The sequence below is a fragment of the Aeribacillus sp. JST-2 genome (assembly GCF_056032925.1).
Window position 1 is genome coordinate 63381 of sequence record NZ_JBVVUU010000001.1, and the last position, 57671, is coordinate 121051.

Consider the following 57671-nt stretch of genomic DNA (forward strand, 5'->3'; position numbering starts at 1 on the left):
TATCGTGTCTTTTATCGGCTTTGCACCAGCGGATGACCCGCAAATTGTCGTATATGTCGCTGTAGATAATCCGAAAGGAACAGTGCAATTCGGCGGCCTTGTCGCGGCACCGATTGTCGGATCCATTATGAAAGACAGCTTACGTGAGCTCGGAGTAAAACAAAGAAAAAATCAAATGGAAAAAACGGCCTACAATTGGTCAGACCCGAAATATGTTGAAGTTCCCAACATGGTAGGCCTTAAGAAAAAAGAACTGCTAGAGCAAATGACAAATCTTCAATTGGATGCAAGCGGCAGCGGGAATACCGTTGTTGAACAATCTCCAAAAGCTGGAGTAAAAGTGAAAGAAGGCTCCACCATCCGCATCTTTTTCGGAGAATAAAAGTAAATCATCTGCCAAAAAGGGCTTTCATGAAAGTGCTTGCTTTCAAAAAGCCCTTGTAGCAGTTTTTAAGCTAAGCTACAATAAGAAAGAATGTGTATTTAGGATGAAAGGATTTATCGCGATGAAACTCGATAGCTTATTAACCGCTTTGCCTCAATATAAAAAATATGGGGAAGGCAATCCTGAAATTTTTTCAATCGAAATGGATTCACGAACAGTTAAACAAGGAAGCTTATTTATTTGCATAAAAGGGTTTACGGTCGACGGACATGATTACGCAGCGGATGCCGCCAAAAAAGGCGCTTCCGCCATCATATCCGAAAAGAAGCTGGAAGGTTTGAAAAACGTTCCGGTCGTTTTGGTGCCGGATACGAAGCGGGCAATGGCCATGTTAGCAGATTTTTTTTATGGCCAACCGACCCATAACATCCACCTGATCGGTGTGACCGGAACTAATGGAAAAACGACAACTACCCATATTATCGAACACATTTTCCGGACGGCGGGTTATCAAACCGGGTTGATCGGCACGATGTATACAAAAATTGGAGATCAACAATATGAAGTAAAAAATACAACGCCCGACAGCTTGACGCTGCAAAAAACGTTTCGGCAAATGGTTGATGAACATGTCACTCATGCCGCAATGGAAGTATCATCCCATGCTTTGCACATGGGGCGCGTCTACGGCTGCGATTTCGATGTAGCGGTGTTTACGAACTTGTCGCAAGACCATTTAGATTACCACAAAACAATGGAGGAATATCGTACAGCGAAAGGGCTTTTGTTTGCACAGCTTGGGAACCGCTACGACCACAAACATCCCAAATTCGCCGTTTTAAACGGGGATGATCCTGCTTCCGAATATTATAAGCATATGACATCAGCTCCCATTGTGACATATGGCATTGAAAAGCCGTGCGACATCATGGCGGCAAATATCGAAATGAAACCGGGCGGAACGTTTTTTGAAATGGTGACTCCAGAGGGAACATTTCCGATTCGAATGAAATTACTGGGCACATTCAGCGTCTACAATGTTTTGGCAGCTGTGTCGGCATGCCTTGTTTCAGGCGTTGACCTGAATATCATCATAGAAGCGGTTCAAACAATGGAAGGTGTTCGCGGCCGTTTTGAACTTGTTGATTGCAGCCAAGATTTTTCTGTGATCGTTGATTATGCCCATACACCTGACAGTTTGGAAAACGTGCTTAAGACCGTAAAAGAATTTTGCGAAGGGAAAGTGTTTGTTGTCATTGGCTGCGGGGGCGACCGCGACCGGACAAAACGGCCGCTGATGGCGCAAATTGCCGTAAAATGGGCGGATGAAGCGATTTTCACATCAGATAATCCTAGAAGTGAAGATCCACAGCAAATTTTAAAAGAAATGGAAACAGGAGTTATCGGCAAGCATTTTCATTCTATTTTAGATCGAAAGGAAGCCATTCTGTTTGCCATTCAGAACGCAAAAAAAGGAGATGTCGTTTTGGTGGCAGGAAAAGGCCATGAAACATATCAACAAATCGGCAATGAAAAATTTGACTTCGATGATCGGGAAGTGGCTGTACGCGCCATTCAATCAGTTGTCATGCAAAAGGGAAAAGAAATCTAGCAAGAAAGAGGATCATGATGAAATTGGAATGGTTCAACATCAACGGACATATGGTAATACAGGCAAAAGATTTCCTTGCGTTTTGGTTGGAGGGAGGAAGTAATCATGCTTGAGCAAGTAATATTATTTACGATTTTAATGGCTTTTTTAATTAGTGTATTACTTTCTCCTGTATTTATTCCTTTTTTAAGAAAACTGAAATTTGGCCAAAGCATTCGAGAAGAAGGGCCGAAATCTCATCAAAAAAAATCCGGAACCCCGACAATGGGGGGAATTATGATCATTCTGTCAATTGTCATCACCGCCCTTGTAATGGTGTCCAAGTTTTCCCGGCCCGGCTTGGAAATGTATTTGCTATTGTTTGTAACAATCGGGTATGGCCTGCTTGGCTTTTTGGACGATTTCATAAAGGTTGTGATGAAAAGAAATTTAGGGTTGACCTCCAAGCAAAAACTTGCAGGCCAAATATTAATTGCCGTCATCTTTTTTATCATTTTGCACCAATACGGTTTTTCGACGTTGATCCGCTTGCCGGGGACTGAACTTTCCGTCGACCTCGGTTTGCTTTATGGATTGCTTGTTGTTTTTATGCTCGTTGGCGGTTCCAATGCTGTGAATTTAACCGACGGGCTTGACGGGCTTCTTTCAGGATGTGCGGCAATTGCGTTTGGAGCTTTTGCCGTATTGGCTTGGAACAACGGCCAATTCGATATCGCCATTTTCAGTGTTTCCGTCGTAGGGGCAGTTTTAGGATTTTTAGTGTTTAATGCTCATCCAGCTAAAGTTTTTATGGGGGACACCGGTTCTTTGGCTCTAGGCGGTGCTGTTGTCGCAGTAGCGATATTAACAAAATTGGAAATTTTGCTGATTGTCATTGGCGGTGTGTTTGTCATCGAAACTCTGTCAGTGATTATACAAGTCATTTCGTTTAAAATGACAGGCAAGCGCGTGTTTAAAATGAGCCCTCTTCACCATCATTATGAATTAAATGGATGGTCGGAGTGGAAAGTGGTTGTCACTTTTTGGGCAATGGGCTTGCTTTTTGCAATACTAGGAATAGTGATCGAGGTGTGGCTATAATTGAAAAAAATTCATGATTACCAAAATAAAAAAGTTCTTGTACTAGGTTTGGCAAAGAGCGGCTTAAGAGCCGCTAAATTATTGCATAAACTCGGTGCACATGTTACCGTCAATGATGTAAAAAAATACGAAGCATCCGACGAAGTCAGAGACTTGGAAAAGCTAGGAATTGAACTCATATTAGGAGAGCACCCTGAACAGCTGCTCGAGCAAAAAGAGATCGAGATCATTGTAAAAAATCCTGGAATTCCTTATTCCAATCCGATTGTGCAAAAAGCACTTGCCATGAACATTCCCATTATCACGGAAATAGAGCTGGCGTATCAAATTTGCGAAGCGGAAATTATTGCAATAACCGGTTCCAACGGGAAAACAACGACAACAACGCTCATATACGAAATGCTTAAAGCGGATGGAAAGAAACCGCTGTTGGCAGGAAATATCGGCAATGTCGCATGTGAAGTGGTTCAAGAGGCAACGAAAGATCATCTTATCGTAATGGAAGTATCATCGTTTCAACTTCTGGGAACGATTCATTTCCGGCCGGCAGTCGCGGTACTGTTGAACATTTTTAATGCGCATTTGGACTATCACGGAACGAGAGAAGAATATATGAAAGCTAAAGAAAAAATATTTGCCAACCAAGACGAGAACTCGGTTGCTGTCATAAATGCGGATGATCAAGACGTTTTAAGACTCTCGAAGCAATCAAAAGGGAAAAAAGTTTATTTTTCAACGAAAAAACAAGATATGAAAGGCGCCTATTTAAAGGAGGATGCCGTATATTATAATGACGAAAAAATCATCGATGTAAAGGATATTGCACTTGTCGGCAAGCATAATGTGGAAAATATTTTAGCAAGCATTTGCGCAGTGAAAGCAAAACAAGTTGGAAATGATGCCATTCGGAAAGTTTTAACCACTTTTACCGGGGTAAAACACCGCCTTCAATTTGTCATGGAAATAAAGGGGAGAAAATTTTACAATGATTCCAAAGCCACCAATATTTTGGCGACAACAAAAGCCTTGGAAGCTTTTTCATCCCCTGTGATTCTCCTTGCCGGTGGCCTTGATCGCGGCAATGAATTTGATGAATTAGAGCCTTTTTTAAAAAGGGTAAAAGCGGTCATCACCTTTGGCCAAACGGCGGAAAAAATTGAACGTGCGGCTAGAAATGCCGGAATAGAAAAAATTGAACGTGTCGATAATGTGGAACAAGCGGCTTTTGCGGCGTTTCGCTTATCGGAAAAAGGGGATGTAATTCTGCTCTCTCCCGCATGTGCAAGCTGGGATCAATACAAAACTTTTGAAGAGAGAGGGGACATTTTCATAAACGCCGTGCATAAGCTGAAATAAGGGCTCGTACTTTTGAAAGCCCAAAAAAAAGATCGGGGTGTTCGGCGTGACGGCAAAAAGCAAATCTCCTGACTTCGTCCTTATCATCGTCACCTTTTTACTGTTGACGATTGGATTGATCATGGTGTACAGCGCTAGCGCCATTTGGGCGGCGTACAAATTTGACGATGCGTTTTTCTTCGCAAAAAGGCAAATGTTGTTTGCCGCTTTGGGAATCATCGCCATGTTCTTTTTCATGAATTTTGATTACTGGACGTGGCGGTCATGGGCAAAGTTTCTCTTGATTGTTTGTTTCATCCTGCTCATCGCTGTATTGATTCCCGGAATTGGGATGGTCCGCAACGGTTCCAGAAGCTGGATAGGGGTCGGTGCATTTTCCATCCAGCCGTCGGAGTTTATGAAATTCGCCATGATCGCTTTTCTTGCAAAATTTCTGTCTGAAAATCAAAAAAACATAACAACAATCCGAAAAGGTCTTTTCCCATCATTAGGGTTAGTATTTCTTGCCTTCGCCATCATTATGCTGCAGCCGGATTTGGGAACTGCGACCGTGATGGTGGGGGCATGCACCGTCATGATTTTTGTTGCTGGGGCTAAAATCCGCCATTTTATCGGATTAGGGCTGATTGGCGTGTTTGGCTTTGCGGTTTTAGTGTTATCGGCGCCATACCGAATCAAAAGAATTACCTCTTTTTTAGATCCGTGGGAAGATCCGCTCGGAAGCGGATTTCAAATTATTCAATCGCTTTACGCCATAGGCCCTGGCGGATTGTTCGGATTAGGATTGGGTCAGAGCAGACAAAAATTTTTTTATTTGCCTGAACCGCAAACGGACTTTATTTTTGCCATTGTGGCGGAAGAGCTCGGTTTTATCGGCGGTTCCCTTGTGCTATTGCTGTTTGCTCTTCTGTTGTGGCGCGGCATTATCATTGCGTTGGGAGCGCCGGATTTATATGGAAGCTTGCTGGCGGTAGGAATTATTGCGATGGTAGCGATCCAAGTCATTATCAACATTGGGGTTGTGACAGGATTGATGCCTGTGACAGGCATTACTCTGCCGTTTTTGAGTTATGGCGGCTCATCCTTAACATTAATGCTGATGGCGATTGGCGTTTTGTTAAATATTAGTCAACATGCAAAAATATAAAAGACATTTTGCCTTGCCGTTGGAAATGAGTACACAATGCATTATTTTGATTATCAGGAGGCCAGGATGATGAAAATAGTTGTCAGCGGGGGAGGAACTGGAGGTCATATTTATCCTGCCCTTGCTTTTATAAAGGAAGTGCAAAAACAAGAAAAAAATGTCGAGTTTTTATACATAGGGACGGAAAAAGGACTTGAAAAAGAAATTGTCAACCGTGAACAAATTCCTTTTCGAGCGATTGACATCAGCGGATTTAAACGAAAGTTTACTTTGGAAAATTTGAAAACCATTCATCGCTTTATCAAAAGTGTTTCGGTCTGCAAAAAGTGGCTGCAACACTTTCAAGCAGATGTCGTCATCGGAACCGGAGGATATGTTTGCGGCCCCGTTGTTTATGCGGCTAGCAAACTTGGCATACCGACGATCATTCATGAACAAAACAGCCTGCCGGGTGTCACCAACAAATTTCTGGCGCGATATGCGGATAAGGTAGCGATTTCCTTTGAAGAATCAAAAAAGTATTTTCCGGAAGGCAAAGTAGTACTCACTGGTAATCCGCGGGCACAGGAAGTAATAGGAGTTGATGGCGAAAGAGGCAGAGCTGCGCTGAATCTAAAAAAGGATTTAAAAACTGTTCTCATTTTTGGCGGCAGCCGCGGCGCGCGTCCAATCAACGAATCGGTCCTCAGCATCCTAAGTGAATTTGCCAACAAACCGTATCAAGTCGTGTATGTGACAGGTGAAGTTCACTATGGCCAAATCATCGATCAATTAAAACAAAAACAGCCTCCCGAAAATGTCATCATCAAACCGTTTATTCATAATATGCCAGAAGTTTTAGCAGCTGTCGATTTAATTGTTTCAAGAGCTGGGGCAACGACATTGGCGGAAATTACCGCACTCGGACTGCCGAGCATTTTAATTCCAAGCCCTTATGTGACGGCCAACCACCAAGAAATCAATGCCCGCTCTTTGAGCGATAAAAAGGCGGCTGTCTTGTTATTAGAAAAAGATTTGACAGGACAAAAGCTGCTGACATCAATAGACGGTATTTTGCTTCATTCCGACAAACTGGAAAAAATGAAAAACGCCTCAAGGGCATTAGGAATCCGTGATGCGGCAACAAGGCTTTATGAGGTGATGAAAGAACTGGTCATTACCAAGAAAAAGAATTAAGAATGGAGAGATCTGAAAGTGAGACAGCTTGTAGAAGCTTTGGAAAAAGCCGATATAGGGAAAGTGATTGAAGGAGAACCGTTAAAAAAACATACGACAATGAAAGTTGGCGGACCGGCTGATATTTTTGTCGAGCCAAAAAGCATGGAAGCTGTAAAGAAAACGATGGAGATCGTCCGGCAATACGGCGTCCATTGGCGAGTCATTGGCAGAGGTTCAAATCTATTAGTATTAGACGAAGGAATTGACGGTGTTGTCATCAAATTAGGCAAAGGGATCAGCCACCTTAAAATAAACGGTGAGGAAGTGACGGCAGGCGGCGGATATTCCCTAGTGGCCTTGTCAACGCTCATCAGCAGAAAAGGGTTGTCCGGTTTGGAGTTTGCAAGCGGAATTCCCGGTTCTGTCGGGGGCGCCGTCTATATGAATGCCGGTGCACACGGATCCGATATTTCGCAAATATTGAAAAAGGCGCACATTCTTTTTGCGGACGGAACGATGGAATGGCTGGACAATGAAGAAATGGAATTTTCCTACCGGCACTCTGTGCTCCAAGACAAGCGTCCGGGTATTTGCCTTGAAGCAGTTTTTAAGTTGAAAGCCGGCAATCGGGAAGAGATTGTTGGGAAAATGCAGCATAACAAAGAATATCGAAAAGAAACGCAGCCATGGGATTCCCCTTGTGCTGGCAGCATTTTTCGAAATCCTCTTCCACATTATGCGGGGGAATTGATTGAAAAAGCCGGCTTAAAAGGCCGTCAAATGGGAGGAGCCAAAATATCGGAGATGCATGGCAATTTTATTGTAAACGCAGATGATGCCAAAGCCTCAGATGTTCTGGCTTTAATTGATCTTGCCAAAAAGACCGTTTTGGAAAAATACCAAATTGAATTGAAGACAGAAGTTGAAATCATAGGAAGGAATAAATAGGAAAAAATTCTTATCCCTTTCCTGCTTTCATACGTGTTATAATAGTTTCAAAAAGATTGTAAAAGAAACGGCATTTAATGCCGTTTTTCACCTTTCCAACCTTTTCGGACAAGCTCGGGATCAAACAAACCTAGGTCTAACGATCTAGGACGGGGTGACTCAAAGATTGAAAAATAAAAATATCGTTTCACTTGAAGACCGGATACCAAAATTAAAGGAGCAGAGAAAACGCAAGGCAAACAGGCGGTTCATTACGTTTATGACCGTCTTCTGTCTTCTCATATTCATCATTATTTATTTGGAAACGCCGTTGAGCGATGTAAAACGAGTTGAAGTGGAAGGCAATTTGAATGTTGCCGACGAAACGGTCGTCAAGTTGACCGGAATTGATCAGCGCACAAATTTTTGGAGCGTCGACAAGAAACAGACGGAAAAAGCCGTCGAGTCCCATGAACAAATTAAAAAGGCTGAGATAAAAAAAATCTTTCCAAACACCATTTTGGTTCAAATTACAGAATGGAAACGAGTTGCATACGTTTCCAGCGGATCTTCTTTTTATCCAATTTTAGAAAACGGACATATGCTGAAGGAGACAAAAAGTGTAAAAGCGCCCGATGCACCAATCTTAATCGGTTTTAAAGAAGATGAATACACCCAGCTGATGGCTAAGCAGCTGATGTCACTCCCTCGCTCTATTTCCTATTCCATTTCTGAAATTCATTACACACCGGTTAAAATGGATCCGTACCAAATTACTTTGTACATGAACAACGGTTATGAAGTAAGGGCTTCACTGAAAACATTTGCGGATAAAATGAAGTCATATCCCCTCATTGTCAAGGAACTCGATCCCAAAGAGAAAGGTGTAATTCATCTGGAAGTCGGCACCTATTTTGAAAGCTATGAAAAGTGAAGAAGGAGAAAGATCCGATGAAAAAAGCAAAGGGTAGCTATGTGATGTTTTTTTTTATCATGCTTGTCGTCGGGTTTTTACTATCCTATTCCTTTCAGATAACCCGCGAAAAACCAAAATTAACCCGATCCCCTGAGCAATGGGAAAAAGAATACCAAATAAGACAGCTGCTCATCGAGCAGGAAAAGATGAATAAAGAACTTCAGGAGGAACTATACCGTAAACAGAAAAAAGTCACAGAAATTGAGGAAAATTTAAAGAAGGAAAAAGAAATATACTACCGTTTAGTGGAAGATGTTGAAAAAATGAGAATGTTTGTTGGAGAAGTGGGTGTGAAAGGAGAAGGGGTGGAAGTAACGCTCGAAGATGCTTCCTATATACCTGAGGGGGAAAATGTCAACAACTATATCGTTCATGAATATCATCTTTTTAAAGTTGTCAATGAATTGCTTATTTCGGGAGCTGCTGCCGTTGCCATAAACGGGCAAAGAATTTTCCATGATTCGTATATTCAATGCAACGGTCCCGTAGTGACGGTCGATGGCAACCAATTTCCCGCGCCGTTTGTCATTACCGCTATTGGTGATGCCGAAGTGCTTTATCAGGCATTAAACATAGCAGGAGGAGTGCTTGATCAGCTGTCATATGAAAATATTGTCGTTGCCATTGAAAAGAAAAAAGAAATAAAATTAGGCCCGCGCCTGACGAATGAATCGTCGCCAAAAACCGCTATTAATTAAGAAAGGTGATGAACGATTGGACAAAACAAATTGGAAAATGGCGTTGACATTTTCCATCATCACGACCATTTTTGGTTTTATGGCAGCTGTTCAATACCGCTCGATTAAAGAACCTGAAGTGCGCGATACCCGCGACATGTGGGAGCTTCGCGAAGATTTAAAAAAAGAACAAAAATTGCAGGTGGAGTTGCTTAAAGAGATTCGCAAATATGACCAAGTTCTTAAAAATATGGAGAAAGAAGATAGCCCTGAAAATGCGTTAAAAGAAACATTGGCAAAACTAAAACAGGAAGCAGGGCTAGCAGAAGCTGTCGGTGAAGGAGTAGTCTTGACGATCGAACCCCTTTTTGACGAACAGCTCGGTGGAGAAGTTCGCCCGATTTCACCGGATCTCTTGAAGCATTTAATCAATGAATTAAATTTTTTTGATGCGGAAGAAATTTCAATAGGCGGCTTTCGGATCATCAATACTACGGTGATTCGAGATATCAACGGCATCACCAAAATTGATGGAAACAGCATCGTTGGTTATCCGCTTGAAATTAAAGTAATTTCCGAAGACGCGGAGAAACTTTATAACAAAATTCAAGGATCTGCTTTGAAAGATGATTTTGCGATCGATAACTTAAAGTTGACGATTTCAAGACCGCTAAATGATCTCAAAATTCCGCCCTATAACGAAACGATTCGCATGAAAAACGTGGCGCCCCTTAAAGCTGAAAAGGAAGGGAATTCATAATGTGGCTTCCGATTATTGGCATTCTTTTAGGGATTATGCTAGGAATATACAGCAATATTCACATACCGGAAGAATATTCAAATTATTTATCCATTGCGATACTGGCAGCGCTTGATACGCTCCTCGGGGGAGTGCGGGCTCATTTGCAAGGCGTTTATGATGAGCTCGTATTTGTGTCAGGATTCTTTTTTAATATTGTTTTGGCCGCATGTTTAGCTTTTCTCGGAGTTCATCTTGGTGTAGACTTGTATTTAGTAGCGATGTTTGCTTTTGGTGTTCGCCTATTCCAAAACATTGCCGTTATTCGCAGACTATTAATTGAAAAATGGCGGCAGAAAAAATTAGAAAGCAAAAAAATTCAAGAAATAAAAAGGGAATAAAGCAGGTGCGTTGAATTTAACCATATAATGAAATGATACAAAGATGTAACGTTCGATTCATTGTATTGTTGTTTAAGACATAATAGAATAGTAGTGTTGAAATAAGGAGGTGCCAGAAGTATGAACAACAATGAAATATTTGTAAGTCTTGACATCGGTACATCCAATGTAAAAGTGATCATTGGCGAAATCATGGATGAATCTTTAAATATCATTGGCGTTGGCAATGTAAACTCAAAAGGCTTGAAAAAAGGATCAATCGTTGATATAGATGAAACGGTTCATTCGATCAAAAAAGCTGTCGAACAGGCGGAAAGGATGGTCGGCATTCCGCTGAAAAGAGTTGTTGTCGGCGTGAATGCTTCCCATATACATCTTCAAGATTGCCATGGTGTTGTTGCAGTATCAAGCGAGAACCGGGAAATAAAAAATGATGATGTCAGACGTGTCATCGAAGCAGCTCAAGTTTTGTCGATTCCTCCTGAAAGGGAAATTATCGATTGCATCCCGAAACAGTTTATCGTCGACGGCCTGGATGGCATTCACGATCCCCGCGGAATGCTCGGAGTAAGGCTTGAAATGGAAGGTCTCCTCATAACAGGATCGAAAACAATGTTACATAACTTGCTGCGTTGTGTAGAACGCGCTGGTTTGGAAATAACGGATATTGCGCTACAGCCCCTTGCCTGCGGGTCTGCAGCATTATCGAAAGACGAAAAAAATTTAGGCGTAGCCCTGATTGATATTGGCGGCGGATCCACTACCATCGCCGTTTTTGAAAATGGTGAATTAAAAACAACGTCAGTTCTCCCTGTGGGCGGTGAACATATTACGAACGATTTGTCCATCGGCCTTAGAACTTCAACGGAAGAGGCAGAAAAGATCAAAATGAAGCATGGACATGCTTTTTATGAACATGCGTCTGTGGAGGAAGTGTTTGACGTCCCGCTGATCGGCAGTGATAAAACGCAAGAGTTCAGCCAATTGGACATTGCGGAAATCATTGAAGCCAGAACTGAGGAAATTTTTCAGCTTGTGAGAAAAGAAGTGACGAAGCTTGGTTTCAGGGAATTGCCGGGAGGGTTTGTGTTAACGGGCGGAACCGCCAATATTCCGGGTTTGCTCGAACTTGCCCAAACCGTTCTCGCACATAACGTACGAATTGCCAGCCCTGATTATATCGGCGTCAGAAATCCTCAATACATGACAGGTGTCGGGCTGATCCAATTTGCTTATAAAAATGCGAAAATACAAGGAAGAAGGATTGGATCGCATGTGGAATTAGATAGGGTTCAACAGACGGTTCCTGATGATTCTTACACCTCTCATAAAAAACAGGCTTCAAAACCAAAAAGCGAAGAAAAAATGAGCAGAGTGAAAAAATTTTTTGGGTACTTTTTCGAATAAATATTTCGTCAATAGAGCATTGATGGATTAGGAGGATTTGCATGTTGGAGTTTGAAACGAACATAGACGGGTTTGCGACGATAAAAGTGATAGGAGTGGGTGGCGGCGGGAACAATGCTGTCAACCGGATGATTGAACATGGTGTACAAGGTGTTGAATTTATTGCAGTCAATACCGATGCGCAAGCATTGAATCTTTCCAAAGCGGAAATAAAACTGCAAATAGGCGCCAAGCTGACGAGAGGTTTGGGGGCAGGGGCAAATCCGGAAGTAGGAAAAAAAGCGGCTGAAGAAAGCAAAGAGCAAATTGAAGAAGCGCTCAAAGGAGCGGACATGGTGTTTGTAACTGCCGGAATGGGGGGCGGCACTGGAACTGGAGCTGCACCTGTTATCGCACAAATTGCCAAAGACTTGGGAGCTTTAACCGTCGGTGTTGTGACGAGGCCGTTTACATTTGAAGGCCGCAAGCGGGCGATGCAGGCTGCCGGCGGAATCGCTTCGATGAAAGAATCGGTCGATACATTGATTGTCATTCCGAATGACAGATTGCTTGAGATTGTCGACAAAAATACGCCAATGTTAGAAGCGTTCCGCGAAGCGGATAATGTTCTTCGCCAAGGGGTGCAAGGAATTTCTGATTTAATTGCCGTTCCCGGATTGATTAATTTGGATTTTGCGGATGTCAAAACCATCATGTCGAATAAAGGTTCTGCTTTGATGGGCATTGGTGTAGCCACTGGAGAAAACCGTGCTGCTGAAGCTGCGAAAAAAGCCATTTCCAGTCCTCTTCTTGAAACGTCGATTGATGGTGCACAAGGAGTGCTGATGAACATTACGGGCGGGACAAATTTAAGTTTGTATGAAGTGCAGGAGGCAGCTGACATTGTTGCTTCTGCTTCAGACCAGGATGTCAATATGATTTTTGGTTCTGTCATCAATGAAAACTTAAAGGATGAAATTGTTGTCACTGTCATTGCCACAGGCTTTCGTGAAGTCGAGTCAAATTCGGCCAAACAAGACAATCGCTTTTTTTCTCAAAATTTAAAATCAAACATGCTGCCAAAACGAGATCCGAAACGAGAAGAACCTCAGCAAGATTTGGCTAACCGCACCTTTCAGCAGGCTGAAGATACATTGGATATTCCAACTTTCCTAAGAAACCGCAAACGGCGCTGATGATGAAGAAAGCATCGGACTGTCTAAAAAGTCCATTTTAGTGTCACATGTTTCCAAGTAAAAGACCCAAGAATGTTGATATAACAGCATTCCTGGGTCTTGCTTTTTTCATAAATTCGTCTGAAAACCCCTTTTCGGACAGCCCCATGCTTTTTTTGTTGAATCGACGAAATCATCATGAATCCGGCAAAAAATATTTTTTGCTTTCGGCATTATATGACACAATTTGGAATTTAAAACATTTATACTAGCTTGTAGCAGGAAAAGAAACGATGCATAAAAGAATATGGAGAGGGAGAGATGGTTGGCCGTTTATTTGGATGCTGTTTGGCTGCTCAATTTTTGTTTTGATGCCATGCTCCTATTGTTAACAGGGATGATTTTAAAAAAAAAGATAAAACCTTGGAGGCTGATCATATCAGCACTGATTGGCTCTTCCATTGTTATTTTGCTTTTTACACCGTTAGCTCCTTTTGCAAACCGTCCGGAATCCAAGCTGATTCTTTCTTGCGCGATGGTGGTTCTCGCATTTGGTTTCCATCGGTTCCGTACTTTTTTTAGTACTTTATGCACGTTTTATTTTGTCTCATTTGCAATCGGTGGCGGAATGCTCGGCGCCTATTATTTTTTTCAAAGCAACGTCATCTTTCAAGATCAAGTGATTTTAACGAATAGCACAGGTTTTGGCGACCCTGTCGGATGGATGTTTGTGATCATTGGCTTTCCCATTGTTTGGTATTTTTCCCGTATACGATTCGAACAGCTCGAAGCAAAAAAAATTTTCTATGACCAAATTGTTGAAGTCGCCATTATCATTGAAAATCAAAAGGCTGCCCTAAAAGGATTGATCGACAGCGGAAATCAACTTCATGATCCAATCACAAACAAGCCCGTCATGATTGTGGAAACAGAAAAAATAAAAGATCTGCTTCCGGAAAACATTTTTCGGATCATTTCCCGCCAAAACCCGCTTGATGCGTTATCTCAAACAGTTGAGACAGATTGGGTCGAGCGGCTCAGAATTATTCCTTATCGAGCAGTAGGGAGGGATCATCAATTTTTGCTGGCTATAAAAGCCGATCAACTCATCATTCAATTAAAAGAAGAGAAGCTAATGGTTTTTCATCCTTTGATCGGCCTTGAGCCTATGGCATTGTCGAGTGAAGGTGATTACCAGTGCATCATTCATCCAAAAATGATTCAGAAAGGAAACAAACAGCATGCATCCTAATACATGAATACATACAGAAAGGAGAGCAAAATGGGAAAATTTCGCTTTTATTTAACTTATTTATGGTACAAGTTTTTATGGAAAGTCGGGCTGAAAAGTGATGAAATCTATTATATCGGCGGAAGTGAAGCATTGCCTCCGCCTCTCTCAAAAGAAGAGGAAGAAGTGCTTTTAAAAAAACTTCCGAAAGGAGATCAGGCGGCCCGTTCTATTTTAATTGAACGCAATTTGCGCCTTGTCGTCTATATCGCCCGCAAATTTGAAAACACCGGGATCAATATCGAAGATCTAATCAGCATCGGCACAATCGGTTTAATAAAGGCTGTCAACACTTTCAACCCTGAGAAAAAAATCAAACTTGCTACATATGCATCGAGATGTATTGAAAACGAAATACTTATGTACCTAAGACGAAACAATAAAACACGCTCCGAAGTTTCCTTCGACGAACCTCTTAATATAGATTGGGATGGGAATGAACTGCTGCTTTCCGATGTGCTTGGAACAGATGTCGATATTATTACAAAGGATTTGGAGGCGAACATTGACCGCAAGCTGCTGATGCGGGCGCTTGCACAGTTAAACGATCGGGAAAAACAAATTATGGAGCTTAGATTCGGCCTGCACGGAGGGGAAGAGAAAACGCAAAAAGATGTCGCCGATATGCTCGGCATCTCCCAATCCTATATTTCGAGACTTGAAAAAAGAATTATTAAACGATTGCGGAAAGAATTTAATAAAATGCTGTAAATAAATAGACATCATAAAGTTGTTTCGCCAAGCAATTTGGAAAAAAGCGATTGAAAAGCTTGTGCATATTTTTCCTTCTCGGGGAGATACTGATCATAGTACAGCAAGAACTCCTGAGGGGGAAACAAAATGGCGAAAAGCAAAGTTGAAATTTGCGGTGTAGACACTTCAAAGCTTCCGGTTTTAAAAAACGAGGAAATGAGAGTGTTGTTTAAACAAATGCAAAACGGCGATTTATCAGCCAGGGAAAAACTTGTCAACGGCAATTTGCGCCTTGTGCTCAGTGTTATCCAACGATTCAACAACAGAGGAGAATATGTGGATGATTTATTTCAAGTAGGCTGCATCGGTTTAATGAAATCGATTGATAATTTTGATTTAAGTCAAAATGTCAAATTTTCTACATATGCGGTGCCGATGATCATTGGCGAAATTCGTCGGTATTTAAGGGACAACAATCCGATCAGAGTGTCAAGATCGTTAAGGGATATAGCCTATAAGGCGTTGCAAGTCCGCGAAAAATTAATGAGTGAAACATCCCGTGAACCGAGTGCAGAGGAGATAGCCAAAGTGCTGGAAGTTGAGCAGGAAGAGATCGTTTTCGCCCTCGATGCCATACAGGATCCGGTTTCGCTGTTTGAACCCATTTACAATGATGGCGGTGATCCGATTTATGTCATGGATCAGTTGAGTGATGAACGAAACCGTGATTCAAAATGGATTGAAGAAATCGCATTAAAAGAAGGAATTCGGCGTTTAAATGACAGGGAAAAGCTGATCTTGAAAAAACGATTTTTTCAAGGGAAAACGCAAATGGAGGTGGCGGAAGAAATCGGCATTTCCCAAGCACAAGTATCAAGGCTTGAAAAAGCGGCCATAAAGCAGATGACGAAAAATATTCAATAGTTTTACAAGGACCATGTTCTGGCGAGCATGGTCCTTTATCATGATTTCTGTTGAAAGAACATATAAATCAATATAGGAAGAACGGAGAGGAGAAGGGAAAGGTGATTCATATTTCCGAACTGCAGGCAAAAGATGTTGTAAATGTTTATGACGGCAAAAAATTAGGCAACATCGACGATCTCGATATCAATGTAACGACAGGCAAAATCCAAGCGATTATGATAGGCCAGCAAGGAAAAATGCTAGGAATATTTGGACGGGGGGAGGAAATCGTCATTCCTTGGAGGAATATTGTAAAAATTGGCGAAGATGTTATTTTAGTAAGAATATCAAAAGATGACAAAGAAATTGCCAATTAAAGCGAAAATTCGTTAAAGACGGAGTATAGATGTGGTAAAATAAAAAGGGAGATTGTCGAAAAGGATTGATTATATGGAACGAGAGCCTTTTCAAATTGTTGATTCTTCGGTGTTGTCCATCCCAGATTGGAAAGAACATCATCCGCAGCTAATCATCGGCTTCACGACGAGAAATGGAGGTGTCTCCCAAGATTCCTTTCAATCATTAAATTTAGGACTCCATGTTCCGGATGACAGCAAAGCGGTTATAAAGAACCGCAAAATAGTGGGAGACAAGATCAAAGCCAATCTTTCCAACTGGGTGTGCGCCGATCAAGTTCATGATAAAAAGATTGTCAAAGTTACGCAGCACCATAAAGGTGCCGGTGTTTTTTCTTATGATGAATGCATTTCCGGCACCGACGGTCTCTATACATTTGAAAAAAATGTCCTGCTGGCTCTTTTTTTTGCCGATTGCGTACCGATTTTCTTTTTTTCTCCTAAAAACTCCCTTATTGGCATATGCCATGCTGGCTGGAGAGGAACAGCGAAAAATATTGCAGGTGAATTCGTGGATCATTGGGCAAAAGAGGAAGGAATTGCCGTCGAAGAGATCCATGCGGCAATCGGCCCTTCCATCCGCGATTGTTGTTATGTTGTCAATGATGATGTGTTGGAAGGCTTAAATGCCGTTTATCCGTTAAATAAATCCGGCCGGCTAGTAAGACAAGTGAAAACAGGGCAATACGCAGTCAATCTTGCAGAGTTGAACCGGGAGCTGTTGATTTTAAAAGGGGTGCCGGATGAACAGATTGTAGTATCATCCTATTGTACAAGCTGTCATGAGAATCTCTTTTTTTCTCACAGAAGGGATAAAGGAAAAACGGGAAGAATGATGGGATTCATTGGCATGAAGGAGGGAATGTAGGCATTGACTGTTAAAGAAAATTTAGCAATGATTCAAGAAAGAATCGAACGAGCATGCCAAAAAGCAAACCGGAATATCCAGGACATCCAAATCATCGCGGTTACAAAGTATGTTTCGGTAGACCGTGCGAAGGAGGCAATCGATGCAGGCATTCTCCATTTAGGAGAAAATAGGGATGACGGTTTTCTTCATAAATACAACGAGATTGGATCTCACATTACTTGGCACTTCATTGGTACACTGCAATCAAAAAAGGTTAAAAATATTATTGACAAGGTGGATTACATACATTCTCTTGACAGATTGTCATTAGCCAAGGAAATTGAAAAAAGAGCCAAAAATAAAATAAAATGTTTTGTGCAAGTCAACACTTCAGGCGAAACGACAAAACATGGGGTCAAACCGGAAGAATGCCTTTCTTTCATTCATCAATTAAAAGATTTTTCACATATTGAAATAGTTGGTTTAATGACGATGGCGCCTTTTACAGACAATGAAGGAGTCATCCGCGGCTGTTTTCGTTTATTAAGAACGTTGAGGGACCAAATTCATTCGCAAAACCTTCCATATGCACCATGTACGGAGCTTTCCATGGGAATGTCCAATGATTATGAAATTGCCGTTGAGGAGGGAGCAACGTTTTTGCGAATAGGCTCCTCCTTAGTCGGATCAGAAAATGTAAATGGGGGTGAACGGAATGAGCATTAAAAACAAATTTAAAAGCTTTTTTGCCCTTGATGATGAAGAATATGAATATGAAGAAGTAGAAGACGTTGAGAATGAAAGGGTAAATGAAGCGCCTTTGTTCAGGCGGAGTGAGCATAATGATAGAGAGGCTGGCTATGGCAAAAAAAATATCGTCAGTTTGCAAAGCGTTCAAAAATCGACTAAAGTAGTATTGTGTGAACCAAGAGCCTATTCAGAAGCGCAAGAAATTGCCGATCATTTAAAAAGCCGACGGGCTTGCATCGTCAATTTACAGCGCATCGGCCATGATCAGGCCAAAAGAATTGTCGATTTTTTAAGCGGAACCGTTTACGCTATTGGCGGCGATATACAACGTGTTGGAGTAGATATCTTTTTATGCGCGCCCGACAATGTAGATATTTCCGGATCGATTTCCGATTTCTTGTCAGAAGATGATCATAAAAGGTGGTAGATATGGTAAATGGGGACGTTATATAACATTTTGAGTGTTTTGTTGGAAATCTATTCCTATGCGATTATCATTTATATTTTGATGTCATGGTTTCCTAACGCAAGAGAGACAGCAGTGGGGCAGTTTTTGGCAAATATTTGCGAGCCGTATTTAGAACCGTTCAGAAGATTTATTCCCCCGCTTGGAATGATTGATTTTTCTCCTATAGTTGCGTTGATTGCGCTAAGATTTGCCGATTACGGGCTGTATGCCGTTTTTTCGATGATATCTTGATAAAACCGCGCTGATTGGCGAAGGGAAATATTCCAATCGGCGCTTTTTATATAAGAAGTTGGAGTTGTATCGTAAGTGAACAGCATATATCAGCATTTTCGCGAAAATGAAAGGCCGTTTATTGACCAGCTGCTTGATTGGAAGAACATTGTAATGGAGCAATATCGGCCGAAATTGATTGATTTTCTGGATCCGAGAGAGCAAAACATTGTGAAAACGGTGATTGGGGAGCATAGCGATGTCCGCGTCCAATTTTTCGGAGGCTATGACCATGCGGAGCGAAAACGGGCGATCCTTTATCCGGATTATTTTCAGCCGACAGCAGATGATTTTGAACTCACCGCTTTTGAAATAGTCTATCCGAAAAAATTTGTGAACATTTCTCATCGGGAAGTGCTCGGATCTCTGATGGGATTAGGGGTGAAAAGAGGAAAATTTGGCGATATTCTCATCGAAGGCGGCATAGTGCAGTTCATCGCAGTGAAGGAAATGGAACGTTTTCTGTCCTTGAATTTCAGCAAAGTTGGCAGAACATCCGTCCAATTAAAGCCGATTTCATTCCATCAATTGATAGACGAAAAAAAGGAAATGGACGAGTTCATTATTACTGTTTCTTCTCTCCGTCTTGATGCCGTGATTGCCAATATCCACCGCTTGTCAAGACAAAAAGTAAAAGCGCTAATTGAAAATGGGCTAATCAAAGTAAATTGGAAAGTGACGGAAGACGCTCATTTTGAAGTGAAAGAAGGCGATGTATTTTCCGTTCGCGGTTATGGAAGAAGCAAAATTATCTCGATTGATGGGAAAACAAAAAAAGAAAAATGGCGTCTTGCTGTTGGCATTCAAAAATAATTTAAGGAAAATGGAGGAAAGTTGTCCGTTTTGTCGAAATATGTTTTATAATTGAAATAACGCTGACCGAAGAACATACTTATGGAGGTGGAATTTAGTGCCATTAACGCCATTGGATATTCATAACAAGGAGTTTACAAAAGGTTTTCGCGGATATGATGAAGATGAAGTCAATGAGTTTCTCGACCAAGTCATTAAAGATTATGAAATGATTATCCGTGAAAAAAAAGAACTTGAATTAAAGGTGAAAGAATTAACGGAAAAACTCAACCATTTTAACAATATAGAAGAGACATTAAATAAGTCCATTTTAGTCGCTCAGGAAGCGGCGGAAGATGTCAAAAGAAATGCCCAAAAAGAGGCAAAGCTGATCATTAAAGAAGCGGAAAAAAATGCAGACAGAATCATCAATGAAGCATTGGCAAAATCGCATAAAATTGCGATGGAAATCGAAGAAATGAAGAAGCAATCGAAAGTGTTCAGAACCCGCTTTCAAATGCTCATTGAAGCGCAGCTTGATTTGTTAAAAAACGATGATTGGGATCACTTGATGGAATATAATGTTGAACCGATTCTCGGCGAAGAAGAAACAGAGGAATCAAAAGTATAACTTGACTTTTTTCAGCTGTTTTTCTTATAATACGAAAATAAAATGAAATATAAAAAACAATGAGAGGGACAGTAGTTCTTCCATTCCCTTTCAGCAGCGAGCCGGGGACGGTGGAAGCCCGGTAAAGGCGGAAGAACGAAGATCACCCTTGAGTTCCGGGCTGAATTCAGTAAGCTTTGGCGGATGAAAAACCGTTAGCAATGTGAAGTGGACGGCAATGCCTTTTTGTCGTCTATAAGGGTGGTACCGCGAGATGTTCCTCCTCGTCCCTTAGGGATGAGGAGGTTTTTTATTTAGATAAATCTAAGATTTTTTGATGTGGAGGTATGGCAATGGATTATAAAGAAACATTATTAATGCCGAAAACAAGCTTTCCAATGAGAGGAAATCTGCCGAAAAGAGAGCCGGAAATCCAACAAAAATGGAATGAACTGTCCATTTATCAAAAAGTGCAGGAACGAACGAAAGGGCGTCCTTTATTTGTTTTGCATGACGGCCCTCCGTTTGCCAATGGGGATATCCATATGGGTCATGCTTTAAACAAAATTTTAAAGGACATTATCATCCGCTATAAATCAATGAGCGGATTTTGTGCACCATATGTTCCAGGATGGGATACGCACGGTCTCCCGATTGAAACCGCCCTAACGAAAAATAAAAAGGTAAATCGGAAGGAAATGTCTGTAGCTGAATTTCGCAAGCTATGCGAAGAATACGCATGGGGACAGATCAATCGCCAAAGAGAACAGTTCAAGCGGCTCGGAGTGCGCGGCGATTGGGACAATCCGTACGTAACGTTGAAACCGGAATATGAGGCTGAGCAAATTCGTGTTTTCGGTAAAATGGCGAAAAAAGGCTACATCTATAAAGGGCTGAAGCCTGTTTATTGGTCGCCTTCAAGCGAATCGGCATTAGCGGAGGCGGAAATCGAATATTATGAGAAACGTTCACCTTCTATTTATGTAGCATTCGAAGTGAAAGACGGTAAAGGTGTGCTAACGGAAGGAGAAAAAATTGTTATTTGGACGACCACTCCATGGACAATTCCAGCCAATTTAGGGATTGCCGTCCATCCTGAATTGGAATATTGCGTAGTCAAAGTTTCTGGCAGCCGTTTTGTTCTGGCAGCCGCCTTGCTTGAACAAGTTTCGAAAGAATTAAACTGGACGGAGTATGAAGTCGTAAAAACGTTCAAAGGATCAGCGCTCGAATATGTCGTTGCCAAACACCCGTTTTACGAACGTGATTCACTAGTGATGCTTGGCGAGCATGTGACGACAGATGCTGGGACTGGCTGCGTCCATACTGCGCCTGGCCATGGGGAGGATGACTTTATCATTGGCCAAAAATACGGTTTGGACGTATTATGTCCCGTTGATGAAAAAGGCTGTATGACAGAGGAAGCTCCTGGATTTGAAGGACTGTTTTATGAAGATGCGAATAAAAAAATTACCGAAAAATTAGAAGAAGTTGGCGCGCTCTTGAAGCTTTCGTTCATTACTCATTCATATCCGCATGATTGGAGAACGAAAAAACCGACCATTTTCCGGGCAACTTCGCAATGGTTTGCGTCCATTAAAGATTTTCGTCAAGAACTGCTTGATGCAATCAAAGAAACGAAATGGATCCCGCACTGGGGAGAAATGCGCATTCATAACATGATTCGAGATCGAAGCGACTGGTGCATTTCTCGTCAGAGGGTTTGGGGCGTGCCGATTCCTGTATTTTATGGTGAAAACGGGGAACCGATCATAACAGATGAAACAATTGAGCACGTGGCCAATCTTTTCCGCCAATATGGTTCAAATGTATGGTTTGAACGCGAGGCAAAAGATCTTCTGCCGGAAGGATTTACGCATCCATCAAGTCCAAACGGAATTTTTACGAAAGAGACGGATATTATGGATGTTTGGTTTGATTCCGGGTCATCGCATCAAGCGGTGCTCACCGTAAGGGAAGAATTGGAACGTCCAGCAGACCTGTACTTAGAAGGATCTGACCAATATCGCGGTTGGTTTAACTCTTCTTTGTCCACTGCAGTGGCAGTAACAGGAAAAGCACCTTATAAAGCGGTATTAAGCCACGGTTTTGCGCTTGACGGCGAAGGGCGGAAAATGAGCAAATCATTAGGAAACGTCGTTGCGCCGACAAAAGTGACGGAGCAGCTCGGAGCCGATATTCTCCGGTTATGGGTGGCATCTGTTGATTATCAATCCGATGTCCGTGTATCTGATGCGATTTTAAAACAAGTGGCAGAAGTTTACCGAAAAATTCGCAACACATACCGCTTCCTGCTGGGGAACTTGTTTGATTTTGATCCGAGCAAAGACAAAGTGCCATCGGAAAATTTACGGGAAGTCGACCGCTATATTCTCATTAAATTAAACAAGTTGATCGAGAAAGTGAAAAAAGCTTATGATGAATACGATTTTGCGGTTGTTTATCATGAGGTTCACAATTTCTGCACCATTGATCTCAGCTCATTTTATCTTGATTTTGCGAAAGATATTTTATACATTGAAGCAGCTGACAGCCATGACCGCCGCTCAATCCAAACTGTAATGCACGAAGCGCTACTCGCTCTTGTGAAGCTGATGGCGCCCATTTTGCCGCATACGGCTGACGAAGTTTGGAGCCACATTGAATCCGTTTCGGAAGAAAGCGTTCAGCTTGTCGATATGCCTGAAACGATTGACATTGAAGGAAGCAAAGAAATTGAAGCAAAATGGGACAAATTCATGCGCCTGCGCGATGATGTATTAAAGGCGCTTGAAAACGCGAGAAATGAAAAAGTGATCGGAAAATCTTTAACCGCTCAACTCATCCTTTATCCGAAGAAGGAAGTAAAAGAGCTGCTTGATGCGATTGAAGAGGATGTTAAACAGCTCTTTATCGTATCCCAGCTTGAATATGCTGGTGATTATGCAGAAGCGCCAATAGAAGCGCAAGCTTTCGACAACATCAAAATAATTGTAAAGCAAGCGGAAGGCGTCACATGCGAGCGCTGCTGGGTCGTAGCAAAAGATGTTGGATCCGATGAAGATCATCCTACGCTCTGCAAAAGATGTGCAACAATTGTTCGAGAACATTATACTGTTTAAAAGCCGTCGATTTGACGGCTTTTCTGTTTTGCAAGTGGAAAATGTTTAAAGTGTTATTGAATGATCGTGAGGTTAAAATATAGGTACGAAAACAGACGAGGGGGTTTTGATTATGAATCCGCTCGATCCCATTAAGGAAGAATTAACGTTAATGAAAGATGAACTAAATGCGCGGCTTTCCAATTGCCATATGGATGATCCGGCTTTTATCCGCAATGTCCAAAACGAACTGATCGATGTCGAGCGCGCATTAGTAAAAATGGAATATGGGCTTTATGGTATATGTGAAGAAACACGAAAAAAAATTCCAATTGAACAATTAACACATGTTCCGACCGCCAGAACGATTCATGATTTTCTCAATATGAAGACATATTTAAAAAAATCAATAGGTTTTCATGGAAAAGTGAAGTGAAGAGCTTCACTTTTTTGCTGGCCGCGCTTCTTTACTGTTTGTCAAAAAATGTGCTAAAATTTGAAAGAAACTTGCCTTTGAGTGGAGGAAAGCATTGTGCACAATTATATAATTGCTTTATTCGTCATCCTTCTCGATCAATGGACAAAATGGCTGATCGTGAAAAATATGGAAATTGGTGAAAGCATTGAAATCATTAACGGTTTTTTATACATAACGTCCCATCGCAATAAAGGGGCGGCTTGGGGAATATTGCAAAACCAAATGGTGTTCTTTTATATTATTACCGTGATAGTGGTCATTGCCATTATTTATTATATGCAAAAATATGCGAAACAACACGCAATGCTGGGGGCTGCCCTCAGCTTGATGCTCGGCGGCGCGATCGGAAATTTTATTGACCGCCTTTTCCGCAAAGAGGTTGTGGACTTTATCCATACATATATTTTTCAATATAATTTTCCGATTTTTAATATTGCCGATTCGGCTTTGACAATTGGGGTATTTTTGCTTTTTTTATATTTTCTGTTTTTCGAAGAAAAGAAACAAAAGGAGTAGAAAATGGAACAGTTTACTTTTGTTGTTACGGAAAAAGAGGAAAATGAACGGATTGATAAATGTTTGGCCAATGAAAATGAAAATTGGTCTAGGACATCTGTTCAAAATTGGATCAAGGATGGGGTTGTTCTCGTCAACCAAAAAAAAGTCAAAGCGAATTACAAATGCCAAAAAGGCGATGTCATCACCGTTTTGGTTCCGGAACCAGAAGTGCTGGATGTCAAGCCTGAACCGATGGAACTTGATATATACTATGAGGATGAAGATGTGATCGTTGTCAATAAACCGCGAGGAATGGTCGTTCATCCAGCACCAGGCCACACCACTGGCACACTTGTGAACGGCCTTTTATTTCATTGCAAGGATTTGTCAGGGATTAACGGTGTTCTCCGCCCGGGAATTGTTCACCGGATTGATAAAGACACCTCAGGTTTATTGATGGTGGCAAAAAATGACTTAGCACATGAATCGTTGGCAAAGCAGCTTGCGGAAAAAACAGTTGAAAGAAGATATAAGGCGGTCGTCCATGGGGTTATTCCCCATGATCAAGGCACGATCAATGCTCCCATCGGCAGGGATCCAAAGGATCGGCAAAAAATGACGGTAACAAAGACAAACAGCAAAGAAGCCGTCACCCATTTCTATGTGTTGGAACGCTTTTCGGATTTTACGTATATTGAGTGCAAGCTGGAAACCGGGAGGACGCATCAAATCCGCGTGCATATGAAATATATCGGCTATCCGCTTGCAGGCGATCCAAAGTACGGGCCGAAAAAAACGCTTCCGATTGATGGACAGGTTCTTCATGCAGGCGTGCTCGGATTTGAGCATCCCCGGAAAAAAGAGTTTTTGATGTTTGAAGCACCGCTCCCGGAAGAATTTGAAAAGATCTTGCAAATGTTAAGAAATGATCGTTGACATTTTTGCTTTGCTCTGTCATAATACGTTTAGAAAATGCAACATCCTTTAACTGCAGTCCCGAGAGGCTGAGAAGGAATGGTGTGACAGTAGGTTGGTTATGCACAAAAACCTCTCATCCTCAGGATGAGAGGTTTTTTTACGAATTAGAGGTGATGAGCATGCCGGAAAAAGCGGTTGTTTTAGATGACCAGGCGATCAGAAGGGCGCTTACAAGAATAGCCCACGAGATTATCGAACACAATAAAGGTATAGACAATTGTGTTTTGGTCGGCATTAAAACAAGGGGAATTTATCTTGCCAAGCGCCTTGCCAAGAGAATAGAAGAAATTGAAGGAAAGGAAATACCGGTCGGCGATCTTGATATTACCTTTTATCGGGATGATTTGACACAAAAAACTGAAAACGGCGAACCGCTCGTAAAAGGTTCAAATATCCCGATTGATATTAACAATCGAAAAGTTATTTTAGTGGATGATGTTCTTTACACGGGAAGAACTGTACGGGCAGCGATGGATGCGATTGTCGATTATGGCAGGCCGGCGCAAATCCAGCTTGCCGTTCTTGTTGACCGCGGCCACCGTGAACTGCCGATCCGAGCGGATTATGTCGGCAAAAACATTCCGACTTCCAGTTCGGAAAGAATTGTCGTGCAGCTTTTGGAAGTCGATGAAAAAGAAAAAGTATCCATTTATGAAAATGAATAGGTAGCCCTTTTAATAGCAGTCCAGAGAGGCTGCAAAGGGGTCGCAAAAGTGTATGCGGATTTTGTATACATTTTCGCAAAAAAACCTCTTTGCGCCTCATTGGGCCAAAGAGGTTTTTTTGTGGGTTATCTTAATGGGAGGAATAAAAGATGAAAAAAGATATTGTATTAGATGTTCATGATAAACCGGATTTTTTCACATGGATCGCTCTCAGCTTCCAGCATTTGTTTGCCATGTTTGGAGCAACGATTCTCGTACCGTTTTTAGTCAAAATTGATCCTTCTGTTGCTTTGATTTCCAGCGGCCTTGGCACACTCGCATTTATTTTCATCACAAAAGGAAAAGTGCCAGCATATGTTGGCTCCTCCTTTGCCTTCATCACACCATTAATTGCGGCTAAAGCTGCCGGCGGTGTAGGATCAGCGATGATCGGCAGCTTTTTGGCAGGGTTCGTTTACGGGGTTGTCGCGCTTATGATCAAAAAGACAGGTTATCAATGGATTATGAAATTACTTCCAACTGTTGTCGTCGGACCGGTAATCATGGTAATCGGACTTGGCCTTTCATCAACCGCTGTGAGTATGGCCATGAATGATTCTAACGGCCAGTACAGCATGCTCCACTTTTCAGCCGGTCTTGTGACACTTCTGATCACCATCACAGCAACGGCATTTTTTAAAGGATTTTTTAACTTAATCCCGGTATTAATCGGAATTATCGGCGGCTATATATACTCGCTTATAATCGGCATCGTCGACTTTCAAAAAGTGGTGGAAGCCAAATGGTTTCAGCTCCCGGACTTTATCATCCCGTTTGTTGACTATACACCAAATATTACAACTGACATCATTCTTCTGATGGTTCCGGTTGCGGTCGTGACATTATCCGAGCATATCGGTCACCAAATGCTGCTAAGCCAGGTAATTGGAAAAGATTTAATCAAAGATCCCGGACTTGCCCGCTCCATTTTCGGCGACGGAGCAGCAACGATGATCGCATCGCTTATCGGTGGACCGCCAAACACAACATACGGCGAAAATATCGGCGTTTTGGCCATCACAAGGATTTACAGTGTTTATGTCATTGCCGGTGCAGCCCTATTTGCGATCCTGTTTGGCTTCATTGGAAAAATATCCGCCTTGATCAGTTCGATACCATCTCCGGTAATGGGCGGCGTTTCCATTTTGCTCTTCGGGATTATCGCTTCTTCAGGATTAAGAATGATGATTGAGCATAAAGTCGATCTAAATGAAAAAAGAAACTTAATTATCACATCCGTCATCCTCGTAATAGGAATTGGCGAAGCGATGATTAAGTTTGGCGAAAGCTTCGAATTGCACGGAATGGCATTGGCTGCCATCATTGGAGTGATTTTAAACTTCGTGCTTCCAGGCAGAAAAGAAGAAGAAAGCTTATTTGAAAAAAATGAAGAAGAAACTGTAGCATAGCCATCACCTTTTAAAAAAGTCCAGAGAGGCTTTCAAGGGTGTGTAGACAAATCGAGCTTCGTCATTAGCTTGCACCCTGTCATGCCTTGGCAGGGTGTTTTTTTCTGAAATTGAAACGCCAATCGCTTTTACATAAAGGAAAGGGGAAGAAAGCGATGAAACATTTAGTGACAATGAACTCGCTGTCAAATGATGAGATTTTGGCCATCTTGGATGAAGCGGAACGGTTTAAAAAGGGGGAGCAATGGAAAGCCGGGGAGCAAACATTTATCGCCAACTTATTTTTTGAGCCGAGCACAAGAACGAGGTTTAGTTTTGAAACAGCCGAAAAAAAACTTGGACTTGACATTTTACATGTGGATGGAGCATCTTCAAGCATTCAAAAAGGAGAGTCATTGTACGATACGGTGAAAGCTTTAGAATCAATCGGTGTGCAGGCGGTCGTTATTCGCCATCCGCAGGATCGGTATTTTGATGAACTCATCGGCCGTGTCAATGTATCCATTATAAATGCCGGCGATGGCTGCGGGCACCATCCGACGCAATGTTTGCTTGATTTGATGACGATTCGGGAAGAGTTTGGACATTTTAACGGATTGACGGTTTCCATCATCGGCGACATTCGCCACAGCCGCGTGGCTAGATCCGATGCAGAAGTGCTGACAAGGCTCGGAGCAACCGTATTGTTCTCTGGACCAGAAAAATTTCGGGATGACCGTAATCCTTATGGAACTTACGTATCAATTAATGAAGCAATCAAAGTGTCAGACGTTGTGATGCTTTTAAGAATCCAGCATGAACGCCACAGTGAAAAATGGTCGGCATCCCAATATTTGGAGCAGTACGGTTTGACGAAAGAACGAGAAAGAATGATGAAGGATCATGCCATTATCATGCACCCAGCTCCTGTCAACAGAGGAATTGAAATCGACGGCGATTTAGTGGAGTGCAGCCGATCGCGAATTTTTAAACAGATGGAAAACGGCGTATTTGTCCGCATGGCAGTCGTAAAACAGGCGCTTGAAAGGAAAGCACAAAAGGGGGAGACGAAACATGTCCATTCTATTTAAAAATGCGTTATTGCTCAATGAACAAGGTGGGTTGGCAAAACGGGATGTTCTCGTTGAAGACAGATTCGTGAAACAAATCTCGGAAAACATTGTTGCGGAAACAGCTGATGTGATAGATTGCAGGGAAAAGCTTCTTTCCCATGGATTCATTGATCTTCACGTCCATCTGCGCGAACCGGGCGGTGAAGCAAAAGAGACAATCGCCACCGGAACGCTTGCTGCGGCAAAAGGAGGCTTTACAACCGTTGCTTCCATGCCGAATACGAAGCCTCCTCTTGATACGAGAGAAAAAATGATCGATATGCAAAAACGAGTGAAAGAAACAGCAAAAGTCCGCGTTCTGCCCTATGCAGCGATCACACTTGAGCAAAAAGGAAATGAATTAACGGATTTTGACGCATTAAAAGCGGAAGGAGCTTTTGCCTTTACGGATGACGGTGTCGGCGTCCAATCGGCCGGAATGATGTTTCAAGCAATGAAAAAAGCAGCGGAGAAAGGATATACAATTGTCGCTCATTGTGAAGACAATACCCTAATCAACGGCGGATCTTTCCATGATGGAGTGTTTGCGAAAAATCAAGGAATATCCGGTATTCCATCTGTATGTGAATCCGTCCAAATCGCAAGAGACGTTCTGCTGGCAGAAGCGAGCGGCTGCCATTACCACGTGTGCCATATTAGCACAAAAGAATCCGTCAGAACCGTCAGAGACGCCAAAAAAGCCGGCATTCATGTGACATGCGAAGTGACGCCGCATCATCTCCTTTTATGTGATGAAGATATTCCGGGGCTTGATCCGAACTTTAAAATGAATCCGCCGCTTAGAGGCAGGGAAGACAAGAAAGCATTGATCGAAGGACTGTTGGATGGAACGATTGATTTTATTGCCACGGATCATGCGCCGCATACGATGGCTGAAAAATCTTTAGGGTTTGATAAGGCGCCGTTTGGAATCGTTGGCTTGGAAACCGCCTTTCCTCTTTTGTACACCCATTTTGTTGAACGAAACATTTTTACATTGAAGCAGCTTGTTGATTGGCTGACGGTAAAGCCTGCTAGAGCTTTTAACTTGAACATGGGGGAACTAAAAGAAGGCGTTGCTGCAGATTTAACGCTCATCGATTTGCATGAAGAACAAAGAATAGACGCTGGGACGTTTGCCTCAAAAGGGAAAAATACGCCTTTTAACGGTTGGAACGCCAAAGGCTGGCCTGTTTTAACAATGGTGGACGGCAAGATCGTATGGAAAAGGGGAGAGTGATGAATATGAAACGGCAATTGGTGCTTGAAAATGGAGAGGTTTTTATCGGCGATCGCTTTGGAAGCGATCGGGACATCGTTGGGGAAGTCGTTTTCACGACAGGAATGACCGGTTATCAAGAAACACTTTCAGATCCTTCATATTGCGGACAAATCGTAACGTTTACTTATCCATTGATCGGCAATTACGGAATCAACCGCGACGATTTTGAGACGATCCGCCCTTTCATAAATGGAATGATTGTGAAGGAAGCTTGTGAAAAGCCTTCCAACTGGAGAAGTTTATCTTCAATCAATGACTTTCTCATAGAAAACAATATTCCAGGAATCAGTGGAATCGATACAAGAAGGCTAACAAGAATTATCCGCAACCACGGAACGCTAAAAGGTGCAATCTGTTCAGCCGAGGCGGATCCACTACAAGTGGCTGAGAAACTAAAAGAAACGGAGCTTCCACACAATCAAGTGGAAATTGTGTCGACGAAAAGACCTTATCAAAGTCCCGGAAGAGGAAAAAGAGTGGTCGTTGTCGATTTTGGCATGAAGCATGGAATCTTAAGAGAATTAAACAGGCGCCATTGCGACTCGATCATCGTCCCATATGATACAACTGCGGAGGAAATATTGCGGTTGAAACCTGACGGCGTTTTGCTTACAAACGGACCGGGGGATCCGCAAAACGTTCCAGAGGCAATTGAAATGCTGCGCCATTTGATCGGAAAAACCCCTATCTTTGGTATTTGTTTAGGACATCAGCTGCTCGCTTTAGCGTGTGGTGCAAAAACGGAAAAATTAAAATTCGGCCATCGCGGTTCGAACCATCCAGTGAAAGATTTAAAAACGGGCAAAGTGTACATGACTTCACAAAACCACGGCTTTGCGGTAAGCATCGAATCCTTAGGGAATACAGAACTGGAAGTCACACATGTGGCACTGAATGACGGGACGGTTGAAGGATTAAGACATCGTGTGCATCCTGCTTTCACCGTTCAATACCATCCGGAAGCATCGCCGGGGCCTGAGGATGCCAATCCTTTGTTCGATCAATTTATGGAGCTAATGGAAAAGACAGCCCAAAGGGGGAATCTCAATGCCTAAGAGGAAAGATATCCACAAAATTTTAGTGATCGGCTCAGGTCCGATCATCATCGGGCAAGCGGCGGAATTCGATTATTCGGGAACACAAGCCTGCTTGGCGTTAAAAGAGGAAGGATATGAAGTGGTTCTTGTCAACTCCAATCCTGCCACCATCATGACGGATACGGAAATTGCCGACAAAGTGTATATGGAGCCGCTCACACCAAGTTTTGTCGCCAAAATCATCCGCAAGGAAAGGCCTGATGCCATTTTGCCGACGCTCGGCGGACAAACAGGTTTAAACTTGGCTGTTGAGCTTCATAATATGGGTGTTTTGCAAGAGTGCGGTGTTGAAATGTTAGGAACGAAGCTTTCAGCCATTCAAAAAGCTGAAGACCGTGAATTGTTCCGCGAGCTTATGAAGGAGCTGAATGAACCGGTGCCGGAAAGCACCATCATTCATGAGCTTGAAGAAGCGTTTCGCTTTGTGGAACAAGTCGGGTATCCTGTCATCGTCCGCCCTGCCTTTACACTTGGAGGGACCGGCGGCGGCATTTGCACGAATGAAGAAGAACTGATGGAAATTGTTGCAAACGGCTTAAAGCTCAGCCCTGTTCATCAATGCCTGCTTGAAAAAAGCATTGCCGGCTACAAAGAAATCGAATATGAAGTAATGAGGGACTCAAAAGACAACAAGATCGTTGTCTGCAACATGGAAAATATAGATCCTGTCGGCATTCATACAGGCGACTCGATTGTTGTCGCTCCAAGCCAAACGCTTTCCGACAGAGAATACCAGCTGCTTAGAAACGTTTCGTTAAAAATTATCGGCGCACTTGGCATTGAAGGCGGCTGCAACGTTCAACTTGCCCTTGATCCTGATAGTTTTCAATATTACGTCATCGAAGTGAACCCGCGGGTGAGCCGCTCATCCGCACTTGCATCAAAAGCGACGGGGTACCCGATTGCCAAGCTCGCTGCCAAAATTGCGGTTGGTTTGACGCTGGATGAGATCATTAATCCGGTAACAGGGAAAACATATGCCTGCTTTGAACCAGCCCTTGATTATGTTGTCACGAAAATACCGCGATGGCCGTTTGACAAATTTGAATCAGCCAACCGTGTTTTGGGAACGCAAATGAAAGCAACCGGTGAAGTCATGGCGATCGGCCGCACGTTTGAAGAATCGTTGTTAAAAGCTGTTCGTTCGCTCGAGGCAAACGTCTACCATTTGACATTGAAAGAACAAGACGTTTCAGATGAAATGATCGAAAAGAGAATCCGCAAAGCAGGAGATGAGCGGATCTTTTACATCGCGGAAGCGCTGAGAAGAGGCATTTCCGTTGAACAAATTCACCAATGGAGCAAAATCGACCGCTTTTTCTTAAATAAAATAAACAACATTATCGAATATGAGCAAGAACTGAAAAAATTTCCGTTTGATGAAAAAGTGTTGAAAAAAGCAAAACAGCTCGGCTTTTCGGACCATTTTATCGCTTCTTTATGGAACACAGAAGAATTGGCAGTTTACGAGTTTCGGAAAAAACAAGGAATTGTTCCTGTTTACAAAATGGTTGATACGTGTGCAAGCGAATTTGAATCCGAGACACCTTACTTTTACGGCACGTATGAAGAAGAAAATGAATCGATTGCGACTGATCGAGAAAGTGTTGTTGTTTTAGGTTCAGGGCCGATTCGAATCGGGCAAGGAATTGAGTTCGACTATGCAACAGTCCACTCTGTTTGGGCGATCCGTGAAGCAGGATATGAAGCAATCATTATCAACAACAATCCTGAAACGGTATCGACTGATTTCAGCATTTCCGACAAACTGTATTTTGAACCGTTGACGATCGAAGATGTCATGCACATTATCGATTTGGAACAGCCAGTTGGCGTTGTCGTCCAATTCGGCGGGCAAACGGCGATCAATTTGGCAGGAGAGCTGGCAAGAAGAGGCGTTAAAATTTTAGGAACGAGCTTGGAAAATTTAGATCGGGCCGAAGACCGCGATAAGTTTGAACAAGTTCTTGAATTCTTGCAAATACCCCAGCCTGTCGGGAAAACGGCTCTATCCGTGGCGGAAGCGGTGGAAATTGCAGAGGAAATCGGCTATCCGGTGCTTGTCCGCCCTTCTTATGTGCTCGGCGGCCGGGCGATGGAAATTGTCTACCATAAGGAAGAATTGCTGCATTATATGGAACATGCAGTAAAAATCAATCCGGAACATCCTGTTTTAATAGATCAATATTTAACAGGAATAGAAGTGGAAGTTGATGCGATTTCAGACGGTGAACATGTGATCATTCCGGGCATTATGGAGCATATTGAGAGAGCTGGAGTGCACTCAGGGGACTCCATCGCGGTGTACCCGCCGCAAACGCTATCTGATGATTTGAAAGCAGAAATTGTGGACTATACCATCCGTTTGGCAAAAGGGCTAAAGATTGTCGGACTGTTAAACATTCAATTTGTGATTGCGGATGGGCGGGTATACGTATTGGAAGTGAATCCAAGATCAAGCCGGACGGTTCCGTTTTTAAGCAAAATTACGGGAATTCCGATGGCCAAGCTGGCGACAAAAGCGATACTCGGTACAAGCTTGCCGGAACTCGGGCATAAAACAGGACTTGCTAAAGAACCGAACGGTGTATTTGTGAAAGTGCCGGTATTTTCTTTTGCCAAATTGCGGCGAGTAGATATTACACTTGGACCGGAAATGAAATCGACCGGGGAAGTCATCGGAAAGGACGCCACCTTTGAAAAGGCTCTTTATAAAGGGTTTGTGGCAGCGGGCACGAATATTGACGAGCACGGATCAGTGCTGCTTACGATTGCTGATAAGGACAAAAATGAGGCTTTAGAAATTGCGGGCAGATTTCGCAATATCGGCTATCAGCTCTTGGCGACAGAAGGAACTGCGAAATTTTTAGAAAAGAACGGCATCAAAGCAAAAGTTGTCAGTAAAATCGGATCACGCGGCGATAACATTTTGGATGTGATTCGCAATGGAAAAGCGCAATTTGTCATCAACACGCTGACGAAGGGCAAGCAGCCTGAACGCGACGGTTTCCGAATTAGAAGGGAATCGGTTGAAAACGGTGTGCCGTGCCTGACTTCTCTAGACACAGCAAGAGCAATTTTGCGCGTGCTGGAGTCGATGGCTTTTGCAGTCGAAAATCTCCCTGAACAAAACAAGTAAAGAAGGTGGTTCGATGATCCAAGATTGGATGGAAATCATCAGCAATAAACGAATAGCCCGCAATATTTTTAAAATGGAATTAAAAGGAGAACTTGTTCAAAACATTGCACGCCCGGGACAATTTGTTCACATGAAAGTGGACGAGAGTTTTGATCTGTTGTTAAGAAGACCGATCAGCATTGCCGCATACAATGCCGAAAAAAGCACAATGACATTGATTTACCGGGCAGAAGGCGCCGGAACGAAAAGATTATCCAAAAAAAAAGCAAATGAGTTTCTTGATGTTTTCGGGCCGCTTGGAAACGGATTCCCTGTCGAAGAAGCGAAAGCGGGGGAAAAAGCGCTGATTGTCGGCGGCGGCATCGGCGTCCCCCCTCTTTATGAATTGTCGAAACAGCTTGTGCAAAAAGGAATCGAGGTTGTTCATGTATTAGGATTCCAAACAAATGACGCGGTGTTTTATGAACAAGAGTTCAAGGAGTTGGGCAAAACGTTTGTGGCAACTATCGATGGCACATTCGGCATAAAAGGAACCGTCATGGATATCATCAACGAACAAGACTTTCCATTTGACACGCTCTATACATGCGGACCAACTCCAATGTTAAGGGCAATAGAAGAAGCGTTTCCTCATAAAAAAGTGTTTTTATCCTTGGAAGAAAGAATGGGCTGCGGGATCGGTGCATGCTTTGCCTGCGTCTGCCATACGAAAGCCGATCCCAATGGATCTGGCTATAAAAAAATCTGCACCGACGGGCCTGTTTTTCGTGCAGGGGAGGTGGCGTATGAATGTTAACGGTTAAGCTTCCTGGACTTGAATTAAAAAACCCGATTATGCCGGCATCAGGATGCTTCGGATTTGGCCGCGAATTTGCGAAGCTTTACGATTTATCAAAGCTTGGCGCGATCATGATAAAAGCAACAACGCTAAAACCGCGCTTCGGAAATCCAACACCAAGGGTAGCGGAAACGCCGTCGGGAATGCTAAATGCAATCGGATTGCAAAATCCCGGATTAAAAAAAGTGGTGGAAGAAGAACTTCCTTGGCTTTCTCAATTTGATGTTCCCGTCATTGCCAATATTGCCGGCTCCACTGTCGAAGAATATGTGGAAGTGGCTAAAGAAATCAGCAAATCGCCGAATGTCAATGCGCTTGAACTGAACATCTCCTGTCCGAACGTCAAAGAAGGGGGCATAACGTTCGGAACGGTTCCTGAAGTAGCCGGACATTTAACGGAAGCTGTGAAAAACGTTTCTTCTGTTCCTGTTTATGTCAAACTTTCGCCAAATGTAACAGACATTGTCGCCATGGCAAAAGCGGTGGAAAAAGCGGGGGCAGACGGAATTACAATGATCAACACGCTCCTCGGCATGCGGATCGATGTGAAAACAGGCCGGTCGATTATTGCCAATTGCACAGGGGGGCTTTCTGGTCCAGCTGTCAAACCGATTGCCATTCGCATGATCTATCAAGTTTCCCAACATGTTGATATCCCGATCATTGGCATGGGAGGCATCATCAGTGTGGAGGACTGCATCGAATTTTTCCTTGCAGGTGCAAGCGCGGTGGCCATTGGAACGGCCAACTTTGTCAATCCCTACGTTTGCGTTGAACTGATTGAAGAATTGCCGAAAAAATTGCAAGAATTAGGATATCGTCACGTAACAGAATGTATTGGAAGGAGTTGGAAGAATGAAACAACGCCCTCTCATTCTCGCCCTTGATTTTGCAAACAAAGCGAAAGCTTTACAATTTTTGCAGCATTTTCATGAGCCTTTATTCGTCAAAGTCGGGATGGAGTTGTTTTTTCAAGAAGGGCCTTCGATCATCGAAGTTTTAAAACAAGATGGGCATCACATTTTTCTTGATTTAAAACTGCATGATATTCCAAACACTGTAAAACAAACGATGAAAGGGCTTGCCAAGCTGGGGGCAGATCTGATCACGATTCATGCCGGCGGCGGAAGGAAAATGATGGAGGCTGCAATGGAAGGGATTGAAGCGGGGATGAACAGTGGAAATAACAACCGCCCGATGGTTGTTGCCGTCACGCAGTTGACAAGCACATCCCCCGAAATGCTCGCAAATGAACTGTTGATTGAAAAACCATTGCATAAAACCGTTTTGCATTATGCGGAAAATGCCAAAAAAAGTGGTGTTGATGGAGTTGTATGCTCCGTTCATGAAGTTCAGGAAATAAAAAAAGTGTGCGGAGAAAGTTTTTTTACGGTTACACCCGGTATCCGGCTTGAAAAAGATCATGCCGATGATCAAGTGCGGGTTTCCACGCCGAAATTTGCCAGAGAACAAGGTTCAGATGCGATTGTAGTCGGCCGAACGATTACGAAAGCGAAAGATCCTTATCAAGCCTATCAAGAGGTCAAGAAGGAATGGGAGGATATGAAAAATGAAAAGAGAGATTGCAAAACATTTGCTTGAAATTGGTGCAGTTTTTCTTCGGCCAAATGAGCCGTTCACATGGGCAAGCGGCATTCGTTCACCGATTTATTGTGATAACCGCCTTACCCTTTCTTATCCAAAGATTAGGAAAGCAATTTACCAAGGGTTGGCCAAACTGGTCAAAGAGCAATTTCCTGAAGCTGAATTGATTGCCGGGACCGCTACGGCAGGAATTCCTCATGCTGCTTTAGTTGCAGAGGAAATGGAGCTTGCCATGTGCTACGTTCGGAGCAAACCGAAGGATCATGGGCAAGGCAATCAAATTGAAGGGAAGGTGGAAAAAGGACAAAAGGTCGTTGTCATTGAAGATTTAATATCCACCGGAGCCAGCTCTTTAAAAGCAGCGGAAGCGTTGAAAAAGGCGGGAGCGATCGTGCTTGGCGTTGCAGCCATTTTTACGTATAACCTGCCAAAAGGGAAGGAAAACTTTCGCGAAGCGAACATGCCGTTCTACACGTTAAGCGACTACAACACGTTAATTGAAGTCGCATTGGAAATGGGAAAAATCACAGAAGCTGATCTTGAACGGTTAAATTTATGGCGTGAAAATCCTGAAAGCAGCACTTGGTTCAAAAATTAGAGAAAATATTCCTCCTTTTAAGGAAGCACATTCTCTTTTTTTAAAATAGTTAATTCCTATCAAAAAACTCGGGTTGACTTTTAATAAAATTATGATAAAATGTGAAATCATAGCACGTTCTTCAAAAAGGATGTTTGATCAAAAAACGTCTGTTATACATATGGAATCCCATAAAAATTCCGTTGAAAACCGCTGACTAGCGCCGCTAGAAGCGGTTTCCGACCTTTCATTGAACGGGCTTGAGTGCTTTAAAAGGGGGAAAGGATATGCTTACGTACGAAACTTGGGCTGAACCAGAATTGGAATTTGATGAACAATCGGAAACAAAAGGCGCCCTTGAAGTATTGGAATGGGCCTATTCCACCTATAAAGATGAAATTGTTTATTCATGCAGCTTTGGCATTGAAGGCATTGTGCTGATTGATTTAATTTCCAAGGTGAATCCGACTGCCCATATTGTTTTTCTTGATACAGGATTGCATTTCAAAGAAACTTATGAATGTATTGAAAAAGTGAAAGAGCGTTATCCCGCTTTAAACATTGAAATGAAAAAACCTAAATTGACATTGGAGGAACAGAAACAGCAATATGGCGATAAGCTATGGGAAACTAACCCCAATCTTTGCTGTCATCTGCGCAAAGTAGTTCCGTTAAAGGAAGCTTTGGACAATGTCAAAGCTTGGATTTCAGGATTAAGAAGGGAACAATCGCCTACCCGAAAACATATAAATTATATAAATAAGGATGAAAAATTTAACAAAATTAAAATTTGTCCACTCATTCATTGGACTTGGAAAGAAGTTTGGCGTTACGCATATAAGCACGATCTCCCTTACATTGTCTTGCATGATCAAGGGTATCCATCAATCGGCTGCCAGCCTTGCACTCAACCGGCTATTAATCTTGAAGATCTCCGCTCAGGAAGATGGGTCGGGCATAATAAACTTGAGTGCGGACTACATGAAAATACGAGCGTGACAAAATAATGGTGGAGCTGGCGATTTTTTTCAGTTGTTTATTTGCTTTAAATATTGGAGGAAGCGGTGCTGCGGCTGCCATGGGGGTCTCATACGGCTCAGGCGCTGTCAAAAAAATTTCGACCGCTCTCATCATATGTGCTGTTGGGATTTTTCTAGGAGCTTGGATTGGCGGAGGCGAAGTAGTAAAGACTATCGGTTCCGGCATCATTAACAGCGATTTGCTTTCGGTTGAAATTGTCGTTATCATTTTAGCTTCGGCGACGCTTTCATTGTTCATTGCCAATATCGCCGGCATTCCTTTATCAACGAGCGAGGTAACCGTTGGGGCGGTTGTTGGCATTGGCGTAGCTTATCAATCTGTATTTATTGGAAATTTATTTTCGATCGTCGCATTATGGATCGTGATTCCATTCATCGCTTTTCTAATAACCCTATTGCTGCAAACAACGGTCAATGTCTTTTTGAACAGCAAAATTGGGGTAAATTCAGTTTTTCTTTCGGTTCTCTTAACGGTGACGGGTTTTTTTGAAGCATTTTCTGCCGGGATGAACAATGTTGCCAATGCAGTTGGCCCGCTTGTCGGTGCTGGAATTATGTCTGAGGGAAATGGCATTCTTCTTGGAGCCTTGTTTGTGTCGCTTGGTGTGCTGCTTTTGGGCAGGAACGTATTGATCACAAATGGAAAGCGGATTACTCAATTTTCCAAAATAGAAGGAATCACCATTTCCGCTACCGGAGCGATCTTAGTGATCATTGCTTCAATTTTTGGAATCCCTGTTCCAATGACGCAAATAACGACATCTTCTATATTAGGAATTGGTTTTGCCAATGAAGGAAAAGGTGTATTTCGAAAAGATATCGTGAAACGATTGCTGAAAATTTGGATTGTCTCTCCGCTTATTTCATTGATCATCTCGTATTCGATTGTGCAGGCTTTTATATTTTCCAACTGGTATTCGTTCATCGTTGTCATTATTGTCTTTGTCGCAACAATAGTAGGAATCAGTTTGTCAACTTCCATCAAAAAATTTTTTACAACAAAAGCCTAGTAATTAAATAAGAATTTAGGGGGAATAAAAGTGAGTATTGCACCACATGGAGGAACCTTAATTAACCGCTATAATCCTAACTATGATTATTCCAATATTCAGGAAGCTGTGGAGCTGGATAATATTGCTCTTTCTGACCTAGAATTAATTGGGATTGGTGCATTCAGTCCGTTAACAGGATTTATGACAGAAAAAGATTATCATAGTGTTGTAGAAAACATGCGCCTTTCAAACGGAATCGTTTGGAGCATTCCGGTTGCGCTGCCCGTTGAAAAAGAGCAAGCGGACCGCATCAACATTGGGGATGAAGTGAAACTGACATTTTCCGGAGAAGTATACGGCGTCATAAAAGTTTCCGATAAATATCAACCGGATAAACAAAAAGAAGCCGAATATGTTTACCGCACAAAAGAGGAACAACATCCTGGCGTGGCGAAATTATATGAACGTCCGCCTGTTTACCTCGGCGGGGAAATTGTGCTGGTGAAAAAAACAAAAAAACCGTTTCCGAATGAAACATATGAACCTGCCGAATCAAGAGCAGCGTTTGAACGTCTGGGCTGGAACACCATTGTTGGCTTCCAAACGAGAAATCCTGTGCACAGAGCCCATGAGTATATACAAAAAACGGCGCTGGAAACCGTTGACGGATTATTTTTGCAGCCGCTCGTCGGTGAGACGAAAAAAGATGATATTCCGGCGGACATCCGCATGAAGAGCTATCGTGTGCTTTTGGAAAATTACTATCCGAAGGAGCGCGTTCTTCTCGGCGTTTTCCCGGCCGCAATGCGGTATGCAGGACCGCGCGAGGCTATTTTCCATGCAATCGTTCGAAAAAATTACGGTTGCACCCATTTCATTGTCGGCCGGGATCATGCAGGAGTCGGAAATTATTATGGAACATATGATGCGCAAAAAATCTTTTCCAATTTTACAAAAGAAGAATTGGAAATTACGCCGTTATTTTTCGAACACAGCTTCTATTGCAAAAAATGCGACGGTATGGCATCCCATAAAACATGTCCTCATACTGACGCAGACCGGGTCATTTTGTCGGGAACAAAAGTAAGGGAAAAATTGAGAAACGGCGAGCCACTGCCAGGCACTTTCAGCCGTCCAGAAGTAGTGGAAGTGCTCGTGAGCGGTTTGCGGCAAGAAGCATTAAACAAATGAGGTGAATAAGGGTGACAGCAAGTAATATTGTTTGGCATGACCAATCCGTAACAAAAGAGGAGCGCCGGAAAAAATGGGGGCATCACAGCTTTGTTCTGTGGTTTACCGGGCTTTCCGGCTCCGGCAAATCCACGTTGGCAAACGCATTGAATCAAAAATTGTTTGCTGAAAATATACCGTCATATGTTTTGGACGGAGACAACATTCGCCACGGTTTAAACAAAGATTTGGGGTTTTCGGAAAGTGACCGGAAGGAAAACATCCGACGCATAGGAGAAGTAGCAAAGCTTTTTGTGGATAGCGGCCAAGTCGTACTAACCGCCTTTATCTCTCCGTACAGGGCTGACCGGGAAATGGTGCGAAATTTGCTGGAGGCAGACGAATTTGTTGAAATATATGTAAAATGTTCTTTATCAGAATGTGAAAAACGGGATCCTAAAGGATTATACAAAAAAGCAAGAAGCGGGAAAATTAAAAATTTCACGGGAATTGACGATCCGTACGAAGAGCCGGAAAATCCGGAAATTGTTGTTGACTCCGAAACATTGTCAGTGGAAGAAAGCGTTGATTACATTTTCAATTATTTGAAGAACCGAAAATTCATCTAATACTTAGCAAATGGGGGAATTTTGATGGCTTATGAAAAAGTGTGGGCAAACAATGAAAACCTCAACAAAGTAGAATTGAAAAAACTTGAAAAAGACGGTTTGGACATTTTGAATGATATCGATACGTTTGCGAAAAACGGGTTTGCTTCCATTCCGGAAGAAGAATGGGATTTGCTCAAATTTGCAGGACTTTACTTGCAGCGCCCGAAAAAAGACGGCTATTTCATGATGCGCGTAAAAGTTCCAACCGGAATTTTAAACAATGATCAAATTGTCGCTCTTGCTGGAATTTCCCGCGATTTTGGCCGCAATCTTTTTGATATTACAACCCGTCAAGCCATTCAATTTCATTGGCTTGAAATCGAAAATGTTCCGGAAATTTACAAACGTTTAGAAGAAGTCGGCTTGACAACTGTCGGCGCCTGCGGTGATATAGCTCGAAATATAATCGGAAATCCTCTCGCCGGCATCGATCCGGATGAATTGATTGATACAGTGCCGATTGTTCAGGAAGTTCATAAATTTTTCCATAAAAATAAAGATTTCTCGAATTTGCCGAGAAAATATAAAATTTCAATAAGCGGCAGCCTTTACAATTCCGGCCACGCGCAAATAAACGATCTAGCATTTACTCCTGCAACAAAAGTTATCGACGGTGAACTTGTGAAAGGATTTCATGTAAAAGTAGGCGGCGGTTTATCATCGAAACCTTATTTAGCCCAGTTATTGAACATTTTTGTTACGCCGGACAAAGTGAAAGATGTTGCGATTGCCGTTACGACGATTTTCCGGGATTACGGCTATCGTGAAAAACGCCACCGCGCCCGTCTCAAATTTTTAGTGGCGGATTGGGGTGTGGAAAAATTCCAAGAAAAACTGCTTGAATTGACCGGTCCTCTTCCGGAAAAGGGGAACGATGAAATAAAAGGCTGGAATGCTGGATATTTCTACGGCGTCCATCCGCAAAAACAAAAAGGGTTAAATTACATCGGATTTAACGTTCCGCTTGGCAGACTATATGCTGACGAAGTGTTTGAGATTGCAAGAATCTCGCAAAAATACGGCAACGGCCAAATACGCACATGCAATTCGCAAAACTTTGTCATTCCGAATGTTCCGGACAATCAAGTGGAGGCCTTGCTAAGTGAAGAAATTTTCCAAAAAGGAAGAATTACCATTAAACCGAAATCGTTCGTCGGTTATGCAGTTTCTTGCACCGGTACAGAATTTTGCAACCTTGCTCTTGTTGAAACGAAAGAGCGGATGAAAACAATTGTCGAATATTTGGATAAAGAATTAGAACTGGATGTACCTATTCGAATGCACATCACAGGCTGCCCGAATTCCTGCGGTCAGCGGCACATTGCGGATATCGGCCTGCAAGGCGTTTTGATGAGAACAAAGGATAAAAAAATGGTCGATGCTTATGAAATTCATGTTGGCGGAACGCTTCTTGAAGGCGGTCGATTTAATGATAAATTGAAAGGGAAAATTGAAGCAGAGAAACTTCATTTTGTATTGAAAGAATTTCTGCAGTATTTTAAAGAAACGAAACTGCCTGGCGAAACCTTTTTAGAATACTACAACAGGGTTGGCATTGAGGCATTACAGACGAAGCTGGATGAGATTTTGGCACCCCTTGGCGCATAAACGAGGAGGAGATCATGAACTTATATCGCTTTCTTGTGCAGACAAAGGAACGGAAAATACCTGTTATCATCGCCGCCGAAACTGATCAAAAAGCGTTTGATCAAGTCGATATAGAGCTTGAAAAATTTTATTTAAAAGTGCTCGACATTGAGGATGTAACATTGTATGAAAAGAAAAAAATTCGAAAAAGCGCAGGATTTGTCATAGACGAAAGCGACCTGCCGCTCAGCACGTAACGGAGGGATCAGCATGGGAAAAGTATATATTGTCGGGGCCGGGCCGGGAGATCCGGAATTAATAACGTTAAAAGCGTTAAAAGCGATCCAAAAAGCGGACGTGATTTTATATGACCGGCTTGTCAACAAAGAGCTTCTGTCATTTGCCAAAAAAGAAGCTGATCTCATCTATTGCGGCAAGCTTCCAAACTACCATACGATGCGCCAAGAGACCATCAACAAGTTTTTGGTGAAATATGCCCAAGCCGGGAAAATTGTTACAAGGCTGAAAGGCGGCGACCCTTTCCTGTTCGGGAGAGGTGGGGAAGAGGCTGAGGTGCTCTTCCAAAAACGAATTCCGTTTGAGGTTATTCCTGGCGTTACCGCCGCTTCGGCCGCTTCCGCTTATGCGGGGATCCCTCTGACACACCGAAGCTTGAGCGCTTCCTGTGCGTTTATTACAGGACATCGAGCTGGGAGCGGCTATTCTGAAGAAGAAACGATCAGCTTGATGAGGGCGGCGGATACGATCGCCGTCTATATGGGGGTCAAGCATATACCGGACATCCAGCAAATGCTTATCATCAGCGGGAAAGACGAGCATACACCTGTGGCTTTTATTGAACGGGCGACAACGGAGGAACAGCGGACGGTGATTACTTCGATAAAAGAAATGGCTCAAACGGCTTGTGATGAAAGTATAACAAATCCGTGCATGATCATTATTGGGGAAGTTGTTCGTCTTCACGATCGCTTAAATTGGTTCGAAAAACATTTTAATAAAATGGAATATTCGACAGGTGCTTACTAATGAAAAAAGGTGTATTATATATTTTCCACGGCAGCCGATTGAAAGAATCGAAAGAAGAGGCTTTTAGTTTTTTTCAAGATGTAAAACGCGAAGTTCCCTATGAGATTCAAGAAATGTGTTTTCTCGAACTCGCAAAACCAACAGTCAAGGAAGGATTTGCTGCTTGTGTGGAGAAAGGAGCTGCCGATATTGCAGTAATTCCGGTGCTATTGTTGGCGGCCGGCCACGCCAAACAAGATATTCCTGCCATTCTTGCGGATTTGCAAGCGGATTATCCGGAAGCAAAGATTTTTTATGGCAACCCATTAGGTGTTGAAAATTTGATGGTACAAGCAGTCATTGACCGGATTCAAAACGTCTGGACAAGAAGCGCTAAGCGGACAAAAATCATTTTGATCGGCCGCGGCAGCCATGATGCCGAAATGAAACGCGACTTTGAAGCGATCGGCCGTATGCTTGAAGAAAAATTGGAAGTTGCAACAATTTGCTGTTATTTAACTGCTGCTTCCCCGCTTTTTCATAATGTAGTTCAATCCGTTCCGATGATGATGGAAGAAGAAATCATCATAGTTCCTTATTTATTGTTTAAAGGGCTTTTGTTAAAAGACGTCCAAAAAGAAGTCGAAGAATTGCAAAAGCAAACAGGCAAAAGCATTTTATTAACGGATCATATTGGCGATCATCCTGCCGTCAAAAAACTGCTTCGCTTAAGAGTGGAAGAAGCATTTTCATGAAAAAAACAAGGAAACCGGCTTTAAGTTCGGTTTCCTTGTTTTTATGTTAACGTTTTTTTAATTTCAAGACGAGTTCTTCATCAGGTGTGACAAAAACTGTTTGTTGGTTTTCATAAATGACAAATCCCGGTTTGGCTCCGTTCGGTTTTTTTACATAGCGGACTTTTGTATAATCAACTGGGACTGAACTTGACTGCCGCGCCTTGCTGAAATAAGCTGCAAGATTAGCTGCTTCCAGAATCGTTTTTTCGGAAGGGTTTTTGGAGCGAATGACAACATGTGAACCAGGAATGTCTTTTGTATGGAGCCAAATGTCGTCTCTTGCAGCAACTTTTCCCGTCAAATATTCATTTTGTTTATTATTTTTGCCTACAAGTATTTCGTCTCCGTCGCTCGATTGATAAGCTTCAAGGATTGGTTTTGCGGTCTTTTTCTTCGTCTGGTTAGTTCTTTTTTTAATATATCCGCCTTCTATCAATTCTTCGCGGATTTCCTCCAAGTCTTTTGGTGAAGCAGTCTCGAGCTGCTGGAGAAGGCGGTCAAAATACTCGATTTCCGCCTTCGTTTTTTCAATTTGTTCGGTTACAAAGGCAATCGAATTTTTCGCTTTTTGATATTTTTGAAAGTAGTTCTGTGCGTTTTCAGATGGAGATTTTAAAGGATCCAATGGGATTTTCACCGTTTTTCCTTCTTCATCATAATAATTGACGACCTCAATGACTTGATCTCCTTTACGAATTTGATGCATGTTGGCCGTCAGAAGCTCTCCGTAAAGCTGAAAGGTTTTCGCTTTTTCCGCCTCTTTAAGCGTGCTTTTTAATTTCAAGATCTTCAATTCGTTTTTCTTCCGTTCATTGGCAATGAACCGCTCTAAATCATGCCCTTGCTGCTTAACTCGATCGCGCTCAGCTTTGCCATAAAAAAATCGATCCAACAGTTCGCTGATTGTTGAAAATGTTTTGGCTTCCCCTGTCATATGTTCAAGCGGTAAAATATAAAAATACTCTTTTTTATCGGTTTTGATCATCTGGGGCTCGATGCTGCCTTCTTGGATCCTTTTCATCATGGAAACAAACGTTTTGGGAACCGTTTCCCGATTGGCGAGGCCGGATCGGAAAATAATTTCCTTGGCGAAAAGCGGTGAAATGCCTGCAAATTGATTGACGATTTGTTGGTCAAGCTTGCCGGCTAAAAAATCCAATTTTTTGAGCACACTTTCTTCCGTTGCTTCGAATGGATTCATTTTACCTTGATCTGGCGGCAATTTGTATGCTTGTCCAGGCATAATCGTTCGGTGGCGATTGACTGCAGGCGGTACGTGTTTAATGCTGTCAATAATCATTTCTTTCTCTTGATCGGCCAAGATGATGTTGCTATGTCTCCCCATGATTTCAACCACTAATTGCTTCCCTGTCAAATCTCCCAATTCGTTGCGTGATTTCACTTGAATGACGATGATCCGATCCATTTCAATCTGCTGAATGTTTTCGATTATGCCGCCTTCCAAATGTTTTCGGAGCAGCATGCAAAACATCGGCGGCTCCGCAGGATTATCATAAGAATGATTCGTTAAATGGATTCGGGCATAACTCGGATGGCTGGAAACAAGGAGTCGATAATTTTGCCCCTTTTTTCGGATTAGCAAAACAAGGTCATATTTGTAAGGCTGGTAAACTTTTGTGATTTTTCCGCCTGTAAGCGCATCGTTCAATTCCTTTTGAATGCAATATGTCAAAATGCCGTCAAAGGCCATCTTTCTTCACCCTTTTTGAATTTGAAATGAAGGAAAAACTTTTTAAATTATAACATTTTTTCGGACAAGGCTGAATATGCTGTTGTTAAAGCGGGGAAAAGCTGATAAGGGGTGTGGAACAAATTTATGAAATGGTACGAGTTATCAGTGGAAGAAGTTTTGCAATCTTTACAGGCAGACCAAAAAAAGGGGTTAACAGAAAAAGAAGCTGAAAAAAGAAGAGCAAAACTAGGATTAAACGAACTTGCGGAAGAACGGCGGCAGTCAAGCCTTTCAATATTTTTGAACCAGTTTAAAGATTTTATGGTTCTTGTTCTTCTTGCGGCCACTGTTATATCTGGGCTGCTTGGAGAATACATCGATGCGGCAGCGATTATTACCATCGTCATCTTAAACGGAATTCTCGGGTTCATTCAGGAACGAAAAGCTGAACAATCGCTGGCTGCTTTGAAAGAGCTGTCAAGCCCGCAAGCAACAGTGCTCAGAAACGGAAAATGGGTGCGCATCCCTTCCAAAGAAATTGTTGTCGGAGATTTTTTGAAATTTAAAAGCGGTGACAGAATTGGGGCGGATGTCCGCTTAATTGAAGCGACAAGCCTTGAAATTGAAGAATCGGCTTTAACAGGAGAATCTGTTCCGGTTGAAAAACATACCCGGTCGCTAACAAATAAGAATGTAACGATTGGTGATATACAAAATATGGCCTTTATGGGAACGCTTGTGACAAAAGGAAACGGGACAGGTGTTGTTGTCGCAACAGGTATGAAAACAGCGATGGGGCAAATTGCAGATCTATTGCAAACTCAAGAACAGCAGTTGACACCCATGCAAAGAAAATTAGAGGAACTAGGTAAAGTCTTAATCGTTGTTGCCATCATGTTGACGATACTGGTCGTCATGATTGGCGTATTGCAAGGACATGACCTTTATAACATGTTTTTGGCAGGCGTATCTCTCGCCGTCGCCGCCATACCAGAAGGGCTGCCGGCAATTGTCACCGTTGCATTGTCTCTTGGTGTACAGCGAATGATTAAAAAAAATTCGATTGTCCGTAAACTTCCAGCTGTTGAAACATTAGGATGCGCTTCCGTCATTTGCTCAGATAAAACGGGAACGATGACGCAAAATCAAATGACCGTTACTGATATATGGATCAGTGGGAAAACATGGAAAGTAACAGGGACGGGTTATCAGCCGCACGGAGATTTCTATGAAAATGGCCAAAAAATTGAACCAAACCAATGCAAACCGCTAAAACAATTGTTAATGTTCGGTATGCTCGCCTCAACAACAGATGTGGTAGAAGAAGATGGGGAATATACGATTGACGGTGACCCAACAGAAGCTGCACTTATTGTTGCAGCAATGAAAGCGGGATTAGCGAAAAAAAGTTTATTGAACCAATTTCAAATTGTGCATGAATTTTCTTTTGATTCAGAACGGAAGATGATGTCAGTCGTGATAAAAGATCAAAGCGGAAAAGCTTATGCGGTGATGAAGGGAGCGCCGGATGTTTTGTTAAAACGTTCGAAGTACGTTTTGTGGAATGAGAAACAAGAAACATTAACGAAAACGATTGAAAAGGAAATCCAACATGCAATCGACCATCAAGCAAGTCAAGCGCTCAGAACCATCGCCATTGCCTATAAACCGCTCCCAAATCCAACTGGCGTGATTTCGCAATCGGAAGCGGAACAGGATATTATTTTTATCGGGATAGAAGGAATGATGGATCCGCCGCGGGCAGAGGTAAAGCAAGCTGTAAAAGAATGTCTTGAAGCAGGCATCAAGACCGTGATGATAACTGGCGATCATGTTATGACAGCAAAGGCGATCGCAAAAGAACTTCATATTTTGCCGCCAAACGGGAAAGTAATGGACGGTTTGACGCTATCAAAACTATCTTTAGAGGAATTGGAGGAAATAGTGGACGACATTTATGTTTTTGCCAGAGTCTCGCCTGAGCATAAATTAAAAATTGTAAAATCATTGCAAAATCGAGGACATATTGTGGCCATGACAGGTGATGGTGTCAATGATGCTCCTGCGATTAAAGCCGCGGACATCGGCATATCCATGGGCATAACTGGCACTGATGTTGCAAAAGAAGCATCATCGCTTATATTGGTCGATGACAATTTCGCAACCATAAAGGCGGCGATTCAAGAAGGAAGAAACATTTATGACAATATTCGCAAATTTATTCGCTATTTGTTGGCTTCCAATGTCGGTGAAATTTTAGTTATGTTGTTTGCGATGATTTTAGCCTTGCCGCTTCCTTTAGTTCCGATCCAAATATTATGGGTGAACCTTGTGACTGACGGCCTGCCTGCAATGGCGCTCGGCCTCGATCCTGCAGAAGGGGATGTACTAAAGAGAAAGCCCCGTGATCCGAAGGAAGGAATTTTTGCAAGAGGTCTTGGGTGGAAAATTTTGTCCCGCGGGTTTCTTATTGGTATTGCCACTTTAACAGTCTTTTACTTGATGTACGAACGAAACCCAGAAAACCTTTCTTATGCCCAAACAGCAGCGTTTGCAACACTCGTGTTGTCGCAGTTGATTTTAGTATTTGATTCAAGAACGGAAAAAACAATTTTCGACCGAAACCCATTCAGCAACATTTATTTATTGCTGGCGGTGTTGTCTTCTTTATTGCTCATGCTTTTTGTCATCTATTATCCGCCGATTCAGCCGATCTTCCAAACAGAATCGATTTTCATGCATGATTGGCTGTTGATCACTTCATTGTCAGCAATGCCCACCTTTTTGCTGGCCGGATCACTTTTAACAAGAAAAAATCGATGAGATATGTTATAATTTTTCAGGTGATAGAGGCATTCTATGACCTTTCTTTTTTTCGTGCGCTTGAACGTCAAAGAACGGAAGTGATGAAATGGTATTAAGCATGACTGGATTTGGCCGTTCCAAAAAGGAAATCGATCAATGGACGATCACCGTTGAGATCAAATCGGTCAATCACCGCTTTTGTGAAATTAGTGTGAGAATGCCGAAAAATTTTTTGGTATTAGAAGAAAAAATAAAAAAAATTATTCAATCCAAAGTCAGCCGGGGGCGAATTGAACTTTATGTCACAATGAACGGCGATGGAATCCTTTCAAGATCTTTAGCAGTCGATTGGAATCTCGCTGATCAATACATAAAAGCCTTTACGGAGTTAAAAAGGAAATATCATTTGCCGGAACCGATCCAACTATCTGACATTGTCAGTCAGGAACATATTTTTGATGTGCGGGAGCAAGCGAATGAAGATGAGGAACTGGAAAAGTTGGTTTTGGAAACTGTCCGTGAAGCGGCTGACAATTTGTTGGAAATGCGCGCCATGGAAGGAAAAAAACTCAAAGACGATTTAGTGAAGCATTTAGATTCCATGGAGCAATTAATAAAGCAAATAAAATCCAGGGCGCATCTAGTATCAAATTTGTATAAAGAAAAGCTAAAAAAGCGTATAGCGGAATTCCTTCAGGGTAATATTGATGAAAATAGAATATTGATGGAAGCCGCTTTGCTTGCAGATAAATCCGACATTACGGAAGAATTGACGAGATTGGAAAGCCATGTCATTCAATTTAAAGAGACGATGAAGAAATCAGAGCCGACTGGCCGGAAGCTGGATTTTATCGTTCAGGAAATGAACCGTGAAGCGAATACAATCGGCGCCAAAGGCAATGACTCATCGATAGCAAAATTTGTAGTCGAATTAAAAAGCATTATTGAAAAATTAAAAGAACAAGTTCAAAATATTGAATAAGAGGCCTTTTTTAAGGGGGACGCATAATGGGGATTAAATTGATCAACATCGGCTTTGGTAATATCGTCTCTGCAAACCGGATTATCTCGATCGTAAGCCCCGAATCAGCTCCGATTAAGCGGATGATTCAAGATGCAAGAGACAGGGGAATGCTGATTGATGCGACATATGGAAGAAGAACGAGAGCTGTTGTCATCATGGATTCTGATCATGTCATTTTATCAGCCGTCCAGCCCGAAACAGTGGCGCAAAGATTGTCGAATAAGGATGAGCTGTCAGAGGAAGGGTAGGGTATTTTGATGCAAAGAAAGAATAGAGGCTTGTTAATTGTATTATCAGGCCCTTCCGGAGTAGGAAAGGGAACTGTCAGAAAGGCGCTGTTTTCGCAAAAAGATGTCGATTTCCAGTACTCCATCTCCGTTACGACGAGAAAACCTCGGGAAGGCGAAAAAGATGGAATTGACTATTTCTTTAAAACGCGCGAGCAATTCGAACAAATGATTAAAGAAAATAAACTGCTTGAATGGGCGGAATATGTCGGCAATTACTATGGAACACCTGTCGAATATGTGGAAAAAACACTTGAAGAAGGAAAAGATGTTTTCCTTGAAATAGAGGTGCAAGGGGCTCTTCAAGTAAAAAAATCTTTTCCTGACGGATTGTTTATCTTTCTAATACCGCCGAGTCTTGAAGAGCTGAAAAACCGCATTACTGGAAGAGGCACGGAATCAGACAACTTAATTAATGACCGGATGAAGGTGGCTCGAAAAGAAATTGATATGATGGATGCCTACGATTATGTCGTAGTGAATGATAAGGTAGAACTGGCATGTGAACGCATCAAAGCAATTGTTACAGCGGAACATTGCAAAAGAGAACGTGTCGCCAAATTGTATAAACAGTTATTGGAGGTTGATGAATGATGCTTTATCCATCGATTGATTCTTTGTTAGAGCGGATTAATTCAAAATATACATTAGTGACGGTTGCAGCTAAACGAGCGCGGCAAATGCAGCAAAACAATGATCAACAAATAGAAAAACCGAAATCAATCAAATATGTTGGAAAATCATTGGAAGAAATCGATGCTGGGCTTCTAACCTATGAAATAAGCGAAAAATAGTTGCCTGCCTTTTTAACAACCTAGTCCATAGGTTGTTATTTTTTTCAATGACAGGGGGAATACAAATGGCATTTAAGAAAAACATTTTGCTCTGTGTAACAGGAGGAATTGCTGGATATAAAGCCGCTGCTTTGACAAGCAAGTTGGTGCAGGCCGGGTTTGATGTAAAGGTGATAATGACCGAATCTGCCCGGCAATTTGTCACTCCGCTGACATTTCAAGTGCTTTCCCGAAATGAAGTGTATTTCGACACGTTTGATGAAAAAAATGCGGAAGTGATCGCCCATATTGATTTAGCTGATTGGGCTGACTTGGTTTTAGTTGCCCCGGCCACAGCCAATATGATCGGCAAGCTAGCCTCAGGCATTGCGGATGATATGGTTACAACAACATTGCTTGCCACAACGGCGCCGGTTTGGATTGCTCCGGCGATGAATGTTCACATGTATGAGCATCCGGCAGTCAAACGAAACATTGAAATCTTATACAGAGACGGTTATCGTTTTATCGAACCGCAGGAAGGGCGCCTAGCCTGCGGATATGTCGGAAAAGGCCGGCTGGAGGAACCGGAAACTATCATTGAATTGCTAAAGAAATATTTTAACGAACAACCGCCACATGTTTTCAAAAATAAAACGATCCTTATCACCGCTGGGCCAACGCGGGAAAAGGTAGACCCCGTCCGCTTTTTTTCCAACCATTCATCGGGAAAAATGGGCTTTGCCATTGCCGAGCAGGCTGTTTTGCGAGGCGCTCGCGTCATTTTAATTTCCGGCCCGACGGCACTTACACCGCCAAAAGATGTGACATTCGTGCCTGTTGAAAGTTCTGAGGACATGTACCAAGCCGTTTTTCAATATTTTGATGAGGCGGATATTGTGATTAAAGCTGCTGCGGTCAGCGATTATAAACCGAAAAAAACGTATGACCAAAAACTGAAAAAAACTGGAGATTCAATGACGATCGAAATGGAACGAACGGTCGATATTTTAAAAACACTTGGAGGACGGAAAGGGGACAAATTGCTGATTGGATTTGCAGCTGAAACAAACAATGTTGAACAATATGCAATGAAAAAGCTTTCGGAAAAAAACTTGGATTTTATCGTTGCCAATAATGTCAGTGAAGAGGGAGCCGGGTTTCAAACGGATACAAATATTGTCACCATCTATAAAAGAAACGGCGAAAAGGCTTCATATCCGCTTATGTCCAAAAAAGAAGTGGCGGATGTCATTTTAACGGAAATTGAAAAGACCATGAAGGGTGAGTAAATTATGCAATATGCTAGTGTTGTGGTCGATGTCCCTGCGCAAGGAACGGACAAGCCGTTTGATTATATAGTGCCTGATAAATGGAAAAACATCATTCAGCCCGGAATGAGGGTCATTGTTCCGTTTGGCTTCCGCAAACTATCCGGATTTGTCGTGGAACTGAAGAACGAAACATCGATTGATACCGTGAAGCCAATTCAATCGCTATTGGATCCTGTTCCTGTTTTAAACAAAGAGCTTTTGCAGTTGGGAGATTGGTTGAGCGAAACGACGCTTTGCTACAAAATTGCGGCTTATCAAGCAATGCTCCCTGCGGCCATGAAAGCAAAGTACACAAAAGAAGTGAAAGCTGTCGCTGGCGCTGATTTATTCCAACTTCCTCCGCTAATTCGCCAAAGGTTAGAAAAAAAAGGAACCCTTTCTTGGAATGAACTGGATGAAAACAGTCTCTCATTGATTCAAAAGGAAATCGAAAAAGGCAACTTGGAGGTCGATTATCGAGTTGAGCAAAAAGAAAAAAAGCTGACGACAAAATATATTAAGCCCAATTTAGCGATTGAAGAAATGCAGCGGCAAAAAGACGAGCTTCCCAAAAATGCGCGGAAGCAGCTAGAACTATTGCAATATTTTATTGCTCATCCAAAACCGATCTTATTGCAAGAATTGACAAAAATTGTAAACTGTACACATACCACGGTAAAAGCGCTGGTGAACAAAAATATTTTAGTAGAAGAAGTGTTGGAAATATATCGGGATCCGCTAAAGGATCAATCATTCAAAAAAACGGAGCCTCTCCTGCTGACAGCTGAGCAGGAGCGGGTGTTAAAGCCGATTTTGCAAAAAATAAACAAAAGCGAACATGAAGTTTTTTTAATGTTCGGCGTTACAGGAAGCGGAAAAACGGAAATTTATTTGCAGGCGATCGATGAAGTTTTAAAAGAAGGAAAAGAAGCGATTGTCCTTGTTCCGGAAATTTCTTTAACGCCGCAAATGGTGCACAGATTTAAAAGCAGGTTCGGCAGCCAAGTAGCCGTTTTGCATAGCGGATTGTCCAGAGGCGAAAAATTTGATGAATGGCGAAAAATATACCGCGGTGAAGCTAAGCTGGTCGTAGGGGCTCGATCAGCCGTTTTTGCCCCGTTCCAAAACATCGGCATCATTATCATTGATGAAGAACATGAAGCAAGCTATAAACAAGAAGACACCCCGAGGTATCATGCACGGGATGTCGCCATCTACAGAGGGAACTACCACAACTGTCCAGTCGTGCTAGGGAGCGCGACGCCGACGCTGGAGTCCTATGCAAGAGCGCAAAAAGGCGTATACACGCTGCTAACCTTAAAAGAACGGGTAAACAAGCGGCCGCTGCCGCAAGTCCATGTTGTTGATATGCGGGAAGAAATGAGAAAAGGAAACAGGACGATGTTTTCCGAGCGGCTGTTTGACTTGTTGAAAGATCGTTTGGAAAAAAAGGAGCAATCCGTTCTGTTGTTAAACAAACGCGGCTATTCTTCCTTTGTCATGTGCCGGAATTGCGGATATGTTTTGCAATGCCCTCATTGCGATATATCGCTCACATACCATCGCCATGGCGAAAAAATGAAATGTCATTATTGCGATTTTGAAACGGCTATGCCTTTCCGCTGCCCTGATTGCGGAAGCGAACATATTCGTTTCTTTGGCACCGGAACACAACGAATCGAGGAAGAACTATCCAAGCTCCTTCCAGAGGCTCGGGTTATTCGCATGGACGTCGATACGACGAGTCGAAAGGGAATGCATGAAAAATTGCTTCGTCAGTTCGGCGATCATCAAGCGGACATTTTATTGGGCACGCAAATGATCGCGAAAGGCCTCGATTTTCCGAACGTCACTTTAGTTGGTGTTCTTTCGGCCGACACGATGCTTCATCTCCCTGACTTTCGAGCAAGTGAAAAAACGTTTCAATTGCTGACCCAAGTGAGCGGAAGGGCAGGCCGTCATGAACTTCCCGGGGAAGTGGTCATTCAAACGTACACGCCTGAGCATTACAGCATTCAATTGGCCAGCAAGCATGATTATGAAGCATTTTACCGCAAGGAAATGTTGGCGAGAAAATCGTTTGCTTATCCTCCTTATTATTTTCTTGTTTTGATAACTGTTTCGCATCCAGATGTATTAAAAACCGTGGAAGTAACGGAAAAAATCGGGCAATTTTTGCGAAAGCATTTGTCGAACGCCGCCCAAATATTAGGCCCGGTCAGTTCCCCAATTTCTCGGGTGAATGATAGATATCGCTATCAATGCATGATAAAATACAAACGGGAAAAAAACTTGTATGAAACGCTAAAAAAGATCTTTACTGTTTATGGGCAAGATTCCCAATCCCAGTTAAAAATAACGATTGATGTAAATCCGCATTCACTTATGTAAACACGGAGGATTTGAACTTGGCTATTTTGCAAATTGTTACGTATCCAAATAAACTTCTTGAAAAAAAGTGCAAAAAAGTGGCTGACTTTGATGAACGCCTTTGGTTATTGCTGGATGATATGTATGACACAATGGTCGAGGCGGACGGTGTCGGCCTTGCCGCTCCGCAAGTCGGCATATTAGAGCAAATTGCCGTCATCGATGCCGGCGATGAAAACGGAAAAATCGAATTGATCAATCCCGTGTTGATTGAAAAGCGCGGCAACGAAAACGGCATAGAAGGATGTTTAAGCATTCCGGGGATCTATGGAGAGGTCAAAAGAGCTTCCTTCATAAAAATAAAAGCTCAAGACCGAATGGGAAAAGCGTTTATACTCGAAGCTTCCGGTTTTTTAGCAAGGGTCATCCAGCACGAAATGGATCACTTAAATGGTGTTTTATTCACAACAAAAGCAGCGGAGTTATTTGACGAAGATGAGTTGGAAACAATAGAAGGGTGATGGCTATGGCGAAAATAGTATTTATGGGAACGCCTGATTTTGCGGTTCCCATCCTGAATCGATTGATCGAAGACGGCTATGAAATTTGTGCGGTTGTCACACAGCCGGATCGTCCGAAAGGAAGAAAAAAACAATTGACTCCCCCGCCTGTTAAAGTTGCGGCCGAAGCCAGCGGCATTCCAGTGCTTCAACCGGAAAGAATCCGTCAAAAAGAGGAAATGGAAAAGGTTTTAAAAATGAATCCGGACTTGATCGTAACGGCAGCTTTTGGACAAATTTTGCCTAAAGAAATATTACAGGCACCGAAATTTGGCTGCGTGAATGTCCATGCTTCACTTCTCCCTGAATTACGTGGAGGCGCGCCGATTCATTACGCCATATTAGAAGGGAAAAAGAAAACAGGCGTAACCATTATGTATATGGCGGAAAAATTGGATGCCGGGGACATTTTAACCCAAGTTGAAGTTCCGATTGATGAGCGGGACACGGTGGGTACATTGCATGATAAACTGAGTGAAGCAGGTGCCAAGCTGCTTGCGGAAACTTTGCCGCTGCTTTTGGAAAACAAGATTGCTCCGATACCGCAAGAAGAAGAAAAAGCGACCTTTGCGTGGAACATTAAGAGGGAGCAAGAAAAAATCGATTGGACGAAAACAGGTGAGGATGTTTACAATCATATTCGCGGCTTAAATCCTTGGCCTGTTGCGTATTCCGTTTTAAACGGAAAGACGATGAAAATTTGGTGGGGGGAAAAAGTTCCGTCTCCAAAACACGAAAAACCCGGAACGATCCTTTCCGTTGAACATGACGGGCTTGTCGTGGCAACGGGCAATGAGACGGCCATTAAAATTACAGAACTTCAGCCTTCAGGCAAGAAAAAAATGAGCGGTGAACAATTTTTAAGAGGAACACAAATAAAAACAGGGATGAAATTTGAATGAAAAAAAGAAATGTTCGAGAAGCGGCGCTTGATCTTTTGCTTGCGATTGAAAAAAAACAAGCGTACAGTCATTTACAGTTAAAGGCATATATCGAAAAACATGATCTTTCCCCAAAAGACATTGGACTATTGACAGAGCTTGTTTATGGCACGATTCAACGGAAGATGACACTTGATTATTATTTATCGCATTTTCTGAAAACAACCGCAAAATTGAGCGATTGGGTAATTCTGCTATTAAGAATTTCCCTTTATCAGATGGTTTATTTAGACCGCATTCCCGACAGGGCGGTTCTTTATGAGGCGGTCGAAATTGCCAAAAAAAGGGGGCATCCGGGCATTGCCTCGTTCGTCAATGGTGTTTTGCGCAATGTTCAGCGAAAAGGACTTCCGCCCATGGATGTCATAAACGATCCGCTGGAGCGCATTTCCATCAAAACAAGCACACCAAAATGGCTTGTGGAGCGTCTTTCCAAGCAATACGGGTTGGGAGAAACGGAAAAAATATTAATGGCGCAGCTTTCGCCGGCGCGGCAAACCGCCAGAGTCAACCGCCTGAAAGCAGATGTTCCTCAAGTTTTGCAGGCGCTTGATGAGGAAGGGATTGATGCGAAGAAAGGCAAGCTTGTCGATGAGGCCATTTATGCGGTCAAAGGCAATTTAGCCAAATCAAAAGCTTACAAAAACGGGTGGATCACTATTCAAGATGAAAGTTCCATGCTTGTGGCCAAAGCATTAAACGTTAAAGAAGGAGATCATGTTTTGGATGCATGTGCAGCACCCGGAGGAAAGTCCACGCATATCGGTGAAATCCTGAATAATACCGGAAAAGTCGTTTCCCTTGACTTGCATGAACATAAAATTCAATTGATTGAAAAACAGGCGCATCGTTTGGGGCTTGCAAATGTGGAAGCGAGAGTGCTCGACAGCCGATTTGTTGCCGAACATTTTCCGCCGTCTACTTTTGATAAAATATTAGTAGATGCACCTTGCAGCGGATTCGGCGTCATCCGAAAAAAACCGGAAATCAAGTATACGAAGACGAAAGAGGGGATTTTTTCCCTTATTTCCGTCCAAAAAGAGATTTTAAGAGCAGCTTCGCATTTGCTGAAGCCAAACGGCATTCTTGTTTATAGTACTTGCACTATCGACCGGGAGGAAAATGATGGGGTCATCAAGTCGTTTTTGCAAGATCATGAGGATTTTGAATTGGATGATACAATGTCAGAACGAATGCCGGTGCAAGTCAAACAGTACATTGAAGGCGGAAAGCTGCAAATGTTGCCCCATTATTTTGAAACGGACGGCTTTTTTATTGCGGCATTAAGAAAGAAGGTAGGAAGCTGATGGAACAACGAAAAGTTAGAAGCAAATTAAGGAAAGAACAAGAAAAAACGGCAACATCCATCTATTCATTGGAATTCGCTGATTTGAAAGAATGGCTGAAAGAGCAGAACGAAAAAAGCTTTCGGGCTGCACAAATTTTTGACTGGCTTTACCAGAAGCGGGTTTCTTCTTTTGATGAAATGACTAATCTTTCCAAAGAATTGCGGGAGAAATTGAAGAAGCATTTTGAACTGACCACTTTCAAAACGGTTGCAAATCAAACTTCCAAAGACGGGACAATGAAATTTCTTTTTGAACTTTATGACGGATACACAATTGAAACGGTGCTCATGAGGCACAACTACGGGAATTCTGTCTGCGTGACAACACAAGTAGGATGCAGAATCGGTTGTACGTTTTGCGCTTCCACACTGGGTGGTTTAAAAAGAAATTTGCAGACGGGAGAAATTGTT

57 protein-coding genes and 1 other annotated feature (2 of these 58 cut by a window edge) are annotated in these 57671 nt (G+C 42.5%); of the genes, 56 read left to right on the forward strand and 1 reads right to left on the reverse strand.

Going from position 1 to position 57671, the window contains the following annotated elements:
* The 45 genes from AC0KTX_RS00385 to AC0KTX_RS00605 form a co-directional block, all read left to right on the forward strand.
* On the forward strand, positions 1-382 hold the 3' end of the coding sequence (locus AC0KTX_RS00385) for a stage V sporulation protein D (protein WP_474250428.1). It extends 1541 nt beyond the left edge of the window; 382 of the gene's 1923 nt are visible here — the last part of the coding sequence; its start codon lies off the left edge, out of view; its stop codon occupies positions 380-382.
* A gap of 124 nt (positions 383-506) precedes the next feature.
* A complete protein-coding gene (locus AC0KTX_RS00390) occupies positions 507-1997 on the forward strand; it encodes a UDP-N-acetylmuramoyl-L-alanyl-D-glutamate--2,6-diaminopimelate ligase (RefSeq protein ID WP_474250242.1) in 1491 nt (496 codons plus the stop codon).
* Between the two features lie 105 nt (positions 1998-2102).
* On the forward strand, positions 2103-3077 hold the full coding sequence (gene mraY, locus AC0KTX_RS00395) for a phospho-N-acetylmuramoyl-pentapeptide-transferase (RefSeq protein WP_474250243.1): 975 nt from the start codon (positions 2103-2105) through the stop codon (positions 3075-3077).
* A complete protein-coding gene (murD, locus tag AC0KTX_RS00400; RefSeq protein WP_474250244.1) occupies positions 3078-4433 on the forward strand; it encodes a UDP-N-acetylmuramoyl-L-alanine--D-glutamate ligase in 1356 nt (451 codons plus the stop codon). It abuts the gene before it with no gap.
* 46 nt (positions 4434-4479) lie between these two features.
* The gene (gene spoVE, locus AC0KTX_RS00405) at positions 4480-5580 is read left to right on the forward strand and encodes a stage V sporulation protein E (protein WP_474250245.1); all 1101 of its coding nucleotides are present in this window, start codon (positions 4480-4482) and stop codon (positions 5578-5580) included.
* Between the two features lie 69 nt (positions 5581-5649).
* Positions 5650-6756 (forward strand): undecaprenyldiphospho-muramoylpentapeptide beta-N-acetylglucosaminyltransferase, encoded by a 1107-nt coding sequence (gene murG / locus AC0KTX_RS00410; protein ID WP_474250246.1) that lies wholly within the window; start codon positions 5650-5652, stop codon positions 6754-6756.
* 18 nt (positions 6757-6774) lie between these two features.
* The gene (gene murB, locus AC0KTX_RS00415) at positions 6775-7686 is read left to right on the forward strand and encodes a UDP-N-acetylmuramate dehydrogenase (protein WP_474250247.1); all 912 of its coding nucleotides are present in this window, start codon (positions 6775-6777) and stop codon (positions 7684-7686) included.
* Positions 7687-7852: 166 nt separating this feature from the next.
* A complete protein-coding gene (locus AC0KTX_RS00420) occupies positions 7853-8599 on the forward strand; it encodes a cell division protein FtsQ/DivIB (protein WP_474250248.1) in 747 nt (248 codons plus the stop codon).
* A gap of 17 nt (positions 8600-8616) precedes the next feature.
* The gene (locus tag AC0KTX_RS00425; protein WP_474250249.1) at positions 8617-9339 is read left to right on the forward strand and encodes a DUF881 domain-containing protein; all 723 of its coding nucleotides are present in this window, start codon (positions 8617-8619) and stop codon (positions 9337-9339) included.
* A 16-nt stretch (positions 9340-9355) separates the two neighbouring features.
* Complete coding sequence (locus AC0KTX_RS00430; RefSeq protein WP_474250250.1) at positions 9356-10078, forward strand: DUF881 domain-containing protein; 723 nt, start codon at positions 9356-9358, stop codon at positions 10076-10078.
* Complete coding sequence (locus AC0KTX_RS00435) at positions 10078-10458, forward strand: small basic family protein (protein WP_474250251.1); 381 nt, start codon at positions 10078-10080, stop codon at positions 10456-10458. Before AC0KTX_RS00430 ends, AC0KTX_RS00435 begins: the two co-directional genes overlap by 1 nt.
* A 120-nt stretch (positions 10459-10578) precedes the next feature.
* The gene (gene ftsA, locus AC0KTX_RS00440) at positions 10579-11865 is read left to right on the forward strand and encodes a cell division protein FtsA (RefSeq protein ID WP_474250252.1); all 1287 of its coding nucleotides are present in this window, start codon (positions 10579-10581) and stop codon (positions 11863-11865) included.
* Between the two features lie 41 nt (positions 11866-11906).
* Positions 11907-13040, forward strand: a complete 1134-nt coding sequence (gene ftsZ / locus AC0KTX_RS00445; protein WP_474250253.1) for a cell division protein FtsZ — start codon at positions 11907-11909, stop codon at positions 13038-13040.
* A gap of 304 nt (positions 13041-13344) precedes the next feature.
* Positions 13345-14271 carry a sigma-E processing peptidase SpoIIGA gene (spoIIGA, locus tag AC0KTX_RS00450; protein ID WP_474250254.1) on the forward strand — a complete coding sequence of 309 codons (927 nt, stop codon included), beginning with the start codon at positions 13345-13347 and terminating at the stop codon, positions 14269-14271.
* 30 nt (positions 14272-14301) lie between these two features.
* Positions 14302-15021 carry an RNA polymerase sporulation sigma factor SigE gene (gene sigE / locus AC0KTX_RS00455; protein ID WP_474250255.1) on the forward strand — a complete coding sequence of 240 codons (720 nt, stop codon included), beginning with the start codon at positions 14302-14304 and terminating at the stop codon, positions 15019-15021.
* A 129-nt stretch (positions 15022-15150) separates the two neighbouring features.
* Entirely contained in the window at positions 15151-15927 is a 777-nt protein-coding gene (gene sigG / locus AC0KTX_RS00460) for an RNA polymerase sporulation sigma factor SigG (RefSeq protein WP_474250256.1), read from the forward strand.
* A 101-nt stretch (positions 15928-16028) separates the two neighbouring features.
* Positions 16029-16286 (forward strand): YlmC/YmxH family sporulation protein, encoded by a 258-nt coding sequence (locus AC0KTX_RS00465; RefSeq protein WP_474250257.1) that lies wholly within the window; start codon positions 16029-16031, stop codon positions 16284-16286.
* A gap of 73 nt (positions 16287-16359) precedes the next feature.
* Entirely contained in the window at positions 16360-17193 is an 834-nt protein-coding gene (pgeF, locus tag AC0KTX_RS00470) for a peptidoglycan editing factor PgeF (protein ID WP_474250258.1), read from the forward strand.
* A 3-nt stretch (positions 17194-17196) separates the two neighbouring features.
* Positions 17197-17901 carry a YggS family pyridoxal phosphate-dependent enzyme gene (locus tag AC0KTX_RS00475; RefSeq protein WP_474250259.1) on the forward strand — a complete coding sequence of 235 codons (705 nt, stop codon included), beginning with the start codon at positions 17197-17199 and terminating at the stop codon, positions 17899-17901.
* Positions 17891-18352 carry a cell division protein SepF gene (locus AC0KTX_RS00480; protein ID WP_474250260.1) on the forward strand — a complete coding sequence of 154 codons (462 nt, stop codon included), beginning with the start codon at positions 17891-17893 and terminating at the stop codon, positions 18350-18352. Before AC0KTX_RS00475 ends, AC0KTX_RS00480 begins: the two co-directional genes overlap by 11 nt.
* A 9-nt stretch (positions 18353-18361) precedes the next feature.
* A complete protein-coding gene (locus AC0KTX_RS00485; RefSeq protein ID WP_474250261.1) occupies positions 18362-18625 on the forward strand; it encodes a YggT family protein in 264 nt (87 codons plus the stop codon).
* 75 nt (positions 18626-18700) lie between these two features.
* The gene (locus AC0KTX_RS00490; protein ID WP_474250262.1) at positions 18701-19477 is read left to right on the forward strand and encodes a YlmH family RNA-binding protein; all 777 of its coding nucleotides are present in this window, start codon (positions 18701-18703) and stop codon (positions 19475-19477) included.
* Between the two features lie 97 nt (positions 19478-19574).
* Positions 19575-20087: a DivIVA domain-containing protein gene (locus AC0KTX_RS00495; protein ID WP_474250263.1), complete on the forward strand. Its 513-nt coding sequence runs from the start codon at positions 19575-19577 to the stop codon at positions 20085-20087.
* Between the two features lie 50 nt (positions 20088-20137).
* Positions 20138-20361: a binding site (T-box leader), on the forward strand.
* Positions 20362-20419: 58 nt separating this feature from the next.
* Positions 20420-23188: an isoleucine--tRNA ligase gene (ileS, locus tag AC0KTX_RS00500; protein WP_474250264.1), complete on the forward strand. Its 2769-nt coding sequence runs from the start codon at positions 20420-20422 to the stop codon at positions 23186-23188.
* 112 nt (positions 23189-23300) lie between these two features.
* A complete protein-coding gene (locus AC0KTX_RS00505; protein WP_474250265.1) occupies positions 23301-23603 on the forward strand; it encodes a molecular chaperone DnaK in 303 nt (100 codons plus the stop codon).
* 96 nt (positions 23604-23699) lie between these two features.
* A complete protein-coding gene (gene lspA / locus AC0KTX_RS00510; protein WP_474250266.1) occupies positions 23700-24161 on the forward strand; it encodes a signal peptidase II in 462 nt (153 codons plus the stop codon).
* A gap of 3 nt (positions 24162-24164) precedes the next feature.
* Positions 24165-25079: an RluA family pseudouridine synthase gene (locus AC0KTX_RS00515; RefSeq protein ID WP_474250267.1), complete on the forward strand. Its 915-nt coding sequence runs from the start codon at positions 24165-24167 to the stop codon at positions 25077-25079.
* 161 nt (positions 25080-25240) lie between these two features.
* Positions 25241-25786 carry a bifunctional pyr operon transcriptional regulator/uracil phosphoribosyltransferase PyrR gene (gene pyrR, locus AC0KTX_RS00520; protein ID WP_474250429.1) on the forward strand — a complete coding sequence of 182 codons (546 nt, stop codon included), beginning with the start codon at positions 25241-25243 and terminating at the stop codon, positions 25784-25786.
* 149 nt (positions 25787-25935) lie between these two features.
* The gene (locus tag AC0KTX_RS00525; protein WP_474250268.1) at positions 25936-27234 is read left to right on the forward strand and encodes a solute carrier family 23 protein; all 1299 of its coding nucleotides are present in this window, start codon (positions 25936-25938) and stop codon (positions 27232-27234) included.
* 155 nt (positions 27235-27389) lie between these two features.
* Entirely contained in the window at positions 27390-28304 is a 915-nt protein-coding gene (locus AC0KTX_RS00530; protein WP_474250269.1) for an aspartate carbamoyltransferase catalytic subunit, read from the forward strand.
* Positions 28288-29565 carry a dihydroorotase gene (locus tag AC0KTX_RS00535; protein ID WP_474250270.1) on the forward strand — a complete coding sequence of 426 codons (1278 nt, stop codon included), beginning with the start codon at positions 28288-28290 and terminating at the stop codon, positions 29563-29565. The genes AC0KTX_RS00530 and AC0KTX_RS00535 overlap by 17 nt, the downstream gene beginning before the upstream one ends.
* A gap of 5 nt (positions 29566-29570) precedes the next feature.
* The gene (locus AC0KTX_RS00540; RefSeq protein ID WP_474250271.1) at positions 29571-30662 is read left to right on the forward strand and encodes a carbamoyl phosphate synthase small subunit; all 1092 of its coding nucleotides are present in this window, start codon (positions 29571-29573) and stop codon (positions 30660-30662) included.
* The gene (gene carB, locus AC0KTX_RS00545; protein ID WP_474250272.1) at positions 30655-33843 is read left to right on the forward strand and encodes a carbamoyl-phosphate synthase large subunit; all 3189 of its coding nucleotides are present in this window, start codon (positions 30655-30657) and stop codon (positions 33841-33843) included. Before AC0KTX_RS00540 ends, carB begins: the two co-directional genes overlap by 8 nt.
* Positions 33827-34639, forward strand: a complete 813-nt coding sequence (locus AC0KTX_RS00550; RefSeq protein WP_474250430.1) for a dihydroorotate dehydrogenase electron transfer subunit — start codon at positions 33827-33829, stop codon at positions 34637-34639. Before carB ends, AC0KTX_RS00550 begins: the two co-directional genes overlap by 17 nt.
* The gene (locus AC0KTX_RS00555) at positions 34633-35568 is read left to right on the forward strand and encodes a dihydroorotate dehydrogenase (RefSeq protein ID WP_474250273.1); all 936 of its coding nucleotides are present in this window, start codon (positions 34633-34635) and stop codon (positions 35566-35568) included. Before AC0KTX_RS00550 ends, AC0KTX_RS00555 begins: the two co-directional genes overlap by 7 nt.
* Complete coding sequence (gene pyrF / locus AC0KTX_RS00560; RefSeq protein ID WP_474250274.1) at positions 35537-36283, forward strand: orotidine-5'-phosphate decarboxylase; 747 nt, start codon at positions 35537-35539, stop codon at positions 36281-36283. The genes AC0KTX_RS00555 and pyrF overlap by 32 nt, the downstream gene beginning before the upstream one ends.
* Entirely contained in the window at positions 36252-36884 is a 633-nt protein-coding gene (gene pyrE / locus AC0KTX_RS00565) for an orotate phosphoribosyltransferase (protein WP_474250275.1), read from the forward strand. Before pyrF ends, pyrE begins: the two co-directional genes overlap by 32 nt.
* Positions 36885-37150: 266 nt before the next feature.
* Positions 37151-37870 (forward strand): phosphoadenylyl-sulfate reductase, encoded by a 720-nt coding sequence (locus tag AC0KTX_RS00570; protein WP_474250276.1) that lies wholly within the window; start codon positions 37151-37153, stop codon positions 37868-37870.
* Positions 37870-38913, forward strand: coding sequence for an inorganic phosphate transporter (locus AC0KTX_RS00575; RefSeq protein ID WP_474250277.1), 1044 nt, complete (start codon positions 37870-37872; stop codon positions 38911-38913). Before AC0KTX_RS00570 ends, AC0KTX_RS00575 begins: the two co-directional genes overlap by 1 nt.
* Before the next feature lie 24 nt (positions 38914-38937).
* Complete coding sequence (gene sat, locus AC0KTX_RS00580; RefSeq protein WP_474250431.1) at positions 38938-40086, forward strand: sulfate adenylyltransferase; 1149 nt, start codon at positions 38938-38940, stop codon at positions 40084-40086.
* Positions 40087-40097: 11 nt separating this feature from the next.
* Positions 40098-40694, forward strand: a complete 597-nt coding sequence (gene cysC / locus AC0KTX_RS00585; RefSeq protein WP_474250278.1) for an adenylyl-sulfate kinase — start codon at positions 40098-40100, stop codon at positions 40692-40694.
* Between the two features lie 24 nt (positions 40695-40718).
* Positions 40719-42344, forward strand: a complete 1626-nt coding sequence (locus AC0KTX_RS00590; protein ID WP_474250279.1) for a nitrite/sulfite reductase — start codon at positions 40719-40721, stop codon at positions 42342-42344.
* Between the two features lie 14 nt (positions 42345-42358).
* Entirely contained in the window at positions 42359-42580 is a 222-nt protein-coding gene (locus AC0KTX_RS00595) for a DUF3906 family protein (RefSeq protein ID WP_474250280.1), read from the forward strand.
* A 13-nt stretch (positions 42581-42593) separates the two neighbouring features.
* On the forward strand, positions 42594-43370 hold the full coding sequence (gene cobA / locus AC0KTX_RS00600; protein ID WP_474250281.1) for a uroporphyrinogen-III C-methyltransferase: 777 nt from the start codon (positions 42594-42596) through the stop codon (positions 43368-43370).
* A complete protein-coding gene (locus AC0KTX_RS00605; protein ID WP_474250282.1) occupies positions 43370-44104 on the forward strand; it encodes a sirohydrochlorin chelatase in 735 nt (244 codons plus the stop codon). The genes cobA and AC0KTX_RS00605 overlap by 1 nt, the downstream gene beginning before the upstream one ends.
* Before the next feature lie 46 nt (positions 44105-44150).
* On the opposite strand, the gene AC0KTX_RS00610 is transcribed toward AC0KTX_RS00605, so the two are convergent.
* Positions 44151-45857 carry an Rqc2 family fibronectin-binding protein gene (locus AC0KTX_RS00610; RefSeq protein ID WP_474250283.1) on the reverse strand — a complete coding sequence of 569 codons (1707 nt, stop codon included), beginning with the start codon at positions 45855-45857 and terminating at the stop codon, positions 44151-44153.
* Positions 45858-45983: 126 nt separating this feature from the next.
* On the opposite strand from AC0KTX_RS00610, the gene AC0KTX_RS00615 reads away from it, so the two are divergent.
* The 11 genes from AC0KTX_RS00615 to rlmN all read left to right on the forward strand — a co-directional run.
* Complete coding sequence (locus AC0KTX_RS00615; RefSeq protein ID WP_474250284.1) at positions 45984-48662, forward strand: cation-translocating P-type ATPase; 2679 nt, start codon at positions 45984-45986, stop codon at positions 48660-48662.
* An 88-nt stretch (positions 48663-48750) separates the two neighbouring features.
* A complete protein-coding gene (locus AC0KTX_RS00620) occupies positions 48751-49626 on the forward strand; it encodes a YicC/YloC family endoribonuclease (RefSeq protein ID WP_474250285.1) in 876 nt (291 codons plus the stop codon).
* A 26-nt stretch (positions 49627-49652) separates the two neighbouring features.
* Positions 49653-49916: an extracellular matrix/biofilm regulator RemA gene (gene remA / locus AC0KTX_RS00625; RefSeq protein ID WP_474250286.1), complete on the forward strand. Its 264-nt coding sequence runs from the start codon at positions 49653-49655 to the stop codon at positions 49914-49916.
* A gap of 9 nt (positions 49917-49925) precedes the next feature.
* Positions 49926-50549 carry a guanylate kinase gene (gene gmk / locus AC0KTX_RS00630; RefSeq protein WP_474250287.1) on the forward strand — a complete coding sequence of 208 codons (624 nt, stop codon included), beginning with the start codon at positions 49926-49928 and terminating at the stop codon, positions 50547-50549.
* Positions 50549-50749: a DNA-directed RNA polymerase subunit omega gene (gene rpoZ, locus AC0KTX_RS00635; RefSeq protein WP_474250432.1), complete on the forward strand. Its 201-nt coding sequence runs from the start codon at positions 50549-50551 to the stop codon at positions 50747-50749. Before gmk ends, rpoZ begins: the two co-directional genes overlap by 1 nt.
* 65 nt (positions 50750-50814) lie before the next feature.
* Positions 50815-52020 carry a bifunctional phosphopantothenoylcysteine decarboxylase/phosphopantothenate--cysteine ligase CoaBC gene (gene coaBC, locus AC0KTX_RS00640; RefSeq protein ID WP_474250288.1) on the forward strand — a complete coding sequence of 402 codons (1206 nt, stop codon included), beginning with the start codon at positions 50815-50817 and terminating at the stop codon, positions 52018-52020.
* A gap of 3 nt (positions 52021-52023) precedes the next feature.
* The gene (priA, locus tag AC0KTX_RS00645; RefSeq protein WP_474250289.1) at positions 52024-54432 is read left to right on the forward strand and encodes a primosomal protein N'; all 2409 of its coding nucleotides are present in this window, start codon (positions 52024-52026) and stop codon (positions 54430-54432) included.
* Between the two features lie 17 nt (positions 54433-54449).
* Positions 54450-54932: a peptide deformylase gene (gene def / locus AC0KTX_RS00650; protein ID WP_474250290.1), complete on the forward strand. Its 483-nt coding sequence runs from the start codon at positions 54450-54452 to the stop codon at positions 54930-54932.
* Between the two features lie 5 nt (positions 54933-54937).
* Positions 54938-55873, forward strand: a complete 936-nt coding sequence (gene fmt, locus AC0KTX_RS00655; RefSeq protein WP_474250291.1) for a methionyl-tRNA formyltransferase — start codon at positions 54938-54940, stop codon at positions 55871-55873.
* Positions 55870-57219, forward strand: a complete 1350-nt coding sequence (gene rsmB / locus AC0KTX_RS00660) for a 16S rRNA (cytosine(967)-C(5))-methyltransferase RsmB (RefSeq protein ID WP_474250292.1) — start codon at positions 55870-55872, stop codon at positions 57217-57219. Before fmt ends, rsmB begins: the two co-directional genes overlap by 4 nt.
* On the forward strand, positions 57219-57671 hold the beginning of the coding sequence (rlmN, locus tag AC0KTX_RS00665) for a dual-specificity RNA methyltransferase RlmN (protein WP_474250293.1). Its footprint extends 642 nt past the window's final position; the window shows 453 of its 1095 coding nt (coding positions 1-453); it begins with the start codon at positions 57219-57221; its stop codon lies off the right edge, out of view. Before rsmB ends, rlmN begins: the two co-directional genes overlap by 1 nt.

Excerpts from the sequence above, each read along its gene's own strand:
- AC0KTX_RS00390 (WP_474250242.1), top strand. The coding sequence starts at position 507 with ATGAAACTCGATAGCTTATTAACCGCTTTGCCTCAATATAAAAAATAT.
- mraY (WP_474250243.1), top strand. The coding sequence starts at position 2,103 with ATGCTTGAGCAAGTAATATTATTTACGATTTTAATGGCTTTTTTAATT.
- murG (WP_474250246.1), top strand. The coding sequence starts at position 5,650 with ATGAAAATAGTTGTCAGCGGGGGAGGAACTGGAGGTCATATTTATCCT.
- AC0KTX_RS00425 (WP_474250249.1), top strand. The coding sequence starts at position 8,617 with ATGAAAAAAGCAAAGGGTAGCTATGTGATGTTTTTTTTTATCATGCTT.
- AC0KTX_RS00435 (WP_474250251.1), top strand. The coding sequence starts at position 10,078 with ATGTGGCTTCCGATTATTGGCATTCTTTTAGGGATTATGCTAGGAATA.
- ftsA (WP_474250252.1), top strand. The coding sequence starts at position 10,579 with ATGAACAACAATGAAATATTTGTAAGTCTTGACATCGGTACATCCAAT.
- ftsZ (WP_474250253.1), top strand. The coding sequence starts at position 11,907 with ATGTTGGAGTTTGAAACGAACATAGACGGGTTTGCGACGATAAAAGTG.
- sigE (WP_474250255.1), top strand. The coding sequence starts at position 14,302 with ATGGGAAAATTTCGCTTTTATTTAACTTATTTATGGTACAAGTTTTTA.
- sigG (WP_474250256.1), top strand. The coding sequence starts at position 15,151 with ATGGCGAAAAGCAAAGTTGAAATTTGCGGTGTAGACACTTCAAAGCTT.
- pgeF (WP_474250258.1), top strand. The coding sequence starts at position 16,360 with ATGGAACGAGAGCCTTTTCAAATTGTTGATTCTTCGGTGTTGTCCATC.
- AC0KTX_RS00480 (WP_474250260.1), top strand. The coding sequence starts at position 17,891 with ATGAGCATTAAAAACAAATTTAAAAGCTTTTTTGCCCTTGATGATGAA.
- AC0KTX_RS00485 (WP_474250261.1), top strand. The coding sequence starts at position 18,362 with ATGGGGACGTTATATAACATTTTGAGTGTTTTGTTGGAAATCTATTCC.
- ileS (WP_474250264.1), top strand. The coding sequence starts at position 20,420 with ATGGATTATAAAGAAACATTATTAATGCCGAAAACAAGCTTTCCAATG.
- AC0KTX_RS00505 (WP_474250265.1), top strand. The coding sequence starts at position 23,301 with ATGAATCCGCTCGATCCCATTAAGGAAGAATTAACGTTAATGAAAGAT.
- AC0KTX_RS00515 (WP_474250267.1), top strand. The coding sequence starts at position 24,165 with ATGGAACAGTTTACTTTTGTTGTTACGGAAAAAGAGGAAAATGAACGG.
- pyrR (WP_474250429.1), top strand. The coding sequence starts at position 25,241 with ATGCCGGAAAAAGCGGTTGTTTTAGATGACCAGGCGATCAGAAGGGCG.
- AC0KTX_RS00525 (WP_474250268.1), top strand. The coding sequence starts at position 25,936 with ATGAAAAAAGATATTGTATTAGATGTTCATGATAAACCGGATTTTTTC.
- AC0KTX_RS00530 (WP_474250269.1), top strand. The coding sequence starts at position 27,390 with ATGAAACATTTAGTGACAATGAACTCGCTGTCAAATGATGAGATTTTG.
- AC0KTX_RS00535 (WP_474250270.1), top strand. The coding sequence starts at position 28,288 with ATGTCCATTCTATTTAAAAATGCGTTATTGCTCAATGAACAAGGTGGG.
- AC0KTX_RS00540 (WP_474250271.1), top strand. The coding sequence starts at position 29,571 with ATGAAACGGCAATTGGTGCTTGAAAATGGAGAGGTTTTTATCGGCGAT.
- carB (WP_474250272.1), top strand. The coding sequence starts at position 30,655 with ATGCCTAAGAGGAAAGATATCCACAAAATTTTAGTGATCGGCTCAGGT.
- AC0KTX_RS00555 (WP_474250273.1), top strand. The coding sequence starts at position 34,633 with ATGTTAACGGTTAAGCTTCCTGGACTTGAATTAAAAAACCCGATTATG.
- pyrF (WP_474250274.1), top strand. The coding sequence starts at position 35,537 with ATGAAACAACGCCCTCTCATTCTCGCCCTTGATTTTGCAAACAAAGCG.
- pyrE (WP_474250275.1), top strand. The coding sequence starts at position 36,252 with ATGAAAAGAGAGATTGCAAAACATTTGCTTGAAATTGGTGCAGTTTTT.
- AC0KTX_RS00570 (WP_474250276.1), top strand. The coding sequence starts at position 37,151 with ATGCTTACGTACGAAACTTGGGCTGAACCAGAATTGGAATTTGATGAA.
- AC0KTX_RS00575 (WP_474250277.1), top strand. The coding sequence starts at position 37,870 with ATGGTGGAGCTGGCGATTTTTTTCAGTTGTTTATTTGCTTTAAATATT.
- AC0KTX_RS00590 (WP_474250279.1), top strand. The coding sequence starts at position 40,719 with ATGGCTTATGAAAAAGTGTGGGCAAACAATGAAAACCTCAACAAAGTA.
- AC0KTX_RS00595 (WP_474250280.1), top strand. The coding sequence starts at position 42,359 with ATGAACTTATATCGCTTTCTTGTGCAGACAAAGGAACGGAAAATACCT.
- cobA (WP_474250281.1), top strand. The coding sequence starts at position 42,594 with ATGGGAAAAGTATATATTGTCGGGGCCGGGCCGGGAGATCCGGAATTA.
- AC0KTX_RS00605 (WP_474250282.1), top strand. The coding sequence starts at position 43,370 with ATGAAAAAAGGTGTATTATATATTTTCCACGGCAGCCGATTGAAAGAA.
- AC0KTX_RS00610 (WP_474250283.1), bottom strand. The coding sequence starts at position 45,857 with ATGGCCTTTGACGGCATTTTGACATATTGCATTCAAAAGGAATTGAAC.
- AC0KTX_RS00615 (WP_474250284.1), top strand. The coding sequence starts at position 45,984 with ATGAAATGGTACGAGTTATCAGTGGAAGAAGTTTTGCAATCTTTACAG.
- AC0KTX_RS00620 (WP_474250285.1), top strand. The coding sequence starts at position 48,751 with ATGGTATTAAGCATGACTGGATTTGGCCGTTCCAAAAAGGAAATCGAT.
- remA (WP_474250286.1), top strand. The coding sequence starts at position 49,653 with ATGGGGATTAAATTGATCAACATCGGCTTTGGTAATATCGTCTCTGCA.
- gmk (WP_474250287.1), top strand. The coding sequence starts at position 49,926 with ATGCAAAGAAAGAATAGAGGCTTGTTAATTGTATTATCAGGCCCTTCC.
- rpoZ (WP_474250432.1), top strand. The coding sequence starts at position 50,549 with ATGCTTTATCCATCGATTGATTCTTTGTTAGAGCGGATTAATTCAAAA.
- coaBC (WP_474250288.1), top strand. The coding sequence starts at position 50,815 with ATGGCATTTAAGAAAAACATTTTGCTCTGTGTAACAGGAGGAATTGCT.
- priA (WP_474250289.1), top strand. The coding sequence starts at position 52,024 with ATGCAATATGCTAGTGTTGTGGTCGATGTCCCTGCGCAAGGAACGGAC.
- fmt (WP_474250291.1), top strand. The coding sequence starts at position 54,938 with ATGGCGAAAATAGTATTTATGGGAACGCCTGATTTTGCGGTTCCCATC.
- rsmB (WP_474250292.1), top strand. The coding sequence starts at position 55,870 with ATGAAAAAAAGAAATGTTCGAGAAGCGGCGCTTGATCTTTTGCTTGCG.